The 57,671-nt window shown below is 72.1% G+C and carries 49 protein-coding genes (2 of these 49 cut by a window edge); 33 read left to right on the forward strand and 16 right to left on the reverse strand.

Translation table 11 applies throughout. The annotated features are described in order from the left end of the window. The 4 genes from lpqB to secA all read left to right on the forward strand — a co-directional run. Positions 1 to 1,346, forward strand: the 3' portion of a protein-coding gene (gene lpqB / locus HQ603_RS03965) for an MtrAB system accessory lipoprotein LpqB (RefSeq protein WP_222683004.1). It extends 430 nt beyond the left edge of the window; only the last 1,346 of its 1,776 coding nucleotides appear in the window; its start codon lies off the left edge, out of view; it ends in the stop codon at positions 1,344 to 1,346. Positions 1,347 to 1,398: 52 nt separating this feature from the next. Then, a complete protein-coding gene (locus HQ603_RS03970) occupies positions 1,399 to 2,076 on the forward strand; it encodes a ComF family protein (protein ID WP_222683005.1) in 678 nt (225 codons plus the stop codon). Between the two features lie 286 nt (positions 2,077 to 2,362). Next, positions 2,363 to 3,127 (forward strand): ribosome hibernation-promoting factor, HPF/YfiA family, encoded by a 765-nt coding sequence (gene hpf, locus HQ603_RS03975; RefSeq protein ID WP_308126361.1) that lies wholly within the window; start codon positions 2,363 to 2,365, stop codon positions 3,125 to 3,127. Positions 3,128 to 3,329: 202 nt separating this feature from the next. Then, entirely contained in the window at positions 3,330 to 6,278 is a 2,949-nt protein-coding gene (gene secA, locus HQ603_RS03980) for a preprotein translocase subunit SecA (protein WP_222683009.1), read from the forward strand. A 10-nt stretch (positions 6,279 to 6,288) separates the two neighbouring features. Here the strand turns inward: secA and HQ603_RS03985 are convergent, their stop codons facing one another. Continuing rightward, positions 6,289 to 6,816 carry an Rv3235 family protein gene (locus HQ603_RS03985; protein WP_222683012.1) on the reverse strand — a complete coding sequence of 176 codons (528 nt, stop codon included), beginning with the start codon at positions 6,814 to 6,816 and terminating at the stop codon, positions 6,289 to 6,291. 236 nt (positions 6,817 to 7,052) lie between these two features. Between HQ603_RS03985 and HQ603_RS03990 the strand changes: the two genes are divergently transcribed. The 5 genes from HQ603_RS03990 (at position 7,053) to HQ603_RS04010 (ending at position 13,002) form a co-directional block, all read left to right on the forward strand. Continuing rightward, positions 7,053 to 8,477 (forward strand): WS/DGAT/MGAT family O-acyltransferase, encoded by a 1,425-nt coding sequence (locus tag HQ603_RS03990; protein ID WP_222683014.1) that lies wholly within the window; start codon positions 7,053 to 7,055, stop codon positions 8,475 to 8,477. Between the two features lie 19 nt (positions 8,478 to 8,496). Continuing rightward, positions 8,497 to 9,018 carry a DUF6912 family protein gene (locus HQ603_RS03995; RefSeq protein ID WP_371830957.1) on the forward strand — a complete coding sequence of 174 codons (522 nt, stop codon included), beginning with the start codon at positions 8,497 to 8,499 and terminating at the stop codon, positions 9,016 to 9,018. A gap of 56 nt (positions 9,019 to 9,074) precedes the next feature. Continuing rightward, the gene (locus HQ603_RS04000; RefSeq protein ID WP_222683016.1) at positions 9,075 to 10,190 is read left to right on the forward strand and encodes a ferredoxin reductase; all 1,116 of its coding nucleotides are present in this window, start codon (positions 9,075 to 9,077) and stop codon (positions 10,188 to 10,190) included. A 210-nt stretch (positions 10,191 to 10,400) separates the two neighbouring features. After that, positions 10,401 to 11,666 carry a fatty acid desaturase family protein gene (locus tag HQ603_RS04005; protein WP_222683017.1) on the forward strand — a complete coding sequence of 422 codons (1,266 nt, stop codon included), beginning with the start codon at positions 10,401 to 10,403 and terminating at the stop codon, positions 11,664 to 11,666. Between the two features lie 82 nt (positions 11,667 to 11,748). After that, on the forward strand, positions 11,749 to 13,002 hold the full coding sequence (locus tag HQ603_RS04010; RefSeq protein ID WP_222683018.1) for a fatty acid desaturase family protein: 1,254 nt from the start codon (positions 11,749 to 11,751) through the stop codon (positions 13,000 to 13,002). 4 nt (positions 13,003 to 13,006) lie between these two features. On the opposite strand, the gene rsgA is transcribed toward HQ603_RS04010, so the two are convergent. The 3 genes from rsgA to HQ603_RS04025 form a co-directional block, all read right to left on the reverse strand. Next, complete coding sequence (gene rsgA / locus HQ603_RS04015) at positions 13,007 to 13,996, reverse strand: ribosome small subunit-dependent GTPase A (RefSeq protein WP_222683283.1); 990 nt, start codon at positions 13,994 to 13,996, stop codon at positions 13,007 to 13,009. After that, positions 13,993 to 15,291 (reverse strand): 3-phosphoshikimate 1-carboxyvinyltransferase, encoded by a 1,299-nt coding sequence (gene aroA / locus HQ603_RS04020; protein ID WP_222683284.1) that lies wholly within the window; start codon positions 15,289 to 15,291, stop codon positions 13,993 to 13,995. The genes rsgA and aroA overlap by 4 nt, the downstream gene beginning before the upstream one ends. A 70-nt stretch (positions 15,292 to 15,361) precedes the next feature. Then, on the reverse strand, positions 15,362 to 15,895 hold the full coding sequence (locus HQ603_RS04025; protein ID WP_222683019.1) for a YbaK/EbsC family protein: 534 nt from the start codon (positions 15,893 to 15,895) through the stop codon (positions 15,362 to 15,364). 393 nt (positions 15,896 to 16,288) lie between these two features. Between HQ603_RS04025 and HQ603_RS04030 the strand changes: the two genes are divergently transcribed. Then, a complete protein-coding gene (locus tag HQ603_RS04030) occupies positions 16,289 to 16,945 on the forward strand; it encodes a sigma-70 family RNA polymerase sigma factor (protein WP_222683286.1) in 657 nt (218 codons plus the stop codon). Then, positions 16,942 to 17,280, forward strand: coding sequence for a mycothiol system anti-sigma-R factor (rsrA, locus tag HQ603_RS04035; RefSeq protein WP_222683022.1), 339 nt, complete (start codon positions 16,942 to 16,944; stop codon positions 17,278 to 17,280). The genes HQ603_RS04030 and rsrA overlap by 4 nt, the downstream gene beginning before the upstream one ends. A 105-nt stretch (positions 17,281 to 17,385) precedes the next feature. Here the strand turns inward: rsrA and HQ603_RS19190 are convergent, their stop codons facing one another. Continuing rightward, entirely contained in the window at positions 17,386 to 17,460 is a 75-nt protein-coding gene (locus HQ603_RS19190; RefSeq protein ID WP_110293457.1) for a 50S ribosomal protein bL37, read from the reverse strand. Positions 17,461 to 17,558: 98 nt separating this feature from the next. On the opposite strand from HQ603_RS19190, the gene HQ603_RS04040 reads away from it, so the two are divergent. Beyond that, on the forward strand, positions 17,559 to 17,774 hold the full coding sequence (locus HQ603_RS04040; RefSeq protein ID WP_222683024.1) for a biotin/lipoyl-binding carrier protein: 216 nt from the start codon (positions 17,559 to 17,561) through the stop codon (positions 17,772 to 17,774). A gap of 24 nt (positions 17,775 to 17,798) precedes the next feature. Beyond that, positions 17,799 to 19,289 carry a sensor histidine kinase gene (locus HQ603_RS04045; protein WP_222683027.1) on the forward strand — a complete coding sequence of 497 codons (1,491 nt, stop codon included), beginning with the start codon at positions 17,799 to 17,801 and terminating at the stop codon, positions 19,287 to 19,289. A gap of 116 nt (positions 19,290 to 19,405) precedes the next feature. Here HQ603_RS04045 and HQ603_RS04050 read toward each other — a convergent pair whose 3' ends face one another. Beyond that, positions 19,406 to 19,660 (reverse strand): WhiB family transcriptional regulator, encoded by a 255-nt coding sequence (locus HQ603_RS04050; protein ID WP_027506852.1) that lies wholly within the window; start codon positions 19,658 to 19,660, stop codon positions 19,406 to 19,408. Between the two features lie 321 nt (positions 19,661 to 19,981). Continuing rightward, positions 19,982 to 20,977: a diacylglycerol/lipid kinase family protein gene (locus tag HQ603_RS04055; protein WP_222683029.1), complete on the reverse strand. Its 996-nt coding sequence runs from the start codon at positions 20,975 to 20,977 to the stop codon at positions 19,982 to 19,984. Between the two features lie 71 nt (positions 20,978 to 21,048). Here HQ603_RS04055 and HQ603_RS04060 point away from each other — a divergent pair, with 71 nt between their 5' ends. Beyond that, positions 21,049 to 21,510, forward strand: coding sequence for a hypothetical protein (locus tag HQ603_RS04060; RefSeq protein WP_222683031.1), 462 nt, complete (start codon positions 21,049 to 21,051; stop codon positions 21,508 to 21,510). Here the strand turns inward: HQ603_RS04060 and HQ603_RS04065 are convergent. After that, on the reverse strand, positions 21,507 to 22,154 hold the full coding sequence (locus tag HQ603_RS04065; protein WP_222683032.1) for an acid phosphatase: 648 nt from the start codon (positions 22,152 to 22,154) through the stop codon (positions 21,507 to 21,509). The two genes, HQ603_RS04060 and HQ603_RS04065, sit on opposite strands and share 4 nt — an antisense overlap. A 174-nt stretch (positions 22,155 to 22,328) precedes the next feature. Between HQ603_RS04065 and HQ603_RS04070 the strand changes: the two genes are divergently transcribed. Continuing rightward, on the forward strand, positions 22,329 to 23,891 hold the full coding sequence (locus HQ603_RS04070) for a DHA2 family efflux MFS transporter permease subunit (RefSeq protein ID WP_222683034.1): 1,563 nt from the start codon (positions 22,329 to 22,331) through the stop codon (positions 23,889 to 23,891). 64 nt (positions 23,892 to 23,955) lie between these two features. Continuing rightward, a complete protein-coding gene (locus HQ603_RS04075; RefSeq protein ID WP_222683036.1) occupies positions 23,956 to 24,747 on the forward strand; it encodes a ParA family protein in 792 nt (263 codons plus the stop codon). Positions 24,748 to 24,773: 26 nt separating this feature from the next. Here the strand turns inward: HQ603_RS04075 and HQ603_RS04080 are convergent, their stop codons facing one another. Further along, entirely contained in the window at positions 24,774 to 26,024 is a 1,251-nt protein-coding gene (locus HQ603_RS04080) for an Rv3212 family protein (protein WP_222683038.1), read from the reverse strand. 20 nt (positions 26,025 to 26,044) lie between these two features. Further along, entirely contained in the window at positions 26,045 to 27,754 is a 1,710-nt protein-coding gene (locus tag HQ603_RS04085; protein ID WP_222683039.1) for a DEAD/DEAH box helicase, read from the reverse strand. Between the two features lie 318 nt (positions 27,755 to 28,072). Here HQ603_RS04085 and HQ603_RS04090 point away from each other — a divergent pair, with 318 nt between their 5' ends. Both HQ603_RS04090 and HQ603_RS04095 read left to right on the forward strand, forming a co-directional pair. Beyond that, entirely contained in the window at positions 28,073 to 28,780 is a 708-nt protein-coding gene (locus HQ603_RS04090; protein ID WP_222683040.1) for a ferritin-like fold-containing protein, read from the forward strand. A gap of 130 nt (positions 28,781 to 28,910) precedes the next feature. Further along, complete coding sequence (locus HQ603_RS04095; protein ID WP_222683042.1) at positions 28,911 to 29,144, forward strand: DUF3107 domain-containing protein; 234 nt, start codon at positions 28,911 to 28,913, stop codon at positions 29,142 to 29,144. A gap of 85 nt (positions 29,145 to 29,229) precedes the next feature. Here the strand turns inward: HQ603_RS04095 and HQ603_RS04100 are convergent, their stop codons facing one another. Next, positions 29,230 to 29,880 (reverse strand): TetR/AcrR family transcriptional regulator, encoded by a 651-nt coding sequence (locus HQ603_RS04100; protein ID WP_222683045.1) that lies wholly within the window; start codon positions 29,878 to 29,880, stop codon positions 29,230 to 29,232. 149 nt (positions 29,881 to 30,029) lie between these two features. Between HQ603_RS04100 and HQ603_RS04105 the strand changes: the two genes are divergently transcribed. The 3 genes from HQ603_RS04105 to HQ603_RS04115 are packed head-to-tail and all read left to right on the forward strand — an operon-like array spanning position 30,030 to position 33,091. Then, positions 30,030 to 31,028 carry a DUF3152 domain-containing protein gene (locus HQ603_RS04105; protein ID WP_222683046.1) on the forward strand — a complete coding sequence of 333 codons (999 nt, stop codon included), beginning with the start codon at positions 30,030 to 30,032 and terminating at the stop codon, positions 31,026 to 31,028. Next, the gene (gene moeB, locus HQ603_RS04110) at positions 31,028 to 32,188 is read left to right on the forward strand and encodes a molybdopterin-synthase adenylyltransferase MoeB (protein WP_222683288.1); all 1,161 of its coding nucleotides are present in this window, start codon (positions 31,028 to 31,030) and stop codon (positions 32,186 to 32,188) included. The genes HQ603_RS04105 and moeB overlap by 1 nt, the downstream gene beginning before the upstream one ends. Before the next feature lie 51 nt (positions 32,189 to 32,239). Beyond that, positions 32,240 to 33,091 (forward strand): TIGR02569 family protein, encoded by an 852-nt coding sequence (locus tag HQ603_RS04115; RefSeq protein WP_222683047.1) that lies wholly within the window; start codon positions 32,240 to 32,242, stop codon positions 33,089 to 33,091. Between the two features lie 33 nt (positions 33,092 to 33,124). Here the strand turns inward: HQ603_RS04115 and HQ603_RS04120 are convergent, their stop codons facing one another. After that, positions 33,125 to 33,787, reverse strand: a complete 663-nt coding sequence (locus HQ603_RS04120) for a FadR/GntR family transcriptional regulator (RefSeq protein WP_222683049.1) — start codon at positions 33,785 to 33,787, stop codon at positions 33,125 to 33,127. Positions 33,788 to 33,865: 78 nt separating this feature from the next. On the opposite strand from HQ603_RS04120, the gene HQ603_RS04125 reads away from it, so the two are divergent. From HQ603_RS04125 to HQ603_RS04160, 8 genes are all read left to right on the forward strand, one after another. Continuing rightward, complete coding sequence (locus tag HQ603_RS04125) at positions 33,866 to 35,131, forward strand: CynX/NimT family MFS transporter (RefSeq protein WP_308126350.1); 1,266 nt, start codon at positions 33,866 to 33,868, stop codon at positions 35,129 to 35,131. Between the two features lie 363 nt (positions 35,132 to 35,494). Continuing rightward, complete coding sequence (locus HQ603_RS04130; protein ID WP_261773377.1) at positions 35,495 to 36,922, forward strand: nitrate/nitrite transporter; 1,428 nt, start codon at positions 35,495 to 35,497, stop codon at positions 36,920 to 36,922. Continuing rightward, positions 36,919 to 39,006: a molybdopterin oxidoreductase family protein gene (locus tag HQ603_RS04135; protein WP_308126351.1), complete on the forward strand. Its 2,088-nt coding sequence runs from the start codon at positions 36,919 to 36,921 to the stop codon at positions 39,004 to 39,006. Before HQ603_RS04130 ends, HQ603_RS04135 begins: the two co-directional genes overlap by 4 nt. Beyond that, positions 39,003 to 40,535, forward strand: a complete 1,533-nt coding sequence (locus HQ603_RS04140; RefSeq protein ID WP_222683051.1) for an FAD-dependent oxidoreductase — start codon at positions 39,003 to 39,005, stop codon at positions 40,533 to 40,535. The genes HQ603_RS04135 and HQ603_RS04140 overlap by 4 nt, the downstream gene beginning before the upstream one ends. Further along, positions 40,532 to 43,027 (forward strand): nitrite reductase large subunit NirB, encoded by a 2,496-nt coding sequence (gene nirB, locus HQ603_RS04145; RefSeq protein WP_222683053.1) that lies wholly within the window; start codon positions 40,532 to 40,534, stop codon positions 43,025 to 43,027. The genes HQ603_RS04140 and nirB overlap by 4 nt, the downstream gene beginning before the upstream one ends. A 96-nt stretch (positions 43,028 to 43,123) precedes the next feature. After that, entirely contained in the window at positions 43,124 to 43,546 is a 423-nt protein-coding gene (gene nirD, locus HQ603_RS04150) for a nitrite reductase small subunit NirD (RefSeq protein ID WP_222683055.1), read from the forward strand. Further along, on the forward strand, positions 43,543 to 44,754 hold the full coding sequence (locus HQ603_RS04155) for a uroporphyrinogen-III synthase (RefSeq protein WP_222683057.1): 1,212 nt from the start codon (positions 43,543 to 43,545) through the stop codon (positions 44,752 to 44,754). Before nirD ends, HQ603_RS04155 begins: the two co-directional genes overlap by 4 nt. Then, the gene (locus HQ603_RS04160; protein ID WP_308126352.1) at positions 44,751 to 45,599 is read left to right on the forward strand and encodes a sirohydrochlorin chelatase; all 849 of its coding nucleotides are present in this window, start codon (positions 44,751 to 44,753) and stop codon (positions 45,597 to 45,599) included. Before HQ603_RS04155 ends, HQ603_RS04160 begins: the two co-directional genes overlap by 4 nt. Here the strand turns inward: HQ603_RS04160 and HQ603_RS04165 are convergent. Next, positions 45,541 to 47,322: an NTP transferase domain-containing protein gene (locus HQ603_RS04165; RefSeq protein WP_222683059.1), complete on the reverse strand. Its 1,782-nt coding sequence runs from the start codon at positions 47,320 to 47,322 to the stop codon at positions 45,541 to 45,543. The genes HQ603_RS04160 and HQ603_RS04165 overlap by 59 nt on opposite strands. A gap of 9 nt (positions 47,323 to 47,331) precedes the next feature. Then, on the reverse strand, positions 47,332 to 47,508 hold the full coding sequence (locus HQ603_RS04170; RefSeq protein ID WP_222683060.1) for a hypothetical protein: 177 nt from the start codon (positions 47,506 to 47,508) through the stop codon (positions 47,332 to 47,334). Between the two features lie 62 nt (positions 47,509 to 47,570). Between HQ603_RS04170 and yczR the strand changes: the two genes are divergently transcribed. Beyond that, positions 47,571 to 49,046: a MocR-like transcription factor YczR gene (gene yczR / locus HQ603_RS04175; protein WP_222683061.1), complete on the forward strand. Its 1,476-nt coding sequence runs from the start codon at positions 47,571 to 47,573 to the stop codon at positions 49,044 to 49,046. 18 nt (positions 49,047 to 49,064) lie between these two features. Here the strand turns inward: yczR and HQ603_RS04180 are convergent, their stop codons facing one another. After that, positions 49,065 to 49,865, reverse strand: coding sequence for an alpha/beta fold hydrolase (locus HQ603_RS04180; RefSeq protein ID WP_222683063.1), 801 nt, complete (start codon positions 49,863 to 49,865; stop codon positions 49,065 to 49,067). A gap of 53 nt (positions 49,866 to 49,918) precedes the next feature. On the opposite strand from HQ603_RS04180, the gene HQ603_RS04185 reads away from it, so the two are divergent. Together HQ603_RS04185 and HQ603_RS04190 are read left to right on the forward strand one after the other, a co-directional pair. Continuing rightward, positions 49,919 to 53,317, forward strand: a complete 3,399-nt coding sequence (locus HQ603_RS04185) for an ATP-dependent helicase (RefSeq protein ID WP_222683065.1) — start codon at positions 49,919 to 49,921, stop codon at positions 53,315 to 53,317. Continuing rightward, a complete protein-coding gene (locus HQ603_RS04190) occupies positions 53,314 to 56,763 on the forward strand; it encodes an ATP-dependent helicase (protein ID WP_222683066.1) in 3,450 nt (1,149 codons plus the stop codon). Before HQ603_RS04185 ends, HQ603_RS04190 begins: the two co-directional genes overlap by 4 nt. On the opposite strand, the gene HQ603_RS04195 is transcribed toward HQ603_RS04190, so the two are convergent. After that, positions 56,726 to 57,136 carry a DoxX family protein gene (locus HQ603_RS04195; protein WP_222683067.1) on the reverse strand — a complete coding sequence of 137 codons (411 nt, stop codon included), beginning with the start codon at positions 57,134 to 57,136 and terminating at the stop codon, positions 56,726 to 56,728. The two genes, HQ603_RS04190 and HQ603_RS04195, sit on opposite strands and share 38 nt — an antisense overlap. Positions 57,137 to 57,271: 135 nt before the next feature. Here HQ603_RS04195 and HQ603_RS04200 point away from each other — a divergent pair, with 135 nt between their 5' ends. Further along, positions 57,272 to 57,671, forward strand: partial view of a potassium channel family protein gene (locus tag HQ603_RS04200; RefSeq protein ID WP_222683068.1) — the start only. 671 nt of this gene lie beyond the right edge of the window; 400 of the gene's 1,071 nt are visible here — the first part of the coding sequence; its start codon is at positions 57,272 to 57,274; the stop codon falls past the right edge of the window.

A 57,671-nucleotide genomic window follows, 5' to 3' on the forward strand; every position in this document is an offset into this window, starting at 1 on the left:
CTCTCGTGCTGCGCGACGGCCAATGGCGCATCGACGAGTTGCCGTCGGGTGTCGTGCTGGACCGTACGCAGTTCCTCGGCGCGTACCAGCGCCGGTCGCTGTACTTCGTCGACCCCACCGGCACCACGCTGGTGCCGGACCAGCGGTGGATCGCGACGTCCCAGGACCGCATGGCCGACACCCTGATGTCCCTGCTGCAGGCCGGTCCCCGCTTGTCGCTCGAGCCGGCGGTGCGCAACGTCGTCAACGGGCTGTCGACGGCGCAGGCGATCACCAAGGCGGACGGCCGACCCACCGGCGTCGGCGTCGGGCCTGGCGGTGTCCGCATCGACCTGCGCGGGGCGGGTCCGCTCGACCGCGCGACCCGATCACTCCTGGCCGCGCAGATCGTCTGGACCCTGGCCGGCGCGGAGGTCTCGGGACCCTACGTGCTGCTCGCCGACGGTGCCCCCCTCGATCCCGAGTATCCGGACGGGTGGACCACCGCGGACCTCGCCGAGTTCGATCCCGCCCTCCCGCCGGGGACGGACGTCGGGCTGCACGCGCTGCGCAACGGGAGCCTGGTGCGCGTCGACGAGAACGCCGTCACGCCGGTGCCCGGGTTCTTCGGCACGGTCGACACCATTCGGTCGATCGCGCTCTCGACGGACGGCACCCTGGTGGCCGCGGTGTCCGACACGGGTCGTCCCGCACCGCAACCGCCGGACGCCCTGCTCATCGGCTCCTACGGCGGATCGGCGTTCCCCGTGGCCGAGGGTGGCACCATCACCCGGCCCACCTGGGGTCCCGACCGCGACGCCGTCTGGGCGGTGATCGACGGATCCGTCGTCCGCCGTGCGGTGCGCGATCCGGCCACCGGCCAGGTGTCGTTGACCGACGTCGAGTCGTCCGAAATCGCCGAGCTCGGCGGTCAGATCACCGAACTGCGGCTCTCCCGCGACGGCGTGCGCGCCGCGCTCGTCGTCGACGGGGCGGTCTACGTCTGCGTCGTGGTCCGGCGCGCCGACGGCAGCTACTCGCTGCGTGAGCCGGAGGCCGTGGCCGCCGGCCTGGCCAGCGCCGCGTTGTCGCTGGACTGGAGCACCGGCGACACCGTCGTGGTGGCCCGCGCCGCGACGGACATCCCGATCGTGCAGGTGGCCGTCGACGGTTCGCGATTGGACGGGCTCCCGAGCCGCAATCTGACCGCGCCGGTGGTGTCCGTGGACGCGACCCCGACCACCACCTACGTGGCCGATTCGCGGGCGGTCTTCGAGATCGACGACACCGATCCCGCGTCCGACCGGTACTGGCGCGAGGTGCCCGGACTCACCGGTGCGAAGGCGGTCCCGGTCCTCCCGGGCTGAGTCGTCCGTGCTCCGACGGTGCCTGTCGGGGGCGTCCGGCACACTGCCGCGCATGGGGGAACGGTGGTCCGCGGCGGTACGGGCGGGGACGGATCTGGTGCTGCCGCGGGAATGCGGTGGATGCGGCGCGGCGAGCACGGCCTGGTGCTCGCGGTGCGCGGCGGCACTCGCGCAGCCGCCACGGGCGGTGCGATCGACCGTCGACGTCGGCGCACCGTGCTTCGCGCTGGGGTCCTACGCGGGGCCGCACCGCGCGGCCGTCGTGGCGGCGAAGGAACGCGGCCGACGAGACCTCGCCGGTCCGCTCGGTCGCGCCCTGGCCGGCGCCGTCACCGCCCTGCGCGAGTCCGGCGATCTCGACCCCGCGGAACTTGCGCCCCTGGTGCTGGTCCCGGCGCCGTCCCGTCGTCGCGCGGCGCGCCGGCGCGGGGGAGATCCGGTGGTCCGCCTCTGTGCGGCGGCCGCGGCGGCCCTCGCGCCCGAAGCCGTGACGGTTGCGCGGGTGCTGACCGTCGACGGCCGCGTCCGCGACTCGGTGGGACTGACCGCCGCGCAGCGCGCCGAGAATCTCGCGGGCCGCATCGCGGTGCGTCCGCGGTCGCCCCGTGGCCCCGTGGTCCTGATCGACGACGTCCTGACCACCGGAACCACCGCCGCCGAATCGGTGGCGGCGCTGCGCTCGGCGGGCGTCGGCGTCGATGCGGTCGTGGTCGTCGGGGCGGTGCGGTAGGGGGGCGGACGCCCCCCGCGGGAGTTGCTGAACGGCGAATGTGAATATCCGGCTAACGGTGGCAGACGTCCACGTGAGCGACTACGGTCGGGGCCACGCTCGATCACGTTCGACACCAGGCCGGGAGGTGATGCCTCTACACCTGGCGCCGGGCATTCAGCGCTCCGGTGCCCTCGCTTTCCCTGTGCGACAACACTGTTCGCACAGCATCGATCGGGAGGTACGTATGACGACGTCGCCGACTACGGCAGCACACACGACGGCAGCACAGGCCAACACCCATCGGGTGCACGCCCATCCCCGCGAGACCCACGGCCCGGGGCCCGAGATCACCCGCACCAGCCCGCCCGAGTCGCCCGGCTCGTCCGATGCCACCGGCGCCGCCGGCTCGTCGGTCGACTGGTTCGACGACGCTCCGCCGCCCGCGCCCGGCGCCGCCCCGACCGAGGCCGCCGCCGACGTCGTCGTCAAGGGTCGCAACGTCGAGATCCCCGATCACTTCCGAATTCACGTGTCGCAGAAGCTCGCTCGCGTCGAGCGATTCGATCCGACCATCCACCTGTTCGACGTCGAACTCATGCACGAGCGCAACCGGCGCCAGGCGAAGAGTTGCCAGCGCGTCGAGATCACCGCGCGCGGCAAGGGTCCCGTGGTGCGGGCCGAGGCGTGCGCGGACAGCTTCTACGGCGCGCTCGACGCGGCCGTGGCCAAGCTCGAGAACCGCTTGCGGCGCACCAAGGATCGCCGCAAGGTCCACTACGGCGAGAAGCGTCCGGTCTCGGTCGCGGAGGCCACCGCGGCCCTGCAGGAGACCGTCGACGCCGCTCCGGCCGAGGCGTTCGACTCTATCGACGCCGAGCCGACCGACGGTCCCGGCCGGATCGTGCGCACCAAGGAGCACCCGGCCGTGCCCATGACGGTCGACGACGCGCTCTACGAGATGGAACTCGTCGGGCACGATTTCTTCCTGTTCCACGACAAGGAGTCGGACCGGCCGTCGGTGGTGTACCGCCGGCACGCGTTCGACTACGGATTGCTGCGGCTGTCCTGACCCGCTGTCGACCCCTCGGCTCCGCCGGGTGTCCCCGCCTCGCGCGGGGGCGCCCGGCGGCGTCGTGTCGGCCGCACAGCGACCTGTCGGGCGCGGCGCCTACGATGGATGCGCCGAGGGTGCCGTGCACCCTCGGTGGAGTCGCGCTCACGCGGCGGCTCCGCCGGACCCCTGTACCCGAACCCGAGGACGAGTAAAGACCGTGCCGTCGTTGTCGTTGTCCAAGTTGCTCCGTGTCGGTGAAGGTCGCATGGTCAAGCGGCTGAAGCACATCGCCGATCACGTCTCCTCCCTCTCACCCGAGGTCGAGGGACTGACCGATGCGGAGTTGCGCGCCAAGACGGACGAGTTCCGTACGCGCATCGAGGGCGGTGAGACGCTGGACGATCTGCTGCCCGAGGCCTTCGCGGTGGCTCGGGAGGCCTCGAAGCGCGTGCTCTCGCAGCGGCACTTCGACGTGCAGGTCATGGGTGGTGCGGCGCTGCATTTCGGCAACATCGCGGAGATGAAGACCGGTGAGGGCAAGACCCTCACCTGTGTGCTGCCCGCCTACCTCAACGCGCTGTCGGGCGACGGCGTCCACGTGGTCACGGTCAACGACTACCTGGCCAAGCGCGACTCGGAGTGGATGGGCCGAGTGCATCGCTTCCTGGGCCTGACAGTGGACGTGATCCTCTCCGGCATGACGCCGGCGGAGCGCCGCGCCGCCTACGCCGCAGACATCACCTACGGCACCAACAACGAGTTCGGCTTCGACTACCTGCGCGACAACATGACGCACTCGTTGGACGATCTGGTGCAGCGCGGTCACAATTTCGCCATCGTCGACGAGGTCGACTCCATCCTCATCGACGAGGCCCGGACCCCGCTCATCATCTCGGGCCCGGCCGACGCGTCGAGCAAGTGGTACGCGGAGTTCGCCCGCATCGCCCCGATGATGAAGAAGGACCTGCACTACGAGGTCGACATCAAGAAGCGCACCGTCGGTGTGCACGAGGCCGGCGTGGAGTTCGTCGAGGACCAGCTCGGCATCGACAACCTCTACGAGGCCGCCAACTCGCCCCTGGTCAGCTACCTCAACAACGCCATCAAGGCCAAGGAGCTCTACCAGCGCGACAAGGACTACATCGTCCGCGACGGCGACGTCATCATCGTCGACGAGTTCACCGGCCGCATCCTGGTCGGGCGCCGGTACAACGAGGGCATGCACCAGGCCATCGAGGCCAAGGAGAAGGTCGAGATCAAGGCCGAGAACCAGACTCTCGCCACGATCACCCTGCAGAACTACTTCCGTCTCTACGACAAGCTCTCGGGCATGACCGGTACCGCCGAGACCGAGGCGGCCGAGCTGCACCAGATCTACTCGCTCGGGGTCATCCCGATCCCCACCAACCGGCCGATGGTCCGCGTCGACAACGGCGACCTCATCTACAAGAGCGAGGAAGCCAAGTTCGCCGCCGTGGTGGACGACGTCGTCGAACGCCACGAGAAGGGGCAGCCGGTCCTGATCGGCACCACCAGCGTGGAGCGGTCGGAGTACCTGTCGAAGCAGTTCACCAAGCGCGGGGTGCCGCACAACGTGCTGAACGCGAAGTTCCACGAGCAGGAGGCGACCATCGTCGCCGAGGCCGGCCGCTCCGGCGCGGTCACCGTGGCCACCAACATGGCGGGCCGCGGGACGGACGTCGTGCTCGGCGGCAACCCCGACATCCTCGCCGACCTCGCGCTGCGCAAGCGCGGCCTCGACCCCGTGGAGTCGGCCGAGGCGTACGAGGAGGCCTGGGAGCCCACCCTCGAGGAGGTCAAGAGCCAGGTCAAGGCCGAAGCGGACAAGGTGCGCGAGGCGGGCGGGCTCTACGTGCTGGGCACCGAACGGCACGATTCCCGTCGCATCGACAACCAGTTGCGTGGTCGGTCCGGCCGTCAGGGCGATCCGGGCGAGAGCCGCTTCTACCTGTCCCTCGGCGACGAGCTGATGCGGCGCTTCAACGGTGCGGCGCTCGAGTCGATCATGACCCGGCTCAACCTGCCGGACGACGTGCCCATCGAGGCCAAGATGGTCTCGAAGGCCATCAAGAGCGCCCAGACCCAGGTCGAGCAGCAGAACTTCGAGATCCGCAAGAACGTCCTCAAGTACGACGAGGTGATGAACCAGCAGCGCACCGTCATCTACGAGGAGCGTCGTCGGATCCTGCGCGGCGAGGACATGGAGGGCCAGGTCGAGCAGATGATCACCGACGTGGTCACCGCCTACGTCGACGGTGCCACCGCCGAGGGCTACGTGGAGGACTGGGATCTCGACCAGCTCTGGACGGCGCTGAAGACCCTGTACCCGGTGGGTGTGGAGCAGAAGGAACTCACGCAGGAGAACGAGTTCGGCGAGAAGGGCGACCTGTCGCGGGACGACCTGCGCGACGCTCTGCTCGAGGACGCCCGCGCCGCCTACGCCCGGCGCGAGGCGGAGATCAACGCCATCGCCGGCGAGGGCGGCATGCGCGAGCTCGAGCGCCGCGTCCTGCTGTCCGTGCTCGACCGCAAGTGGCGCGAGCACCTCTACGAGATGGACTACCTCAAGGAGGGCATCGGCCTGCGCGCCATGGCGCAGCGCGACCCCCTGGTGGAGTACCAGCGCGAGGGCTACGACATGTTCACCGGCATGCTCGACGGCCTCAAGGAGGAGTCGGTCGGGTTCCTGTTCAACCTGCAGGTGGAGGCCACCGCGCCGAGTCCGGCCGCCTCGGCGGGGCTGCAGGTGGGAGCGGGGCTGCAGAACCCGGTCGCCGCCCGTGCGGCGGCCCCGGCGGCTCCGGCCGGTGCGACGCCCACCCCGGCTCCGCCCGCCGCCCCGGCCCCCGACGCCGGGCCGGGTGCACCGGACGGCCGGGACGCGTCGCCGACGCGGGAGCCCGCGGCCGTTGCGGCCGAGAAGACGGCGCCTCCCGCGTTGCGCGCGAAGGGTCTCGACGAGCGGGACCCCGCGCGTCTGACGTACTCCGGTCCCGACGAGTCGGGCGGCACCTCGGTGCGCCGCGCGGCAGCCGACGGCGCCGCGGCCGAGAAGTCCACGGCCACCCGCCGGGAGCGTCGCGAGGCGGCCCGCAACAACGTCAAGCCGGTCAAGCGGGGCTCGAAGTCCAAGCGGCGCAAGTAGATCGGCCGTCTCACGACAGCCGCAGGCTCGTCACCGTCCACGACGAGCCTGCGGTTCGGCCGAGCGTGAGTTGCGCCGCGACGGCGAAGCGCCGCTCACCGCGGGAGTAGGACCCGAACACCTCCATTCGCCCTGCCGCCGCGGGGCGGACGTGCACCGTCCGGATCACCGCCACGCCGGCCGCACGTCCGGGCACGTCGGTCGTCGCCAGGGCCGCGACCATGCCGAGCACGGCGGGGGAGACCGCGCGGCGCAGCGACGACGGCGCCCGACGCCGGTCGATCACCTCGAACACGCCGCGGAGCAGGCGGTCCGCCGCCGCGCGGGCGGCGATCGTCGCGGGGTCCGGGCGGACGGCGGTGCGCGGCGGTCCGAGCCGCTCGGGGGATCGGCCCGTGTGCGGGCCGGGTCGTCGTGCGGACAGGCGTCCCACGGAGGCGTGGGGGGCGACGGGCGCGGTCGAGGTCGCGGGTGCGGTGCCCTCGAACGGGGGCTCGGATGCGGGCAGGCGGTCCAGTCGGACCTCGGTGTGCGGCATGTCGCCGAGTGTGGCCCGCGCGACGCGCTCGGGAACAGCGCCGGAGTCGATGTCTCTCCGTCTCACAGGACGGCGGTGCGGAGTCGGGGCAACCCCCGACCGGTCGACGGAACCGCTCCGACCGGCGCGGTGGATCGCGTGCGAGACTAGGGCCGACGACGACGAGTGCCGACACGACTGTGCCGAGACGACCGGCGGCCGGACCCCGGTGGTCCGACTATCGAGGGGGATGTGCGGTGGCCACCAGACTCACCACTCAGGATGCCTCGTTCTACTTTCTCGAGGCGGGGACCACGCCGATGCACGTGGGGTCGCTGGCGGTGTTCCGGACGCCGCGGGGCGGTTTCACCTACGACGAGCTGTTGACGCTGGTCGAGAGTCGACTGGCGCTGGTGCCGCGGTACCGACAGAAGGTGCGCGAGGTGGCCTTCGGGCTCGCGCGCCCGGTGTGGGTGGACGACCGCGACTTCGACATCACCTATCACATCCGCCGATCGGCCCTGCCCAAGCCGGGATCGACCGAGCAGCTCCACGATCTGGTCGCACGGTTGACCTCGCGCCCCCTCGACCGGACCCGCCCGCTGTGGGAGATGTACCTCGTGGAGGGGTTGGCGCGCAACAGGTTCGCCATCTTCACCAAGTCGCACTCGGCTCTGGTCGACGGCGACACCGCGCTCGAGATCAGCCAGGTGATCCTCGACGACGCCAAGTCGCCCCCGCCCCTGGCGGAGGAGCTGTGGATGCCGGCGCGGGAGCCGTCGGACAAGGCCCTGGTGGTCTCCGCGCTGGCGGAGATGGTCGCGCGGCCCGGTGAGGCGGTCGAGGCGGTGCGGGGTGCCGTCGGCGACGTCGCGCAGGCCGCCAACGGCGCCGTCCGGGCGGTGGCCAAGGTGGCGGCCGTGGTGCGCACGGCGGCGCTGACGGCCCCGACCAGCCCGCTCAACACCACCATCTCGCGGAACCGGCGTTTCTCGGTCGCGCGCACCGACCTCGACGACTACCGCGCGGTGCGTGCCCGGTTCGGCGGCACGGTCAACGACGTCGTGCTCACCGTGGTGGCGGGGGCGCTGCGCAACTGGTTGCTCTCGCGGGGCGAGCCGCTCGGCCCGTACACCACGGTGCGCGCACTCGTTCCGCTCTCGGTGCACGCGCCCGCGGCGGTGGGCGAGGACACCGTGGGTCATCCGGCCGGTCAGGTGGAGTCGTTTCTGGTGGACCTGCCGGTGGGGGAGCCGAACGCGGTGGTCCGTCTGTCCCACGTCGCGCACGCCACCGAGGCGCACGGTCGGCAGGGGCGCGGGGTCACGGCGTCGACCCTGATGAAGCTCTCCGGATTCGCGCCCGCCACGTTGCACGCCATGGGCGCCCGCGTGGGATCCAGTCTCTCGCAACGGATGTTCAACATCGTCGTGACCAACGTTCCCGGCCCGCAGTTCCCGCTCTACGCGGGCGGCGCGCGGATGCTCGAGATGTACCCGGTGCCGCCGCTGGTGCGCAATCAGGCGATGACCATCGGACTCACGTCCTACGACGGCCACGTCTACTACGGCGTGAACGCCGACCGCGCCGCGATGCCGGACATCGACGTCGTCACCACCTTGCTGTACGAGGCGCTCGACGAACTCGTCGACGCCACCTCCGACGGCAAGTCCGTCCGATGACCCCGAAAGCGAGGCGTTCGTGAGGGTGTTCGTTCCCGCGACGACGACCATGCTGCGCACGCTGCTCGCGGACGGTGAGTTCTCGCCGATCTCGCGGACGGCGTTCGCGGTCACGCCGACGCTGCGCGAGGCCTACTCGTCCGGAGACGACGACGAACTGGCGGACGTCGCGCTACGGGAGGCCGCCCGGGCGTCGTTGCGTCTGCTCGGCGGCGAGGAGCACGACGAGACCGACGGTGACGCACCCGCCCCGTCGGCGGCGCGTCGCGTCGTCGTCGCGGCGGACGTCGATCCGGTGACCCTGCGCCCCGATCTCGACGACGCGGTGGTGCGGCTGCCGCAGCCGCTGTCGTTGCGGGACGTCGCGTCGGTCCACGTCGATCTCGCCGAGGCGGAGACCGCCGTGCGCGCGGCCGTGGAGGTGGTCGACGCCGCGGATCTCGGCGACGCCGACGCCGAGTTCGTCCTCGGCGACGCCGAGGATCACGAGCTCGCCTGGTACGCACCGCAGGAGATTCCGTTTCTGCTCGACCTGATGTGATCGGCTCGTCGCGGCCCGACGTCGAAACCGATCGACGATTCGGGGACAATGGCCGCATGGGATTGAAGGACTGGCTCGAGGCACCGGTGTCCGGGGCGGCCGTGCCGCGGCGGCCCGCGTTGAACGCGGTGCGCGGCGCACTGACCCGCATCACCACTCCGCTCATCCCCGACGACTATCTCCACCTGGCCAACCCGCTGTGGTCCGCGCGGGAGCTGCGGGGGCGCATCGTGCGCGTGGAGAAGTTGACCGACACGGCGGCCACGCTGGTCATCAAGCCCGGCTGGGGCTTCGACTTCGACTACCGACCGGGTCAGTACATCGGGATCGGGTTGCACGTCGACGGTCGCTGGCACTGGCGGTCCTACTCGCTGACCTCGGCGCCGGACTGGAAGGACAAGCAGATCTCCATTGCCGTGAAGGCGATGCCGGAGGGGTTCCTGTCCTCCCATCTGGTGGACGGCGTGAAGACGGGGACCATCGTGCGGCTCGCCGCCCCGAAGGGTGACTTCGCGCTGCCCGAGCCGCCGCCGGAGAAGATCCTCTTCGTCACCGCGGGCAGCGGCATCACACCGGTCATCGGCATGCTGCGCAGTCTCGACACGCGCGGGCACATGCCCGACGTTGTGCACGTGCACTCGGCGCCGTCGCGCGCGGACGTGATGTTCGGCGCCGAACTCGACGCGTTGCACGCGAAGTACGACTCGGTGGTCTCCCACGTGCAGTTGACGCGATCGGACGGCAAGTTCGACCTGCGATCGCTCGACGAGCGGTTCCCCGACTGGCGCGAGCGGCAGACGTGGGCGTGCGGGCCGGTCGCGATGCTCGACGAGGTCGAGGCGCACTGGACCGAGGCCGGGGTGGCGGACCGGTTGCACACCGAGCGGTTCGAGATCGCCCGCACCGGTGCCGCCGAGGACGGCGGCACGGTGACGTTCGCGCGGTCGGGCAGATCGGTCGAGGCGGACGGGGCCACGACCCTGCTCGAGGCCGGGGAGAGCGCGGGTGTGCGGATGCCGTTCGGCTGCCGCATGGGCATCTGCCAGACCTGCGTGGTGGCAGTGGCGGACGGACATGTGCGCGACCTGCGGTCGGGCAAGGAGCACACGCGCGGGGAGCGCATCCAGACCTGTGTGTCCGCGGCGGCGGGGGACTGCACCCTCGAGCTGTGAGGGCCGGCGGGGCGGGTGTGTCGCACCCCGGCGGCCGCGCCGACTGTGACGTAGCCCGCGCGGAAGGCACACCCGGCTCTCAGGCGGGTCCGCTATTGTCGGTCGTGGCTGCCCGCCCGTTCGGCGCGAGGCACACCCCCCACCGCTCGGTCCACGGACCCGGCGCCGGCGAGGGAAAGCCGCCACGAGACCACTGGGAGTACCACCCACATGGCGATCACTGACATTCTGGAATTCGCCCACCTGACCGACGAGGACATCGAGTCGTTCGGACGGGAGCTCGACGCCATCCGCCGCGACGTCGAGGAGTCCCGCGGACAGCGCGACGCGACCTACATCCGACGCACCATCGCGCTCCAGCGGTCGCTGGAGGTGGGGGGCCGACTCGCCATTCTGTGCTCGCGGTGGCGATCCGCCGCGCTGCTCGGCACCGGCCTGCTGGCCGCGAGCAAGATCATCGAGAACATGGAGCTCGGGCACAACGTGTCCCACGGTCAGTGGGACTGGATGAACGATCCCGAGATCCACTCGACCTCGTGGGAGTGGGACCAGACCGGTCCGTCCGACCACTGGAAGCGCGCGCACAACTACTCCCATCACACCTACACCAACATCGTCGGCATGGACGACGACATCGGCTTCGGCATCCTGCGCATGACGCGGGACGAGCAGTGGCGTCCGATCAACCTCCTGCAGCCGGTCGCGAACCTGATTCTCGCCCTGACCTTCGAGTGGGGGATCGCGCTGCACGATCTCGACGCGTCCAAGAAGGAGCGCGGGGTCGACCCGATGCAGCTCCTGTCCGAGCCCAACAAGGAGTTCGCCCGCAAGGTGGCGACGCAGGTGGGGAAGGACTTCGTGTTCTTCCCGGCCCTCGCCGGGCCGGCCTGGCGTCGGGCGATCGGCGCCAATCTCACCGCCAACGTGATCCGGAATCTCTGGGCCTACGCCGTCATCTTCTGCGGCCACTTCCCGGACGGCGCCGAGAAGTTCACGATGGGCCAGTTCGAGACCGAGACGCACGAGGAGTGGTACCTGCGTCAGATGCTCGGCAGCGCCAACTTCCACGCCGGCCCCACCATGGCGTTCTTCAGCGGCAATCTCTGCTACCAGATCGAGCACCACATGTTCCCGGACCTGCCGAGCAACCGGTACCCGGAGATCGCCGAGCGCGTGCGGCAGCTGTGCGACAAGTACGACCTGCCGTACACCACGGGTCACCTGCCCGCGCAGTACTGGAAGGCGCTGCGGACCATCTTCAAGCTGTCGCTGCCGGACAAGTGGCTGCGGCGGACCTCGGACGATGCGCCGGAGACCAGTTCGGAGCGCCGGTTCCACGGCCCGGCGTCCACCGTCGTCGACCGCCTCCGCTTCGACCCGGTCACCGGACGCAAGCGTGGCCTGCGGTCGGCCATGCAGGAAGCACGGCGTGAGGCCCGCCGCGCTGTGAAGGCGCACACACCTTCGGCACCGTAACCTACGGATGCGTAAGTTCCGGTAGGGTAAGGACGGTACGACCCCGTCACCGGGGTTCCCCCACCTGCCGAGGAGTGCATTCATGGCGATCTCCGATGTCAAGGAATACGCCCACCTCACGGACGCCGACGTCGAGGCCATCGGCCACGAGCTGGACGCGATCCGCCGTGAGATCGAGGCCTCGCGCGGTGAGAAGGATGCGCGCTACGTCCGCAACACCATTCGCTTCCAGCGCACGCTCGAGGCGGTCGGCCGCACCACGATGCTGGCCAGCAACCACCGTGCGGCGTGGTGGGCGGGCAGCGCGATGCTCGGCGTCTCCAAGATCGTCGAGAACATGGAGCTCGGCCACAACGTCATGCACGGCCAGTGGGACTGGATGAACGATCCGGAGATCCACTCCACCTCGTGGGAGTGGGACAACACCGGCCCGTCCGAGCACTGGAAGCAGACCCACAACTACATCCATCACAAGTACACCAACGTGCTCGGGATGGACGACGACATCGGCTACGGCCTGATCCGCGTCACCCGCGATCGCCGGTGGACGCCCTTCAACGCGGGCAACCTCGTCTACAACACGCTGCTCATGCTGCTGTTCGAGTACGGCGTGGCGGTGCAGCACCTCGAGCTCGGCAAGGTCGCCAAGGGTCGTGTCTCCAAGGAGGAGACGCGCCGCAAGCTCGCCGAGGTGGGCGAGAAGGTCGGCAAGCAGATGCTCAAGGACTACGCGCTGACCCCGGCGGTGTCGTCGTTGTCGCCGGCCGCGTCGTTCCGGAAGACGTTGACCGCCAACATCATGGCGAACGTCATCCGCAACGTCTGGACCAACGCCGTGATCTTCTGCGGTCACTTCCCGGACGGTGCGGAGAAGTTCACCCGCCACGACATGAAGGACGAGACGCAGGGCCAGTGGTACCTGCGCCAGATGCTCGGCAGCGCGAACTTCGAGGCCGGCCCCGTGCTCGCCTTCATGAGTGGCAACCTCTGCTACCAGATCGAGCACCACGTCTTCCCGGATCTGCCGAGCAACCGCCTCGCGCAGATCAGCGTGAAGGTGCGCGAGCTGTGCGAGAAGTACGACCTGCCCTACACCACCGGGTCGTTCCCCGCGCAGTACGCCAAGTCCTGGCGCACCATCGCCAAGCTGTCGCTGCCGGACCGGTTCCTCAAGGCCACCGCCGACGACGCCCCGGAGACCGCGTCCGAGCGGCGTTTCGGTGGCCACACCACCGCCGTGGTCGACCCGGCCACCGGTCGGCGCAAGGGCCTGCTGTCGGCCCTCGCCGAGTCGAAGAGCGGCCGCGGCCTGCGTGCGCGGTTCGGTCGCCGCTGACCCGTCACCAGGTGTCGTTGGACATCAGCGCCACCAGCAGGCGACGCACCGCGGCCACGCGGTGCGTCGCCTGACCTGTCAGCGAGTCCAGTGCGCACTCCGGATCCGCCGGAGGGCCCAGGTGCGTGCACCCGCGCGGGCAGTCCGCGGCGGTCTCCGCGAGATCAGAGAACGCCGCCACCACGTCCTCCGGGGAGATGTGGGCGAGCCCGAAACTGCGGATGCCGGGGGTGTCGATCACCCAGCCGCCGCCCTCGAGGGGCAGCGCCACCGACTGCGTGGAGGTGTGCCGGCCCTTGCCGACGCCGGAGACCACCCCGGTCGCGCGGTCGGCCCCGGGCACCAGTCTGTTGACCAGCGTGGACTTTCCCACGCCGGAGTGGCCGATCAGCGCCGACGATTGTCCGGCGATCCGAGCCGTCAGCTCGGCGAGCGGCCGGTCGCGCCCCACCAGGACCACCGGAACGTCGAGTCCGGCGAACATCGCTGCGAAGTCGTCGGCGTCGGCCAGATCGTCCTTCGTCAGACACAGCACGGGCCGCAGGCCGCCGACGAACGCGGCCACCATGGCCCGCTCGACGAAGCCCGAGCGGGGCGGCGGGTCGGCCAGCGCCACCACGATGAGAAGCATGTCCGCGTTCGCCACGACCACGCGCTCGTACGGATCGGTGTCGTCGGCGGTGCGGCGCAACACCGTTCGGCGATCCTCGACGCGCACGATGCGGGCGAGGGCGTCGGTCCTACCGGACGTGTCCCCGACGACACCGACACTGTCGCCGACCACGATCGGTGTGCGTCCGAGTTCCCGTGCGCGCATCGCGACGACGACGCGACCGGGGTCGTCGTCCAGTGCGCACCCCCACCGTCCGCGGTCGACGGACACGACCATCGCGCGTCGGGCGTCGGCGTGGGTGGGCCGCGTCTTGGTCCGCGGGCGCGTGCCCTTGCCGGGCCGGATGCGGACGTCCGACTCGTCGTAGCGGCGGGGGGTCAGGACTTGCCCTCCGCGTGCGAGGTCGAGGTGGACGCGACGGCGTCGTCGCCCAGCATCCGCGCCCACAGGCCCGCGAAGCCCGGCAGGGTCTTCGCGGTGGAGTCGATGTCGTCGACCCGCACGCCGGGCACCACCAGACCGACGACGGCTCCGGCGGTCGCCATGCGGTGGTCGGCGTAGGCGCGCCAGGGCCCCCCGGTCAGCTCGGCCGGCGTGATGGCGAGTCCGTCGTCGGTCTCGACGACGGTGCCCCCCAGCGCGGTCAGTTCGGCGGCGAGGGCCGCGAGTCGGTCGGTCTCGTGCCCGCGCAGGTGCGCGATGCCGCGCAGGCGGGAGGGCGTCGACGCCACCGCGGCCATCGCCGCGACGGTCGGGGTGAGTTCGCCGATGTCGTGCAGGTCGACGTCGATACCCAGCAGGCGATCCGGTCCGTGCGCGGTCACGCCGTGCTCGTCGGCCGTCACCGCGGCGCCCATGGCGCCGAGGACGGCGCGGAACTCGTCGCCGGGCTGCGTGGTCGTCGCGGGCCACCGCGGCACGGTGACGGCGCCGCCGGTGACGGCCGCCGCGGCGAGGAACGGCGTGGCGTTCGACAGGTCCGGCTCGACGGTGCGGTCGACGGCGGCGACGGGCCCGGGATGGACCCGCCAGGTGGTCTCCTCCCCGGTGTCCGCCGGGGTGTCGACCCGGACGCCGCTCTCGCGCAGCATCGCCACCGTCATGTCGATGTGCGGCATCGAGGGCACGGGAGGACCCACGTGCTCGATCACCACCCCCTCGGTGAACCGCGCGGCGGACAGCAGGAGTCCGGAGACGAACTGACTCGAGCCCGACGCGTCGAGTTGCACCCGGCCGCCACGGACCGCTCCGTCGCCGGCCACCTCGAACGGCAACGCGTCGCCGGTGACCCGCGCCCCCAGGGCGCGCAGCGCGTCGAGCACCGTGCGTTGCGGGCGGGTGCGCGCGTGGGGGTCGCCGTCGAAGTACGTCGTGCCGGAGCCGAGCGCGGCCAGCGGGGGGACGAAGCGCATCACCGTGCCCGCGAGCCCGCAGTCGACGGTCCCTCCGGTCAGGGGGCCCGGTGCGACCCGCACGACGTCCCCGTCGACGTCGACGGTCGCGCCGAGGACGCGCAGAGCCGCGATCATCAGATCCGTGTCGCGGCTGCGCAGCGCCCCCGTGATCGTGGACGGTCCGTCGGCCAGCGCCGCGAGGATCAGCGCGCGGTTGGTCAGCGACTTCGAGCCGGGCACGTCGACGGTCGCGCGCACCGGGCGCGTCGCGGTGGGGGCCATCCAGAACGTCACGCCGCCCAGTCTCTCATTCGACTCCCGCGGCGGTGACCGGTCGCCGCACCGCCCGTGCTCAGCGCGTCAGGTCGGCGAGGAGTGCGCCGGTGACGGCGATCAGGTCGGCGGGCGCGATCTCGATCTCCAGTCCCCGCCGGCCCCCGCTGCAGAACACGGTCGACGCGCCGGAGATCGAGCGGTCGACGACCGTGGGCAGAGCGGGGCGCGCGCCCGACGGTCGGCCACCGGACCACGGCCCGATCGGGGAGACGCCGCCCAGGACGTACCCCGTGATCCGCTGCGCCGCGGCGGGGTCGGCGAGGGCGGCGCGGCTCGCGCCCAGCGCCGCGGCGGCGGCCTTGGTGGACAGGGTGCCGGTGACGGGGAGAACCGCGATCGCGGTGACCGGCCGGGACGCGCCGCCCCCGGATGCGGTGATCACGAGCGTCTTGAGGACGCGCTGCGGCTCGATTCCGAGCCGGGCGGTGAGCACGTCCGCGGCCTCCTCACCGTAGGCGGTGGTGCCCTTGGCGTGGTCGTAGGTGTGCAGTCGATACGACGTGCCGGCTCGATCGAGCGCCGTCGTCGCGGGGGTGGCCGTTCCTGCCATGGACCCATCGTGCCGCGCCGCCGGCCGGGTCATCGGGCCGGGTGTACGGGCACGGCGGGAACAGCGGGACGGGGGCGGCTGTTGCACCGACGACGAGAGCGGGTTCGTCCCGTCGCGCCGAGCAGGCGACGACCGGTGAGTCCGACGAGTCCGACGACGAGGAGAGGAGGCGACCGGGTGAGCGCGACCGTTCTCCAGGAGGGCGCCGCACGGGCGGTGACCGCGAAGCGAGTCATCCCGCCGGTATCGTGGTGGTACGAGGTCGACGGCGCGGCTCCCGCCGCCGTGTCGGTGGACACGAGGTCCACCGCCGTCGTGTCGGCCGCGGCAACCGAAGGGATCCCCGTGACGGACGACCAGCCCGGCACCACCACGGGCGCAGTCGATCCGGCGGTGCTCGAGACCGAGGACGGCATCCGTTCCCGGGCCAGCGCCGAAGATCTGACCGCGCGTTTCGAGCGGGATGCGCTCCCGCTCGTCGACCAGCTCTACGGTGCGGCGCTGCGCATGACGCGCAACCCCTCCGATGCGGAGGATCTGGTGCAGGAGACGTACGTCAAGGCGTACACGGCGTTCAAGAGCTTCCGCGAGGGCACCAACCTCAAGGCCTGGCTCTACCGCATCCTCACCAACACCTACATCAACTCGTACCGCAAGAAGCAGCGTCAGCCCGCGCAGTACCCGACCGACGAGATCACCGACTGGCAGCTCGCGGCCACCGCCGAGCACTCGTCGACCGGTCTGCGGTCCGCCGAGGTCGAGGCCCTGGACGCCCTGCCGGACGACGACATCAAGGCCGCCCTGGCCGCGCTGCCGGAGGAGTTCCGGATGGCGGTGTACTACGCCGACGTCGAGGGCTTCCCGTACAAGGAGATCGCCGAGATCATGGGCACGCCCATCGGCACCGTGATGTCCCGTTTGCACCGCGGGCGCAAGCAACTGCGCCACGAGTTGGCGGAAGTCGCCCGCGACCGAGGATTCCTGCGCACCGCAGCCGAACCGACCGGCAGCGCCGCTGCCGCAGCGACCGCCGAGGAGGCCGTGCGATGAGCGATCAGCGTGTCGACCGTGACGACAGTGACGATCGTGCGTCCGACGACCGGCTGGAGGACAGCCAGTTCGAGGACCTCGACTGCTCGGGCGTCCTCGCGGACGTCTGGGTGATGCTCGACAACGAGTGCGACGAGGCCAGCCGCGCCCGCGTGCAGCGGCATCTCGACTCGTGCGGGTCCTGCCTCGCCCAGTACGGGCTCGAGGAGAAGATCAAGTCGCTGGTGGGTCGCAAGTGCGGCGGCGATCGCGCCCCGGACGGCCTGCGCGAGCGCCTGAAGATCGAGATCCGGCGATCGGTCACCGTGATCGAGACCGAGCACACCACGGGCTGACCGGGGTTCGACCGGCCGGGGTTCGACCGGCCGGCGGAACGACGACGGGGCCGGCACACGCCATCGCGTGTGCCGGCCCCGTCGTCGTCACCGAGTGGTGAGAGGTCAGCTGTTGGGTCGCTTGCCGTGGTTGGCGGCGTTTCCCTTGCGGCTGCGCTTCTTGCGTCCTCGCTTGCCCATCGCGATCTCCTTCCTTCTCGTTCGCTCCAGTTTCTCACGTGTGGTTGGCTGTACGGCGACCGGCTGCGCAGGGAACGCGACGAGGGGTGGACAGCGAGATGGCCGAGGACGTCCGGGCCGAGATGGTGTCGACGGTGTTCCAGATCGTGGTCGCCCCCGGTGACCGGGTCGCCGAGGGCGATCCCGTCGTCATCCTCGAATCGATGAAGATGGAGATTCCCGTGCTGGCCGAGTCCGCCGGGACCGTCGAGTCGGTCGCGGTCGCGGTGGGGGACGTCGTGCAGTCCGGCGATCTCATCGCCGTCATCGCCTGACGCGGTTCGGCGCACCCCGGCTCGATGTCGACGCTGTCCGAACTGCTCGCCGCGCACACCGACCTGCCCGGTGATGCGGTCGACCACCTCCAGCGCCTGGTCGGGGAGTGGCAGTTGCTCGCGGACATCTCGTTCGCCGACGTGTTGCTCTGGGTCCCCACCGCCGCACCCGCCGCCGTTCTCTGCGTCGCCCAGTGCCGCCCCACGACCGCGCCCACGGTCATTCCGGTCGACAAGGTCGGCGCCGTGGTGGGGGAGTTCGAGCATCCCGAGGTGGCGCGGTGTCTGGCCTCCGGCACGGTCGAGCGGTCCGAGCTGCGCACCACCGTCGAGGCGGGGGAGTACGTGCCCGTCGCCGATGCCGTACCGGTCCGGGCGGGCGGGCGCGTCGTCGGCGTCCTCACCCGGGAGTCGGCTCCGGTGTCCCGGCGTCCGCCCAGCCTGCTCGAGGCGGCCTACCGCGAGTCCGCCGCGCAGTTCGGCGACATGATCGCCGAGGGCACGTTCCCGACCACCGCCGAGCCCGGCGACGTCAACTCGAGCCCGCGGGTGGGCGACGGCTTCATCCGCCTCGACACCGCGGGCATCGTCACCTACGCCAGCCCCAACGCCGTGTCCGCGTACCACCGCATGGGGCTCACCACCGATCTCGCGGGGCACGACCTGGCCGCGTCGACCCGCGCCCTGGTCACCGACTCGTTCGACGCCGACGAGATCGCCGCCCACATCGGGGCGTCCGTCCGCGACGCCGGTGGGCGGCGGATGGAGATCGACGCGCGCGGCGCGACCGTGCTCATCCGGACCCTGGCCCTGCGCCGCGCCGACCGCCCGCTCGGCGCGGTGGTGCTGGTGCGGGACGTGACGGAGGTCAAGCGGCGGGACCGCGCGCTGCTGAGCAAGGACGCGACCATTCGGGAGATCCATCACCGGGTGAAGAACAACCTGCAGACCGTGGCCGCGCTCCTGCGTCTGCAGGCGCGTCGCACCGAGAACGACGAGGCCCGCACCGCGTTGCAGGAATCCGAGCGACGGGTGGCGTCGATCGCCCTCGTGCACGACGTGCTGTCCAACTCCGCCGACGAGGTCGTCGATCTCGACGAGGTGGTCGACCGCCTGCTGCCGGTGATGGCCGACGTGGGGTCGGTCTCGGCGGACGTCGCGGTCCGACGTGACGGCGCGCTCGGCCGGTTTCCCGCGGAGCGGGCGACGCCGCTGGTGATGGTGCTGACCGAGCTGGTGCAGAACTCCCTCGAGCACGGTTTCGAGCGCGGGGCCTCGGGGCGTGTGGAGATCCGGGCCGAGCGGTCCGCCCACACCCTCACCGTCACCGTGCGCGACAACGGCCGGGGCGTCCCGGCGGGCTTCGATCCCCGTACGGCCGGCCACCTGGGCCTGCAGATCGTGACCACGCTGGTCGGCGTCGAACTGGGGGGCACCATCGCCGTCGTCGGAGCCCCCGACGGGGGCACCGACGCCACCGTCCGGGTGCCGGTGGGCCTCACCCGTCGCGTCTGACCTGCCGTCGAATCGGGCCCGACGGGGGACGGGAACGGGACGAGCCGGATGCACGAAAAGGCCCGGCACCGTCGTGGTGCCGGGCCTCGTGCCTCTGGCGAAACGTGTGTCGTGCGTCAGACGGCGGAGCGGGCGCGGGTCCGCGCGTTGCGACGCTTGAGTGCGCGACGCTCGTCCTCGCTCATGCCGCCCCACACACCGGCGTCCTGACCGGACTCGAGTGCCCAGGACAGGCAGTCGGCGGTCACGGGGCAACGGTTGCACACGACTTTGGCATCAGCGATCTGAGCGAGAGCCGGGCCGCTGTTTCCCACCGGGAAGAACAGTTCCGGGTCCTCGTCGCGACAGATAGCCTTGTGGCGCCAATCCATCCTCTTACTCCTCACCGAGCGCGCGCAGGCGCTTGTCGTCTCGTGGTCGCGTCGCAGGACGCGTAGGGGGGTCGATCCGGGGTGTGTCCCCGGGTTCGTCGTCGAACAGGTCGCGAGCGAGCCGAAGCATGTTTCCGCGCTGTTACTTGTGAATGCTTTCACGAACCAACGGAAAGTCAAGAGAAGATGACAACTCCGTGGCCAAGCTCACTGGCATTCGCGTGGTATTCGCTCACCGGATGCCCCTACCCGTTTCGATGACATTCGACACATTCTCGGTCGTGCGCGGCGAGTCTGCACGACGACGGGTCGAGTCCGCGGTCACCGGGCGGCCGGCGCCGTCGGCGGGGCCACCACGTCGAGGGCGTCCGGGGCCGACACGAAGCGGACCTCGGTGCGTTCCCCCAGGTAGTCGCCGTCCACCTGCAGGCCGATGGGCTCGCTCGCGCGCACCACGACGCAGTCGGCGTCGTCCGTCCGGATCAGGGCGGACGACGCGGGGGCACGGGACGGCGACAGCAGTTGCGCCACGACACGGAGCGAGGGGAACACCGCGGTCGTCCGCATCGCGAACACCCCGAGGCCCGATTCGAAACGCGTGTCCGGATTCGTGCGAACCGGCCGGTCGTTCAAATAGGTCCACGGATCGGTGTTGGTGACGAATGCGTAATGCACGCCGTCGTGCTCCGGGCCTCCGTCGACGGTGACGGACAGTCGAGGATCCGCGCGCTTGCGCCGGAAGAACGTCGCGATGGCCGTCCGCACGTAGCGCGACGGCGACACGGGGTCGCCGCTGTGGCGTCCCTTGTCGATCGCCGCGCACACGTCGGCGTCCAGGCCCATGCCCGCGTTGAAGAGGAACCACCGACGGTCCTCCGACCGCCCCTCGGCGACCCGCACGCAGTACCCGAGGCCGATCCGGCGACGGTGCTCGGCGCCGATCAGGTCGATGAGTTGGTTGGTGGCCGCCACGGGGTCCCGTTCGATGCCCAGCGACCGCGCGAACACGTTGGCCGAACCACCCGGGACCACGGCGAGCAGCGGCACCGGACCCACGGTGACCGACTGCATCGACGTCGGCGCGGGGGTGCCGAGCAGGCCGTTGACCACCTCGTTCACCGTGCCGTCGCCGCCGTGCACGATCACCAGGTCCAGACCGGCCTGCCGAGCCTCGCGGCCCAGCTCGGTGGCGTGACCGCGATGCGTGGTCTGCGCGACCTGCAGCGTCACCCGACTCGCCAACGCGTGCGCCACCAGGTCCCGACCGGCCGCGGTGGTCGAGGTGGCGTTGGGGTTCACGATGAGGATGGCTCGCACGAGGCACCAGACTAGACGCGGCCGGCGTCGGCACCGGTGGATCGCGTCGGCCGGTGTTCTAGGGTGGCCGTGTGCCCGCCTCGCCACGATCGACCGACGTTCCGGTTCCCGTGCGCGTCGCCGGCGCGCTCGTCTCGACCGAGGGGGCCGTCGCCGTCGTGGTGGCCGTCGTCCTCGTGATCCGCGGCCTCGCCGGCGCGGACGAGTCCATCGTCAACGGCTTCGGCAGCGCCATCTGGTTCGCGGTCCTCGGTGGGGCCGTCCTCACGGGCGGCATCGCCCTCGTCCTGGGCCATCGCTGGGGCCGCGCCCTCGCGGTGGTGGCCCAGCTGCTCCTGCTGCCGGTGGTGTGGTCGCTGCTCACCGGCTCCGATCAGGTGCTGCTCGGCAGCGTGCTGGGGGTCGTGGTGGTCGCCGTCCTGGCGTGCCTGTTCTGCCCGCCCGCGGCGCGCTGGATGGTGTCCGAGTACGCGGACCCGGCCTACGCGGACCCGGCCTCGACGGAGCGCGAGGACCGGCCGGACGCTCACTAGCGCCCACCGGGGTCCGCGGGGGGCACGTTGTGCGCGATCACCTGTCGGTAGCCGTGCTCGAACCCCAGCACGCTCGATCCGGCGGGTCCGAGGGCGAAGCGGCGCCCCTCGGTCACGGGTTCGCCGATCCACCGCGCCACGAGCACGCGGGAGAAGTGGCCGTGCCCGACCACGACGACGTCGCGGTCCACGAGGGTCGCGAGGACCACCGACAGCACCAGATCGGCCCGGGCCGACACGGCGTCCGTCGTCTCCCCGCCCGGGCACGGATGCGTCCACACCGTCCAGTGCGGGACGGTGCGGCGGATCTCGGCGGTGGTGAGTCCCTCGTAGTCGCCGTAGTCCCACTCGCGCACCGCGTCCCATCGGCGCTCGACGGTCAGGCCCGCGAGCTCGGCGGTGCGGAGAGCGCGCGTCCGCGGGCTGGCCACCACCAGGGGGTGCCGGAGGTCGAGCGACGCGAGGCGAGCGCCCGCCGCCCGAGCTCGGTCCTCGCCGAGCGGGGTCAGGGGGACGTCGGTGACGGAGGTGTGCCGACCGGTCCGCGCCCAGTCGGTCTCCCCGTGACGCAGCAGCACCACGCGGGCGTCCGGACGCACCGGATCGGTCGGGGGGCGGTGGTCGCGGCCGTGATCGTCGAGCACAGCGGCGATCCTTCCTCATCGGTGACGGACTCGGCGACGAACTCGGTGACGGACTCGGTGACGGACGTCTCTCGAAACTCGCTGGAACAACCGGGCTCGGTGCGTGTTTACTTCTCGGGTTCCTCGCGCCGCCGACGTGACGGGGGACGGATGAGCACGAGGAGACGAGCGACCATGACCGACCGCACCACCGACGTCACGGACCCCACCGCCGGGGAGCCGACCGTCGCGACCGACGCCGCCGAACGCGGCCTCGACGCGACCGTCCTGAAGATCGCCGGTGTCATCGTCATCGGTGCCATCATGTCGATCCTCGACGTGACGGTGGTCAGCGTCGCGCTGCCGACCTTCGCGGCCGAGTTCCGGACCACCTACGCGAGTGTCGCGTGGACGATGACCGGGTACACGTTGGCGCTCGCGTCGGTCATCCCGCTCACCGGGTGGGCGGCCGACCGGTTCGGCACCAAGCGGCTGTACCTGACCGCGCTGGTGTTGTTCGTCGCCGGCTCGATGCTCTGCAGCGTCGCGTGGGACATCACGTCGCTGATCGCGTTCCGAGTCCTGCAGGGATTCGGCGGCGGCATGCTCATGCCCCTCGGCATGACGATCCTGACGCGGGCGGCCGGGCCGGATCGCATCGGCCGCGTGATGGCCGTGCTCGGTGTCCCCATGCTGCTCGGCCCCATCGCCGGCCCCATCCTGGGTGGCTGGCTGATCGACGCCGCGAGCTGGCACTGGATCTTCCTCATCAACGTGCCCATCGGCGTCGTCGCCCTGATCGCGGCGTGGACCGTTCTGCCCAAGGACGCCCCGCAGCCGTCGCAGTCGTTCGACGTGGTCGGCATGCTGCTGCTCTCGCCGGGCCTGGCCCTGTTCCTCTTCGGCGTGTCGTCGATCCCGGAGACCGGGACCGTCCTGTCCGCCCGCGTCCTCGTGTCGGCCGCGGTGGGTCTGGCCCTGGTGGTCGCGTTCGTGGTCCACGCGTTGCGGACCGAGCACCCGCTGATCGATCTGCGCCTGTTCCGCAACCGCTCGCTGTCCGTCGCCGTCGTGGCGATGAGCTTGTTCGCGATCGCGTTCTTCGGTGCCGGGCTGATCTTCCCCAGCTACTTCCTGCAGGTGCGGGGCGAGACCACCCTGGCCGCCGGCCTGCTGCTGGCACCGCAGGGCCTCGGCGCGATGGTGTCGATGCCCATCGCCGGTCAGCTGGCGGACCGCATCGGACCCGGGCGGATCGTGCTGACCGGCATGGCGCTGGTCACCGCGGGCATGGCGGTGTTCACGCAGGTGGGCGCGTCGACGTCGTACGTGATCCTGCTCGGCGGCCTGTTCGTCATGGGCCTCGGGCTCGGCGCGACCATGATGCCGATCATGACGGCCGCCCTGCAGACGCTCGACGACGCCTCGGTCGCCCGCGGGTCGACGCTGATGAACATCATCCAGCAGTCCGCCGGCTCCGTCGGTACGGCCGTGATCTCGGTCGTCCTGACCAACCAGCTCCTCGATCGGGCCGCCGCGGGTCCGGCGATGGCCGCGCAGAGCGACCCGTCGATCGCCGCGAACCTGCCCCCGGGCGCAGTCGAGGCGGGTCTCGCCCAGGCCGCCGACGCGTTCGGATCGACGTTCCTGGTGGCGACGATCATCATCGCGCTCACCTTCGTTCCGGCATTCCTGCTGCCGCGTCGCAAGGTGGTCACCGGCACCGGAACGGCTGCCGCGCCGACGATGATGCACTGACCTCGCCGCGCCACACCGGGGCGAGGTGCGTCGGTCGGTCGACGGTGATGACAAGATCGTGCCCGTGACGACGATTCTGGCCGTGGCCAACCAGAAGGGTGGCGTCGCCAAGACGACCACCGTGGCTTCCCTCGGTGCGGCCTTGGCGGCGTCGGGGCGTCGGGTGTTGGTGGTCGACCTCGACCCGCAGGGATCGCTCACCTTCTCGCTGGGCCACAACCCGGACAAGCTCACCGCGTCGGTGCACGAGGTGCTCACCGCGGCGCTGCCCGTCGGTGAGGCGATCCTGTCGACGGACGACGGTGTGGATCTCCTGCCCGCGACCATCGACCTCGCGGGCGCGGAGGCGCTCCTGCTCATGCGGCCCGGCCGGGAGTACACGCTGAAGCGGGCACTGGCGCCGGTGTTGAACGACTACGACGTGGTGCTGTTGGACTGCCCGCCGTCGCTGGGGGTGTTGACCCTCAACGGTCTCACCGCGGCGACGGCGGTGCTGATCCCGCTGCAGTGCGAGACGCTGGCCCACCGCGGCGTGGGGCAGTTGCTCACCACGGTCGAGGAGGTACGGCAGATCACCAATCCGGACCTACAGCTGCTCGGCGCGCTCGCCACGCTCTTCGACGCCCGCACCACACACAGTCGCGACGTGCTCGCGGACGTCTCCGGGCAGTACGACATCCCCGTCGTGGCCCCGCCGATTCCGCGCACCGTGCGCTTCGCCGAGGCCTCGGCGTCGGGAACGTCCGTGATCGCGGGGCGCAAGAACAAGGGCGCCGAGGCGTACCGGGAGCTCGCGCGCAACCTCGACGCGCACTGGACGGACGGCGCGGCGCTGCGCACGTACGACGGCGAGTAGCGACCTCCCGGCCGAGCAGCGCCGGCTCAGCCGAGGACGACGGTGCTGCCGCCGGCGCCGTCGAGACCCGCGCGGCCCTCGACGACGCGCGTACCCAGGACCGCGACGGTGACCGGTGCGGCTTCGTCCGCACGGGCGACCGGCAGGGTGCGGGACACGGTGCCGGACTCGGTGTCCGCCACGGCGAGGCCCTCCGGAACGGGCACGAGCAGTTGGCCGGCCATGATCGCTCCGGCGCCGAGCGCGCCCGGCAGCACCCACCGACGCTCCAGCGTCGACTGGTCGAAGCCGACCGCCGCCGACCCGGTCCACCACACCAGGATCGATCCGGTGCGCACCAGGTCGGTGGACCGGGCGTCGGGCCACGTCGTGGTCACCGGCTCGGTGAAGGGGGTGGCGGAGAGGAAGGTGGCGGACCCGTCGAACAGGGCCACCCGGCCGACGACGGTGTCCGACGGCGGGAGGTACAGCGCGATCCGATCGCCCACGACGCCGAGGACGCGGGCGGTGTCGACGTCGGGGGAGACGTCGGCGAGGACCGTCGACCCGTAGACCTCGGGCACCGTGGCGTCCTTCGGAGCCGGGTTCATCGTGGTGAGCCGCAGCCCGGTCTCCCCGGGGCAGCGTTCGAGCACGGCGACGCGGCTGCTGGCCGACGCACTCGAGATCAGGGTGCATCCGCTGCGCGGCTGCGAGCCGGGGTTGAGCGGTGCGTCGACACGGCCGTATTCCAGCGTGCGCACCAGATCGGAGCGCCACACCTCGAGGCGCGAGGCTCCCATCTGCGTGACGTAGGTGCCGTCGAAGCCGAGCCGTGCCGGATCGTCCGCGTCGTTGGTGCGTTGATCCTCGCGCGCGCCGGAGGCACCGTCGAGTTCCGTGACCTGACCGCAGCCACGGTCGTCCCGGTAGGTGGCCACCGCCGCGTCCCAGGCGCCGACCACGCCGCAGAGGACGCGGTCGCGGGTGTAGCTCCACCGGGTGTCGCCGGTGGCCGGATCGAGACCGCGTACGGCGTGCTCGTCGGACGTGACCACCGTGCCGCCGACCACGATCGGGGTGCCGCGGCCGGCGTCGTCGGTCCGCCAGAGTTCACGCACGGACTCGGGCACGGACAGCGCCGAGGGCGGCGGGCCCACGGGGCTGTCCGCGACCACCGAGGTGGTGCCGCGCGCGTCGCTGGTCCACCAGATCGTGACGGCGGCGACCAGCGCCACCACGACGATCGCGGCAGCAGCGATCACGTCGGCGCGGGTGCGCCGTTCGGGAGCGAGCACGGGCCGACGTGTCGGATCGGTCAGTCGCGAGCCGCGGCGGACACCGTGGCGCCGGAGTCGGCCGAGCCGTTCGTGTCGGTCGCTCCGTTCGCGCCGGCCGAGGCGCCGCGACCCGATCCGCGACGACGACGGCGCCGCGGGCGCGTCGAGCCGGATCCCTCACCGTCGTCGGAGGTCGACGCCGGGGCTGCGACGGCGGTGTCGGACGGTCCCTGCTCGGTGGCGGTGGCGGTGGCCGTGGCCGTGGCGGTGGTCCCGCCGCGGGTACGACGACGATTCCGCGACCGGCGAGGCGCACGCGGCGCGTCGTCGGACGAGGTGGCCCCCTCCGTGTCGGAGGAGGCGGAGCGGGACGTCGTGTCCGCGGACTTCTCGGCGGCCGACGGCCGGGAGGGCTTGGCAATGCTGCCGGTGGCGTCGCGCGGGATGTTCAGCTCGGTGTAGAGGTGGTCGGAGCTGGAGTAGGTCTCCGCGGGCTCGGGGATGTCGAGGCCTAGGGCCTTGTCGATCAACTGCCAGCGGGGGATGTCGTCCCAGTCGACCAGCGTGACCGCGATACCGGTGCGGCCCGCGCGTCCGGTGCGACCGATGCGGTGGACGTAGGTCTTCTCGTCCTCCGGGCACTGGTAGTTGACGACGTGCGTGACGTCGTCGATGTCGATGCCGCGGGCGGCGACGTCGGTGGCGACGAGGACGTCGATCTTGCCGGCGCGGAACTTCTCGAGCGCCTTCTCACGTGCGACCTGTCCGAGGTCGCCGTGGACGGCGCCGACGGCGAATCCGCGCTCGGCGAGGTCGTCCGCCACCTTCTGAGCGGTGCGCTTGGTGCGGGTGAAGATCATGGTGGCGCCGCGTCCCTCGGCCTGCAGCACGCGGGCGACCATCTCGGCCTTGTCCAGTGCGTGGGCGCGGTAGACGTGCTGGGCGGTGCGCTCGTGGACGGCGGAGGACTCGGCCTCCTCGGCGCGGATGTGCGTCGGCTGCGTCAGGAAGGTGCGGGCCAGGGTGATGATCGGACCCGGCATGGTGGCCGAGAACAGCATGGTCTGACGGCTGTCCGGGACCATGCCCATGAGGCGTTCGATGTCGGGGAGAAAGCCGAGGTCGAGCATCTCGTCGGCCTCGTCGAGAACCAGCACACCGACCTTGCCGAGCACCAGGTGCCCCTGCTTCGCCAGGTCGAGCAGTCGGCCCGGAGTGCCGACGACCACGTCGACGCCGGACTGCAGGGTGGCGATCTGCGCCTCGTAGGGGCGACCGCCGTAGATCGACATGACGCGCACGGGGCCGTCGGCGGACTGCAGGTGCTTGGCGGCGTTCTCGAGGTCGCTGGTGACCTGGACGCAGAGCTCGCGTGTGGGGACGATGACCAGCGCACGCGGGGTGCCGTCGAGCACCGACGTGCCGGAGCCGCCGGCGGGGCCGGTGGCCAGGCGGTGCAGCAGCGGCACGCCGAAGCCGAAGGTCTTGCCCATGCCGGTGCGAGCCTGGCCGATGAGGTCGTCGCCGGCGAGGGCCAGCGGCAGCGTGAGCTCCTGGATGGCGAAGGTGCGATCGATACCGATCTCGGCGAGACCACGCACGATCTGCGGGTGCACGCCGAGCTCGGCGAAAGTGGGGGGAGTGTGTGTGGTGTCCAGCGCGGCGGACACGGTGGTCTCCGCGGGGGCGTCGTTCTCGTGGTCGACGGTGATCTTGCTCAGGGGTCCGGCCTCTCTCGGGTCTCGCACGCACCACGAGGGCCAGGCCGAGTGACGGCCGATGTCGATGCCCCCGAGTCCGTTTGCAGCCCGCAGCGCCGTCGGCCGGTGGTGGCGACGGACTCGGTCCGTTGCGGCAACCCCGGCGACACGATCGGCGGCAGGCACGAACCGAGTGCGCGCACAGTGTCGGGTGTCGGCGCCGCGGTGGCCGAAGCGGTGACTCGAACGAGTCCGAGACACGGCCGTCGTCGCACGGACGCAGCGCCGTCACCCTCAGTCTAGCCCGGCGACGCCCGGGCCGCGGTATCGGCCGTTCCGACGTGTCCGACGGTAGGGTCGGTGGCCATGGAGAGCACTGGGGTCACCGGGCACGCGCAGCAGGTCGACGGTGGCTCGGCGCCGGGTGTCGTGGCCGCCGATCACCCGGGGATCGTGAGCCTGTTCGGGGTGCTCGCGTACGGCGAGATCTCCGCCTTCTACCGACTCGTCGAGGACGCCGCCATGGCGCCGACGCTGCGCGATCGCATCGCGATGGCCAGCATGGCCGCCGCCGAGATGAACCACTTCGAGGTGCTCGAAGCCGCGCTGCGCGACCGCGGGCGCGACGTCCTGTCGGTCACCGAACCGTTTGCCGCGGCCCTGGACGCCTACCACGCGTCGACCCTGCCGTCGACGTGGATGGAGGTCCTGGTCAAGACGTACGTCGCGGACGGGTTGGCCGCCGACTTCTACCGCGAGATCGCGCACAGCCTGCCCGCCGAGGTCGCCGCGACCGTCCGTGAGGTGCTTGCCGAGACCGGGCACTCGGAGTTCGTCGTCTCCGAGGTGGCGGCACGGGTCGCCGAGGACGCCGCCGCCAAGGACCGCCTCATGCTGTGGGGTCGCCGCCTGCTCGGCGAAGCCATCACGCAGGCGCAGTTCGTGCTCGCCCAGCGCGAGGAACTGACCGAACTGGTGATGACGGCGTCGGGCGATTTCACCGGCATCGTCGCGCTGTTCGACCGCATGCAGGTGCGGCACTCCGAGCGCATGGCCACCCTCGGCTTGGTCTGACCGACCCTGCCGACACCCCGCCCGGGTGTTCGCTCAGGGCGTTGCCTCGGCGGCGCCGCCGGGCCCGGCCGCTGGACTAGCCTGGACGGCGAACAGACAGGCACCATCGAACAGGACGTGGAGGTCGGCCGTGGAGGTCAAGATCGGAATTTCGGACAGCCCACGGGAACTGGTGATCAACAGCGCCCAGACGCCCGAGGAGGTGGAGGCTTTGGTCTCCGGGTCCTTCGGCGGCGAGGGCGTCCTGACCCTGACCGACGAGAAGGGACGCAAGTTCCTGGTCCCGGCGGCCAAGCTGGCCTACGTGGAGATCGGGCCCTCGGACAGCCGGCGCGTCGGATTCTCGACCGTCACGGCGTCCTGACCCGGCGCACTCGACGAACCGCGAACGGCCCCGCACCACTCGGTGCGGGGCCGTTCGTCGTTCGGGAGCGAGCGGCAGTTCCTCGTCAGGAACCGGCCTGCAGCGGGACGTGCGACAGCCCGCCCCAGGCGAGGGTGACCGTGGTGTCCACGGCCTCCTCCTTGGTGATGGGGCGGTCGGCCTCGAGCCAGTAGCGGGCGGTGAACTGGCTGGCGCCGACCAACCCGACGGCGAGGATGCGCGCGCGGTGCGGGTCGAGGCCGGAATCGTGGCTGACCAGATCGAACACGGCGTCGACGCAGGCCTCGGTGGCCTGGTCCACACGCGCCTGCACCTGCGGATCGCCCATCAGATCGGACTCGAACACCAGCCGGAATCCCTGGGTGTCGTTGTCGACGAAGTCGTAGAAGGCCAGCACGGCGGCGCGGACGCGCTTGCGGTTGTCGGTGGTGGAGCGCAGCGCCTGACGCAACCCGGAGATGAGGGTGTCGACGTAGTTGCCGAGGACGGCGACGTACAGGTCGAGCTTTCCGGGGAAGTGTTGATAGAGAACGGGTTTGCTGACGCCCGCGCACTCGGCGATCTCGTCCATTCCGGCCGCGTGGTAGCCACGGGCGACGAAGATCTCGCCGGCCGCGGTGAGCAGTTGCGCGCGGCGAGCGTCGCGGGGGAGGCGAGCGCTGCGGCGCCCGGGACCCGCCCCGATGGACGAGCTTCGATCGGCGACGTCGGTCATCTGGTACTACCGTCCCATCCGCCGCGTCGGCCGACGGACGAGGATCTCTCGGCTCAGCGGTGGGGCGCGGCATGTCGTTCTGCAGATCGAGTCGACGATACCCCGGCGCGCCGGGTCGAGCGTTCGGGCACGTGTGAGAACCTGGATCGGTGAGCGATCGAGGGCATCCGCAGGGCGCGGACCGGGCGCGGCGATCCCACCAGCCGCTCCGGGCGCAGTGGGATCCCACGGCCGTCGACGCCACCCGTCCGCGAGCGGCGCGACCGGAACGCACCGCCAAGAAGCGCAGCCGCGTCGGCCGCTTCGTCGCCACCTACGGCTGGCGGGCGTACGCGTTGCCGATCCTGCTGATCGTCACCGTGCTCGTGATCGTCGACGCCGTGCGCGACCCCGGCACCGCCGCCTCCGGCGAGTCCGCACCCGGCTTCCCGGCGCTGTCCAACACCTCGGAGGGCACCGACGTCATCGGCGTGCCGCCGGCGGGGGACGGCAACTTCGCCGACACCATTCCGTCCGGTGAGATGCCCGACGGCGGTCCGTTCGCCGTGCAGGGCGCGGGGACGTGGCGGGTGGTGCCGGGGTCGACGGGCCAGGTGGGGCAGGGCACCGAGCGTGTCTTCACCTACACCGTGGAGATCGAGGACGGGATCGACACCACGGGCTTCGGCGGCGACGAGTCGTTCGGCCGGCTGGTGGACGCCACGCTGTCGAACCCGAAGAGCTGGACCAACGACGCCCGGTTCGCGTTCCGGCGGGTCGACACCGGCGATCCCGATTTCCGGGTCTCGTTGACCTCGCAGATGACGGTGCGGGACGTGTGCGGCTACGACATTCAGCTCGAGGTGTCCTGCTACAACCCCGGCATCGACCGTGTGGTGCTCAACGAACCTCGATGGGTGCGTGGAGCGACGGCGTTCCAGGGCGACATCGGCTCCTACCGCCAGTACGTCGTCAACCACGAGGTGGGCCACGCCATCGGCTACCAGGCCCATCAGCCGTGCGAGACCGACGGCGGCCTGGCGCCGATCATGATGCAGCAGACCTTCGGCACGGCCAACGACGACATCGCGACCCTCGACCCCGAGGGCGTCGTGCCCATGGACGGCAAGGTCTGTCGGTTCAACCCGTGGCCCTACCCGCGCACGTGATGGACCCGCTCGTCGCTCCGGGCCCCCTGTTGACGCCCGATCAGGTGGGCCGCTACAGCCGCCATCTCCTGCTGCCCGACGTCGGCACCGTCGGCCAGCGACGGCTGCGCGCCGCGCGGGTGCTCGTCGTCGGCGCCGGGGGCCTCGGCTCGCCGGTGCTGCTCTACCTCGCGTCCGCCGGGGTGGGGACGATCGGTGTCGTCGAATTCGACGAGGTCGACACCTCCAACCTCCAGCGGCAGATCGTGCACGGCGAGGCGGACGTGGGGCGCAGCAAGGGCGAGAGCGCGCGCGACGCCGTCCGACGCATCGACTCCACGATCGAGGTGCGGGTGCACGCCGTGCGCCTCGCTCCGCGCAACGCGACCAACATCTTTCGGCAGTACGACCTGGTGGTGGACGGCACCGACAACTTCGCCACCCGCTACCTGGTCAACGACGCCGCCGCCGTCGCCGGCGTGCCCTACGTGTTCGGCTCGATCCACCGGTTCGACGGCCAGGTGTCGGTGTTCTGGGACGCCGCGCCGGACGGCCGAGCGATCGACTACCGCGACCTGTATCCCGACCCGCCGCCGCCCGGCACCGTGCCGTCGTGCGCGGAGGCCGGGGTGCTCGGTGTGCTCTGCGGGGTGGTCGGGTCGGTCATGGCCACCGAGGCCATCAAGCTCGTGACCGGCGTGGGCGATTCGCTGCTCGGTCGCCTGCTGATCTACGACGCGCGGGCGATGGAGTTCCGGACGGTGACGGTGCGTCGCGATCCGGGCCGGGTGCCGGTCACCGAGGTCGCGGAGGACTACGAGGTGCTCTGCGGTCTGCCGACTCCGCGGCTGACGGTCGACGGCGACCTCGAACCGGACGAGGTCCGCGCACTCCTCGCGGGCGACGGGCCCGTCGCGCTGGTCGACGTCCGCGAACCGGTCGAGTGGGACATCGCCCACCTCGACGGAGCGACGCTGCTGCCCGTCGGACGCGTGCTGGACGGCAGCGCGACCGGCGAACTCCCGCGGGACCGGCCGGTGGTTCTCTACTGCAAGACCGGGGAGCGGTCCGCCGACGCCCTCGCGGTGCTCCGGGCGGCCGGCATGACGGACGTGCACCACCTCCGGGGCGGGATCGACGCCTGGATCCGCGAGATCGACCCGTCGCTGCCGTCCTACTGACCCGCCTGTCGCGGTCCGGTGGGCCACGACGAGGGCGGTACGGTCGAGACCATGACGCCGGAACCTCCTCAGCACGTCATCGGCACCTTCGGTCTGCGCGGCGTGGATCCGGTTCCGCTGGGGGACGACTGGGACGGCGGTTGGCGACTCGGTGACGTCGTGCTCTCCCCGGTAGCCGATCACGCCCGCGGTGCGTGGTCGGCCAAGGTGCGGGAGACGCTCGAGGTCGAGGGGGTGCGTCTCGCGCGGCCGGTGCGGTCCACCGACGGCCGGTACGTCGTGTCCGGCTGGCGAGCCGACACCTACATCGAGGGCGCTCCCGAACCCCGGCACGACGAGGTCGTCTCGCTGGCCACGCGACTCCACGTGGCCACCTCCGCCCTCGAGAAGCCGCGCTTCCTCACTCAACCCCCGGTGGCGCCGTGGTCCGACGTCGACGTGTTCGTCGCCGCGGATCGTGCTGCGTGGGAACCGGTTCCGTTCCGATCCGCGCGCGCGGGCGGTGCGGTGGAGCCGACGTCACCCGACGGGGTGCGGAGCGTGGAACTGATCGGCCGCCTGGCCACGCTGCGGCGACCGGTCCACGAGCCGGACCAGTTGGTGCACGGTGACCTCTTCGGCACCGTGCTCTTCGACGGGGCCCGTGCCCCCGGACTGACCGACATCACGCCGTACTGGCGTCCCGCCGCCTGGGCCGCCGCGGTGGTCGTGGTCGACGCGGTGTCGTGGGGCGGCGCGGACGACGGACTGGTCGGCCGGTGGGAGGATCAGCCCGAGTGGCCGCAGATGTTGTTGCGCGCCATCATGTTCCGGCTCGCCGTCCACGCGTTGCACCCTCGCTCGACGGCGGAGGCGTTCCCCGGCCTCGCACGGACCGCCGATCTGGTGCGGCTCCTCCTCTAGGACCCCTGCGCGCCCGACGACCGGACCCCCGTCTCAGCCGGGGGAGTGGGCGGAGAGTTCGACGAACAACCGTCGAGCGGCCGCGGCCGCGTTCTCGGGGTCGCCCTCGATCACCGCCTCGACCAGGGCGGCGTGTTCGTCGTGGAAGCCGCGCCGCGTCTCGGCGACGTGCCGAGTCACCGACTCCTCGATGGTGGGCAGCGCGAGATCGTAGAACTCGAGGTAGACGGCGTTGTGGCTCGCAGCGACGATCGCGCGGTGCAGAGCGGTGTCGAGCGCGAGGGCGGTCTCGCGGTCGCTGTCCCAGCACCGCGCGCGTCGGTCGCGGATGTCCCGCAGCGTCCGGACGTCGTCCTCGGTCCGGCGGCGAGCGGCGAGGGTCGCGGCGGTGACGTCGAGTGCCTGGCGGAGTTCGAGGACGTCGCGCGCCCGCGAGCCGGCGAGGAAACGGCCGACGGTCGCCCGCACGTCGGAGGCGGCCACGACGTACGTGCCCGATCCCTGACGGCGGGCGAGCATGCCCGCGTGCACGAGGGCGCCGACGGCTTCGCGCACGGTGTTGCGGCCGACGCCGGTGAACGCGGCCAGATCCGGCTCGGGAGGAATGCGCGCGCCGACGGGCCACGTTCCGGCCTCGATCTCCCGACGCAATCGGTCGGCGACCTGGTCGACGGTGCTGCGGCGGGCGGGCGGCACGCGGTCTCCTCCTGGCGGTGACGGGCGGCTCTCGGCGGGTCTTTGCCCCGACGAACGAAGTCATCCTATGATTTTTCGGTGTCCTCGCCCACCTCGGCCGCGTCCCGGCCCGCGCCGCTGCCTCTGATCCGCGGCCGCGTTCTCGTCTTCGCCGCCATCGTGCTGTCGGCGTTCACGTTGCGGTCCGCCGTCACGTCCATCTCGCCGCTGTTCCCGCGGATCGGCGACGAACTCGGCTTCGGCGCCGGGGTGATCGGTGTGCTGGGCATGGTGCCGACCTTGATGTTCGCCGTCTTCGGGGTCGCCGCCCCCGCGATCGCCGTCCGGCTGGGGCTCGAACGCACCGCGCTGGTGGCGGCACTCGTGACGGCGGTGGGCATCGTCACGCGCTCGTACGCGCCGGAGACCGCGAGCCTGGTACTGCTCTCCGCGGTCGCCCTGGCCGGGATGGGTGTCGGCAACGTCGTCATCCCGCCGCTGGTCAAACGGTACTTCTCCGATCGGGTGGCGGTCATGAGCACCGTCTACATCTGCTTCCTGCAGTTCGGCACCATCGTGCCGTCGCTGACCGCCGTTCCGGTCGCCGACGCCGTCGGGTGGCGGGCGTCGTTGGCCGTCTGGGGTCTCGCGGCCGTGGCGGCGGCCGTGCCGTGGTTCGCCGTCGGTGTCATCGATCGCCGCACCCCGGCCCCCGTGGTTCCCGCAGACGGCCCGGAGCCCGAGTCGGCCCCGCCGTCCGGACCGCGGGTCGCGCCGTGGCGGACGTCCCTCGGGTGGGGGATGGCCCTCATGTTCGGCATGACGTCGCTGGTCACGTACTCGCTGTTCGCGTGGTTGCCGTCGTTGCTGGTGGAGGCGGGGGTGTCCGAGAGCGCGGGCGGCGTCGCGGTCGGGGTGTTCAGCGCCCTCGGTCTGGCGGCGTCCCTGGTGGCGCCGTGGCTGGCCACGCGGATGGTGAATCCCTTCCCCGTCGCCGTCGCCTGCGCGGCGTTCTTCCTGTCCGGCTTCGCGGGGTTGTACTTCTCGCCCGGCCACCTGACCCTGCTGTGGGTGGTCCTGGTGGGGGCGGGGCCGACCACGTTCCCCCTGGCCCTGACGCTGATCAACCTCCGCACCCGCAGCGAGAAGGGCTCGTCGGCGCTGTCCGGGTTCACCCAGGGCGTGGGATATCTGGTCGCGTGCAGCGGCCCGCTGCTGTTCGGTGCCTTGCACGAGGCCACGAGATCCTGGGCGTGGTCGTTCTCGTTCCTCACCGGCGCGGTGGTCGTTCTGCTGATCGCCGCCCGTGCCGCGTGTCGCCCGCGGGTGCTCGAGGACGTCCTGGCCGCCCGCCACACCCCCTGACCGCCGCGTAGGCGGATCGCTGGAGGTCGCGCGGATCGAGGGCGGCCCGGTGAAGAGCCCGATCCGCGCTGGTTCCAGTAATCCACTGCAGCTGCAACAGACGCGAATCACTAGAATTCGAGCGGATCGACAACGGCCCGGCCTGAACTCGATCCGCGCCGAAGCCCACGCACCGGCCGCTCCGCAACCCCGTAACACGGACCTCACCACGCGCCCGCAACCCCCGTGAGGTCGAATTCATCGACCGGTCACAACCAGAAGCGTTACCGCAACACGACTTTCCTATCTTTGGGCTTCCCCGAGATCAGGAGGCCGTCCGTGACCAGTGTGTCGGACCACGACGTGGCAACGTCCACAGCGCAGCTGCCCACAGCACAGCCGTCCACGGCACCGGTGGTGCGCAACCACCGCATCTCCCACTGGGACCCGGAAGACGTCGCAGCCTGGGAGGCCGGCGGCAAGCAGATCGCGCGGCGCAATCTCATCTGGTCGGTGGTGGCCGAGCACGTCGGCTTCTCCATCTGGTCGATCTGGTCGGTGATGGTGCTGTTCATGCCCATGGACGTGTACGGCATCGACCCGGCCGGCAAGTTCTTCCTCGTCGCCGTCCCGACTCTGGTGGGCGCCGTCCTGCGCATCCCCTACACCTTCGCCACCGCCACCTTCGGCGGGCGCAACTGGACCGTCTTCAGCGCCCTGGTGCTGCTGGTCCCCACGGTGCTGACGCTGTGGTTCATGATCGAACCCGCTTCGTACACCACCTATCTCGTCGTGGCGGCCTTCGCGGGACTGGGCGGCGGCAACTTCGCGTCGTCGATGACCAACATCAACGCCTTCTACCCGCAGCGGGAGAAGGGGTGGGCCCTCGGGCTGAACGCCGGCGGCGGCAACATCGGCGTGCCGGTCGTCCAGTTGCTCGGACTGCTGGTCATCGCGACCGTCGGCAACACCGCCCCCGAGATCGTCTGCGCCGTCTACCTCGTGCTCATCGCGGTCGCCGCGGTCGGCGCCGCGCTCTTCATGGACAACCTCGAGAACCAGAAGACCAACGGGCGCTCCATGATCGACGTGCTCCGGCACGCCGACTCGTGGTGGATCGCCTTCCTCTACATCGGCACCTTCGGCTCGTTCATCGGCTACAGCTTCGCGTTCGGCCAGGTGCTGCAGATCAACTTCCTCGCCGGGCTCACCGACGGTGGCCCCGTCACGCCGGCGCTGCAGGCCCGCGCGTCGCTGCTCGCAGCGCAGATCGCGTTCCTCGGACCGCTGCTCGGCTCGCTGTCGCGCCCCATCGGTGGCAAGCTCGCCGACCGACTGGGCGGCGGCCGCATCACCCTCTACACCTTCGTGGCGATGATCTTCTCCGCGGGCATCCTCGTGGTCACCGGCACGATCGACGACGCGTCACCGGGCGCGGCGACCGGCAGCATGATGACCGCCTACGTCGTCGGGTTCATCGCGCTGTTCGTCCTGTCGGGTCTGGGCAACGGCTCGGTGTACAAGATGATCCCCGCCATCTTCGCCGCCAAGGCCGCCGCGATGACGAGTGCCACCGCGGAGGAGCGAGCGGCCTGGTCGCGCACCATGTCCGGCGCGCTCATCGGCATCGCCGGGGCGATCGGAGCCCTGGGCGGGGTCGGCATCAACCTGGTGCTGCGCGCGGCGTACTCCGGGGCCGACAAGTCCGCCACCACCGCGTTCTGGGTGTTCCTGGCCTTCTACGTGGCGTGTGCCGTGGTGACCTACGGCGTGTACCTGCGTCGCACCGATCGCACCGCGGTGTCGGTGTGAGCGTCGCGACGCACTGCCCCTACTGCGGTCTGCAGTGCGCCATGACCGTGACCGGCGACGCTCCCGCCACCGCGCGGATCGAACCGCGGCAGTTTCCCACCAACCGAGGGGGACTGTGCCGCAAGGGATGGACGGCCGCCGACGTGCTGCGTGTACCGGACCGACTGACCGCCCCGCTGGTTCGGGTGGACGGTGAGCTCGTCCCGACGTCGTGGGAGCACGCTCTCGATCTGATCGCGGCCACGCTGACGCGGCTGCGCGCCGACCACGGGCCCGATGCGGTCGGCGTGTTCGGCGCAGGTGGACTGACCAACGAGAAGTCCTACGTGCTCGGCAAATTCGCGCGGGTCGCGCTCGGCACCTCCAACATCGACTACAACGGCCGGTTCTGCATGTCCTCGGCCGCGGCGGCGGGCAACCGCGCCTTCGGGGTGGATCGCGGCCTGCCGTTCCCCGTGACGGACATCGGATCGGCGCGCGCGGTGCTGATCCTGGGCGGCAACGTCGCGGAGACCATGCCGCCCTTCACCGCTCACCTCGCGACCGCCGCCGCCGCGGGCGGCCTCGTCGTCGCCGACCCCCGCCGGACACCGACGGTGGACCGCGCGCTCGAGGCCGGCGGTGTGCACCTCCAGCTCTCGCCGGGCACGGATCTCGCTCTGGCCCTGGGCATGACGCATCTCGCCGTCACCGAGGGGTACGCCGACCGCGACTACCTCAAGCAGCGCACCGACGGGTTCGCGGCGTTCTGGGCGACGGCCGCGCAGTGGTGGCCCGAACGCGCCGAGCGCGTCACCGGCGTGCCCGTCTCCCGGATGCGGGCGACCGTGCGCGCCCTGGCCGCGTCCCGCGACGCGGGCACCGGCGCCTACGTGTTGACCGCGCGGGGCGCGGAGCAGCACGCGTCGGGAACCGACACGGTCTCCGCCGTCATCGGACTGGCCCTGGTCCTGGGCCTGCCAGGTCGCCGCGGCACCGGGTACGGCGCCATCACCGGCCAGGGCAACGGCCAGGGCGGGCGCGAGCACGGGCAGAAGGCGGACCAGCTCCCCGGCTACCGCTCCATCACCGATCCCGCCGCGCGCGAGCACGTCGCGCGCGTGTGGGGCATCGATCCCGCGGACCTCCCCGGGCCCGGACGCAGCGCCTACGAACTGCTCGACTCCCTCGGTCGTCCGGACGGTCCGCGGGCCCTGCTGGTCCACGGATCCAACGTGGCGGTCTCCGCCCCGCGCGCGGCGCACGTCGTCGACCGGCTGGACGCTCTCGAGCTGCTGGTGGTCACGGACTTCGTCCTCTCCGAGACCGCCGCCCGCGCCGACGTGGTGCTGCCGACCCTGCAGTGGGCCGAGGAGGACGGCACCATGACGAACCTCGAGGGACGAATCCTGCGTCGCCGCAGAGCAACTCGCGCACCCGAGGGCGCCCGCGGCGAGCTCGACATCCTCGCGGACCTGGCCGAGCGGCTCGGTCAACCCGCCGGACGCTTCCCCCGCGACGCGGCCGCCGCGTTCGACGAACTCCGGCGCGCCTCGGCCGGTGGCCCGGCCGACTACTCCGGCGTCACCTACGCACGTCTCGACGCCGGCGAGGCGCTGCACTGGCCGGTGCCCGCCGTCGACCACCCGGGCACCCCCCGCCTGTTCCTCGACCGGTTCCACACCCCCAGCGGGCGTGCACGATTCACCGTCGTCGACCACGTCGGACCCGCGGAGACCGTCGACGAGCACCATCCCTTCCTCGCCACGACGGGCCGCGTGCTCACCCACTACCAGTCCGGCGCGCAGACCCGCCGCGTCGGCGAGTTGGTCGACGCGACCGGCCCGATGTTCGTCGAGGTCCACCCCGACACCGCGGAGCGGGCGGGTCTGGCCCACGGTGACGACGCGATGGTCGTCTCGCGACGCGGCGCCACCCGGGCCCGGGTGCGCACCGAGGCGACGATGCGGCTCGACACCGTGTTCCTCCCGTTCCACTTCGCCGGGGCCGAGCGGGCGAACCTGATGACCAACGACGCCCTCGATCCCACCAGCCGCATGCCCGAATTCAAGGTCGCGGCCGTCCGACTGGAGCCCGCGTCATGACCGAGCGCACCGCACCGCACCGCGTGATCGTCGTCGGCAACGGTCTCGCCGGCGCCCGCGTGCAGGACGAGATCCTGCGCCGCGATCCCACCGGGACGCGTGTGCACGTGGCCGTCTACGGCGACGAGCCGCACCCGGCGTACAACCGCATCCTCCTCTCCACCGTGGTCGCGGGCCGCCTGACGGCGAACGACATCGGACTGCGCCCGCCGTCCTGGGCCGACGACCCCGCGCACGAGGTGCACCTCGGCGTGGCCGTGACGGCCGTCGACCGCGCCCGGCGCACCGTCACCCGGTCCGACGGCGGCACCGACACCTACGACACGCTGGTCCTCGCCACCGGATCCTCCGCCGTCCTGCCCCCCGTCCCCGGCATGGCGCACGACGACGGTCGTCCCGTTCCGGGCGTCGTCACCTTCCGCACCCTCGAGGACTGCGCCGTCATCGCCGAGTCGGCCGGGCCGGGTTCGCGCGTCGTCGTCATCGGTGCCGGACTCCTCGGCGTCGAGGCCGCGCGGGGCGCCGCGCTTCGCGGGGCGCAGGTGACCGTCGTCCACCCCAAGTCGCATCCGATGGAGAAGCAGCTCGACGCCGCCGGCGGCGCCGTCCTCGCGCGGGTCCTCGGCGAGCTCGGCATGGACCTGGCGCTCGGGGCCCGGGCGAGCGCGGTGCGCACCGCCGACGGCGCGCTCCAGGTCGACCTGACCGACGGGACGTCCGTCGCCGCCGACCTCGTGGTGGTCACCGCCGGCGCTCGCCCCGACACCGACCTCGCCGCCGCCTGCGGACTGACTATCGGACGCGGCGTCGTCGTCGACGACCGACTGCGCACCTCCGACCCCCACATTCGTGCCCTCGGGGACTGCGCCGAACACCGCGGCGAGGTCCACGGGCTCGTGCAGCCCGCGTGGGAGATGGCCGCCGTGCTCGCCGACGACCTCTGCGGAGGAGACGGGCCCGGATACGGCGGCAGCGCTGTCGTCACCCGGCTCAAGGCGCACGGCATCGACCTCGCGTCGATGGGGTGCGTCGAGACGCCCGACGACGACGAGGCGGAGGTGCTGACCCTCAGCGACCCGACCCGCGGCCGCTACGCCAAGGTGATCGTCCGCAAGGACCGCCTGGTCGGCGCGGTCATGCTCGGCAACCCCGAGGTCGTCGGCACGCTCGGCCAGTACTTCGACGCCGGTACCCCCGTTCCGAGCGACCGCATGACCCTGCTGCTCGGTCACCTCGCCGGCGGACCCGCCGAGACCGCGTCGCCGTCGACGATGCCCGACGCCGCCGTCGTCTGCCGGTGCAACACCGTCACCAAGAAGCACCTGGTGTCCGCGTGGCGACGCGGGTGCCACACGACCGCGGCGATGGCGCAGGCGACTCGCGCCACCACCGGCTGCGGTAGCTGCGTCTCGGCCGTCGACGGCCTCTGCGACTGGCTGCACCGTGCCGACCCACCCACCGCCGACTCGTCCACTCCCGCTTCGTCTTCCGATCCCCGCCCCGCCACTCTCGTGAGGAGCTCGACATGACCCGCACCGCAGTCGTCGTAGGACACGGCATGGTCGGACACCGATTCGTCGAGGCGCTGCGTGCCCGCGACATCGACGGCGACTGGACCGTCACCGTGCTGTGCGAGGAGCCGATCCCGGCGTACGACCGGGTGGGCCTGTCCTCCTACGTCGGCACGTGGGACCACCGGGAGCTCGCGCTCGCGGGCAACGACTACGCCGGCGACGACGTCGTCACGCTGCGCACCGGCGTGCGAGCCGTGTCGGTCGACCGGGAACGACGTGTCGTCGTCACCTCGGACGGGGACTCCGTCGCGTACGACGCGCTGATCCTGGCCACCGGCTCCTACCCGTTCGTCCCGCCGGTGCCCGGCCACGACCTCGATCGCTGCTTCGTCTACCGCACCGTCGACGATCTCGACCGCATTCGCGCCTGCGCCGACGCGGCGGGCGAGGGGGCGGTCGGTGTGGTGGTCGGCGGCGGTCTGCTCGGCCTGGAGGCGGCGAATGCGTTGCGGCAGATGGGCATGACGCCGCACGTCGTCGAGTTCGCGCCGCGACTGATGCCGCTGCAGGTCGACGAGGGCGGCGGCGCCCTGCTGAAGCGGCTGGTCTCCGAACTGGGCGTCGTCGTCCACACCGGCGTCGGCACGTCCGCCGTGGCGGACAACGGCCACGGCATCGACGTCACCCTGGCGGACGGAACGGTGATCGACGCGTCGCTGCTCGTCTTCTCGGCGGGCGTGCGCCCCGCGGACGCCCTCGCCCGCGACGCGGGGCTCGCACTCGGCGAGCGCGGCGGCGTGCTCACGGACACGAGCTGCCGCACCGAGGACCCGCACGTGTGGGCCATCGGCGAGTGCGCCGCCGTCGAGGGTCGCTGCTACGGACTGGTGGCGCCGGGATACTCGACCGCCGAGGTCGTCGCGGACCGATTGGTCGGCGGCGCAGCGGAATTCCCCGGTGCGGACCTGTCCACCAAGCTCAAGCTGATGGGTGTCGACGTCGCCAGCTTCGGCGATGCGCTCGGCGCCACCGAGGGTGCGCTCGAGGTGGTGCTGAACGACGCCGCCAAGCGGACCTACGCCAAGCTCGTCCTGTCCGACGACGCCACGACGCTGCTCGGCGGCATCCTCGTCGGCGACGCGTCCGCCTACGCGACCCTCCGGCCGATGGTCGGCCGACCGCTGCCCGGGGATCCGGCGTCGTTGATCTCGCCGACCGGCGAGAAGCTGGGCGTCGCCGCGCTGCCCGACGACGCCGAGGTGTGCTCGTGCAACGCCGTCACCAAGGGGGCGATCTGTTCGGCGATTGCCGACGGCGCGTGCGACCTGGCCGCCATCAAGGGCTGCACCACCGCCGGCACCACCTGTGGCGGTTGCCTGCCCACCGTCAAGCAGTTGCTGGCCGCGGCGGGCGTCGAGATGTCGACGGCATTGTGCGAGCACTTCTCCCAGTCCCGCCGCGAGCTGTTCGAGATCGTCTCCGCGACCGGGATCCGGACGTTCTCGGGTCTGGTCCGCGCGCACGGTCGCGGCGCCGGATGCGACATCTGCAAGCCGGTGGTGGCGTCGATCCTGGCGTCGACGTCGTCGAATCACATCCTCGACGGTGAGCAGGCCGCACTGCAGGACACCAACGATCACTTCCTCGCCAACATCCAGAAGAACGGCACCTACTCGGTGGTGCCGCGCATGCCGGGCGGCGAGTGCACGCCGGAGCAGCTCATCGTCATCGGCGAGGTGGCGCGTGACTTCGGGCTGTACACCAAGGTCACCGGTGGTCAGCGCATCGACCTGTTCGGCGCGCGGGTGGAGCAGCTGCCCGCGATCTGGAAGCGCCTGGTCGACGCGGGGATGGAGAGCGGTCAGGCCTACGGCAAGTCGCTGCGCACCGTCAAGAGCTGTGTCGGCTCGACCTGGTGCCGCTACGGCGTGCAGGACTCGGTGGGCATGGCCGTCGATCTCGAACACCGCTACCGCGGGCTGCGCGCCCCGCACAAGATCAAGTTCGGCGTCTCGGGCTGCGCGCGCGAGTGCGCCGAGGCCCGCGGCAAGGACGTCGGCATCATCGCCACCGAGAGCGGCTGGAACCTCTACGTCGGCGGCAACGGCGGCCAGTCCCCGAAGCACGCGCAGCTGCTCGCGTCGGGACTCGACGACGCGACCCTGATCCGGTACATCGACCGCTACCTCATGTTCTACGTGCGTACCGCGGATCGTCTGCAGCGCACGGCGCCGTGGATCGAGAGCCTCGAGGGCGGACTCGAGCACCTGCGCAGCGTGGTGTGCGACGACTCCCTCGGCATCGCGGCCGATCTCGAAGCGGCGATGGCCGCGCACGTCGAGGGGTACCGCGACGAGTGGAAGGGCGTCCTCGAGGACGAGGAGAAGCTGGCGCGCTTCGTCTCGTTCGTCAACGCGCCCGCCGAGTCGGACCCCACCGTCGCCTTCGACGAGTCCGGCGCCCGCAAGGTCCCGGTCCTGCTGGGGATGCCGGGCACGGCCCGGTGATCGCCCGGGGAGCACACACACGGGCAACGGCGACGTAACCGACGAGAAACACCTGCCCCGTAGAACTGTCTGCGGGACCGATTCCAGGAGGTATCCATGACCGTCATCGACACCCGACCCCTCGCTGCACCCCTCGATCCGCGACTCGACGAGGACTGGGTTCCCGCCGCCCGGCTGACCTTCCTGGTCCCCGGGCGCGGCGCGGCGGTGCTGCTGCCGGACCGTCGCCAGGTGGCGATCTTCCGCCTCGACGACGACAGCGTGTACGCCGTCGACAATCTGGACCCCTTCGGTCGCGCCGCGGTGATGTCCCGCGGCCTGGTGGGCGATCGCGCCGGCGAGCCGACCGTCGCGTCGCCTCTGCTCAAGCAGGTATTCTCGCTGGTGGACGGCCGTTGTCTGGACGAGCCCGAGGTCCGGCTGGACACCTACGACGTGCAGGTGCGGGACGGACTCGTCGTCGTCGCGCCCCGCCCCCGCCTCGACCGCTCGACCGGAACGGAGCACCTCACCCCGTGACTCGACCGTCCGACTCGACCTCCTCCCCGGGTGTCGTCGACGCGGAACGCCCCCTCACGGGGTTTCGTATCGGCATCACGGCGGCGCGCCGAGCCGACGAGCTGGCGACGCTGCTGACCCGTCGCGGCGCGGAGGTGCTGCACGCTCCCGCGATCCGGCTGGTGCCGCTGGCCGACGACGTGGAGCTCGAGGCGCGCACCCGCGAGATCGTCGCGGAGCCGCCGGATCTGACCGTCGCGACCACGGGCATCGGGTTCCGCGGGTGGGTCGAGGCGGCGGAGGGCTGGGGGATCGCGGACGAGCTGCTGGCCGCGCTGGGCTCGGGTCGCGTCATCGCACGCGGCCCCAAGGCGACGGGCGCCCTGCGTGCCGCCGGCCTGCGCGAGGAGTGGTCGCCGGACTCCGAATCGTCCGCGGAGGTGCTCTCGCATCTGCTCGCGGACGGCGTCGCCGGGCTGCGCATCGCGGTGCAGCTGCACGGCGCGACCACCGAATGGGAACCGCTGCCGGATTTCTGCGACGGACTGCGCGCCGCCGGGGCCACCGTCGTCCCCGTGCCGGTGTATCGCTGGGTCCCCCCCGACGATCCTGCGCCGATGGACCGGCTGATCGAGGCCGCCGTCTGCGGCGAACTCGACGCCGTCACGTTCACCAGCGCCCCCGCCGTCGCGTCGATGATGATGCGGGCGGCGGACACCGACCTCGTCGCGCCGCTGCAGCACGCTTTCCGCACCCGCGTCGTGCCGGTCTGCGTGGGTCCCGTCACCGCCGGACCCTTCGACGCCATGGGCATCGCCACCACGGCCCCCGCGCGAGCGCGCGTCGGAGCCCTGGTGCGGCACGTCGCCGACGAGTTGCCGGCCCGGGTACCCACGGCGATCTGCGCAGGTCACGCCGTGCGGCTCCTGGCCACCACCGTGCTCGTGGACGGAGCGCCCCGGACGGTCCCGCGGGCCGCGCTGGCGGTGCTCGACGCGCTGGCGCGACGGCCCGGAGCGGTCGTCTCCCGCGAGGATCTGCTGGCCGCGCTGCCCGGCGGCGGAGACGACACCCACGCGGTGGAGACCGCCGTCGCCCGGCTGCGGTCGGCGCTCGGCGTTTCGGGAATCGTCGCCACCGTGGTCAAGCGCGGCTACCGACTGAACGTCGATCACCCGGTCGGCGTCGGCCTCGACCGGGCCGCCGATCACGAGGAGCGCGTGCCGTGACCGACCCCGTTCTGCTGCTCGTGGCCCACGGCACCCGCAATCCCGCGGGCGTCGAGGTGATCGCCCGGCTGGCCGATTCCGTCTCGGCGGCATTGGCGGAGTCCGCCTCGGGGCCGTTGGCGGAGTCCGCCTCGGGGGCATTGGCGGAGTCCGCCTCGGGGGCACTGGCCGACTCCGTCGGCGAGGGTCGGTCCGAATCCGCGCACGGGGTGTCGGTGCGGGTGGCGTTCGTCGACGTCCTCGGCCCGTCGCCGGCCGACGTCCTGCGCGAGTTGCCGGACGACGCGCCGGTGGTCGCCGTCCCCGCGTTCCTCGCGTCGGGCTATCACGTCCACGCCGATCTCCCGCGCGAGATCACCGAGAGCGGCCACCGGCACGTGCACGTCACGCCCGCCCTCGGCCCGGACCCGGCTCTGGCGCGGGTGATGGGGGAGCGGCTGCGGGCGGCCGGTGCGGCGTCGTCGGATCACGTGGTGCTGGCTGCCGCCGGATCGTCCGACGTGCGGGCGCTGGCCGACGTGCGCACAGCCGCGGACCAGCTGTCGGACGAGATGCACTGCCCGGTGGAGGTCGCCTACGTCGCCACCGGCGAACCGCGGGTCGCCGACGTGGTGGACGCGGCCACGGCGTCGGGCGCCCGTGTCGTCGTCGCGTCGTACCTGCTGGCGCCGGGCCTGTTCCACACGCGGCTCGGGTCGACGGGAGCGGCCGTCGTGACCGACCCCCTCGGGGTGCACCCGGGGGTCACCGCGCTGATCGTCGATCGCTATCGCACTGCGGTCGACCTCATCTCGGCGGCAGCAGCACGATCTCGACCGGATCGGTCGGCTCCCGACCGGGATTGAGCACCGCCAGCGCCTCGTGGTCCACCAGGGCCGCGAGATGCGCCGTCCGGACGGACTCCGCGACGCGCCATCGGCCGTCCGCGGTCATCGCCGCGGGCAGCACCCGCGTGACGTCGGACGACGGGATCGGCGCCGCCGGAACACCCGTCGGACGGTGGGGCGCAGGGCCTCCCGTGAGTGCGCGGGCCACGTCGGGGAGCAGCACGCACGCGGTGGCGACCGCCGCGTAGGGGTTGCCGGGCAGCCCCACCACCACCCGCCCGGTCGGCATCACCGAGATCGAGGTCGATCCGCCCGGCCGACAGGCCATTCCGCGAACGACGGGACGCGCCGCGGCCCGCGCGACCGCGCCGGCGAGGGGGTCGGCCGCGCCGGCGCCGGTGGCACCCACGATCACCACCACGTCGCCGTCGCCGTCCCGGAGTGCGTCGTCGAAATCGGCGTCCGTGTCGCCGCACCGGCGCACGTCCACCGGGTCCAGGCCGCACCATCGAAGGTACTGCGGCAGAACGGGTCCCACGGTGTCGCGAATGGATCCGGGCGGTGGTTCGGCGGCATCGGTCAACTCGTCGCCGGAGACCACCACGTGCACCCGCGGGGCCGTCCGGAGCAGCGCCGACTCCACCCCCGCCGACAACGCGGCCGACACGACGGCGGGGGAGATCGGCGACCCGGCGGGCGCGATCACGGCGCCGGCGGTCCAGTCCTCGCCGATCCGGCGGGCGTCGTCGCGGACCGGGGCGTCGGAACGACGGTGCAGATGCCGACCCGTTCGGGTGACGTACTCGTCGCGAATCACGCTGGCCTGCAGGGGTACCGGGGCGCCGGTGGCGATGCGCACGGCTCGGCCGTCGCCGACGGTCACCGGTGCGCGGACCCCGGCGGTGACGACGACGGCGTCGTCGACCACCCACGGCGGCGCGCCCACCACCGCCCAGCCGTCCATCGCGGACGTGTCGAACGTCGGGAACGGGCGGGCGGCGACCACCGGGTCGGCGAGCGTTCCGCCGGGATGGTCCGCGAGTCGGCCGGCCACGGGTGGCCGCGGACCGAGGTGGGCGCGCACGAGGTGCCGTGCCCGTCGCACGTCGGGAACCCGTTCGGCCACAGCCCGAGCCGCGGCCAACTCCTCCGGGGTGTCGACGTCGTCGACGTCGTCGAGCGCGATGGTGGCCGTCGCCTGCGGCAGCGCCGCTCGCACCGAGGGTCCGCGTTCTCGATCGTCGTCCACACCGGTGAGGGCCCCCTCGATCCCGCGCCGCAGTGCGCCGCGGCGCCACGCGCCGACCAGGTACTGCACGCGCCCCGTCCGATCGGTCGCGAACACGGCCTCCACCGGACGCGAGCGCAGCGCGTCGACCAGGGTGCGCAGCGCGTTCTCGTGGACGAACGGCAGGTCGGCGGAGACGGTGAGTACGACGTCGTCGTCGGACGGATCTGAATTCTCCTCCGTCGCAGCGAGTCCCGCGCGCAGAGCCCGTACGGGGCCACCGAAGTGCGGCGACTCGCGGGTGTGGACGAGGTCGAGTCCGGTGGGGACGTCGAGGTGATCCGGGCGAGGGCCGACGATGACGACGCGGTCGCAGAACGCGGCGGCCGTCACGACGCGGGCGAGCAGCGTGCGTCCGTCGACCGTCGCGAGGACCTTGTCGGTACCCGGCATCCGGGACCCGCGGCCTCCGGCGAGGACGATCGCGTCGACGCCAGAGGAACGTTCCGGCATTCCCCGACCCTAGTGCAGCCCGGTGTCGTCGCTCCGGGTGCCGCCGTTCCGGGTGCCGTCGACCGCGTGGCTGCGTGGGGGACCGGTCGGGGCGCACCGGCCACCGGAGCGCACCGCGGACGCGGTGGCGACGACCGCGACGAGGACAAGGGTGAGGGAGGCGACAAGAAGGCCACTCGACATCATGATCCCGAGTGTGGACCGGTCCACCATGCCCTGAATGGGTCCACCGTGGGAGAGTGGACTGCATGACCGAACCGGCCCGCTTACGCGACACCGTCACCGCCCGCGCCCTGTCCGAGCGCCTGGACATGGCGGCCGTGCTCGGACGCGGCGGGCCCATGTACGCGGGATTGGCGCGTGACCTGCAGCGACTCGTCGAGGACGGCGCCGTCGCCGCCGACGCCCGCATGCCGTCCGAGCGGGTCCTCGCCCGCGTGCTCGGTGTGTCGCGGGTGACGGTGGCCTCGGCCTATCGCTCGCTCCGGGAGCAGGGCGTGCTCACGTCGGTGCACGGCGCGGGGACGTTCGTGGTCCCGCGGTCGGACGCTCGGCCGTGGGGGCGTCTGAACGCGGGCGAGGGTCCGGACGTCCTGGAGTTCGTCAACGCCGCCCCACCGCCGTCGGCGTTTCTCGGCGCCGCGTACGAGGCCGCCGCGCGGCGGCTCGCGTCGACGGCCGCGCACTCCGGCTACGTCCCCGGCGGAGTGGAGCACCTGCGCGAGGCGATCGCGCGGCGGTACACGATGCGGGGCCTGCCCACCACGGCCGATCAGATTCTCGTCACGGCCGGCGCCACCGACGCGATCCACGCGGTCGTGGAGGCGCTGGTCGGGCCGGGCAACCGCGTTCTCGTCGAACACCCCACCTACCCGGGGGCGCTCGAGACGATGCGGGCCGTGGGGGCGACGTGCGTCCCCGTTCCGCTCGACCCGGGCGATCCGGGCGCGTTCGTCGACACGGCCGATCGGGCTGCGCGCCAGCACGATCCGGTCCTCGCGTACCTGATGCCGGACCACGCCAACCCGTCCGGTTCGGTGCTGCCGACGGACACGCGTCGTCGACTGGCCGCCACTCTCCACCGCCACGGCGTGGTGACGCTCGTCGACGAGGTCGCCGTCGACCTCGATCTCGACGGCGCGGGTGCGCTGGAGCCGTTCGGCGCGCCGGTTCCGGATCGCGCCGTGGTCACCGTCGGTTCGCTGAGCAAGTCGGTCTGGGGCGGGTTGCGCCTCGGGTGGGTCCGAGCCGACGCGGCGCACCTGGCCCGCATCGCCACCGGCTACAGCCACCGGCAACTGTCGGTGTCGCTGATCGACCAGTACGCCGCGCTCGAGTTGCTGGCCGACTACGAGGACGTCGTCGCCCACCGGTGCGCGCAGCTGCGGGCCGGTCGGGACGCGCTGACCGCGGCGCTCGCGCGATCCGTCCCGAGCTGGCGATTCCGATCACCCGCCGGCGGGCTGTCGGTGTGGTGCACACTGCCCTCCGGACAGCGCTCGACCGACCTCGTCGACCGCGCGCGCGAGCGCGGGCTCGCCCTCGCCCCCGGCACGCGGTTCGGCACCGGCTACGCCTTCGACGACTGCCAACGCATCCCCTTCACCCGCACGCCCGAGGAGATCGAGGACGCGGTGGCGGTGCTGGCCGAGCTCATGGGCGGCGCGAGCGCGGGTCCGCGCGAGCGCGTGCCGTCCCGAGCCGTGCCGGACGCGGTCGTCTGACCCGGTCGAGCGCGTCGGTCAGTCGCGGCGGGGGACGCCCGAGACCGTGGTCAGCAGATCGGCGACGACGGCGGCCGATTCCGGCCCCTTCGCCTGCGGAACCATGTGGTCGCAGTCGAGGTCGACGAACGTGACGTGGTCGAGGTCGGCGGCCAGCCGCTCCCGGCACTCGTCCGACAGGTACGGCGGCTGAACCCGACTCGCTCGCACCACGACGGTCGGAATCGTGGGCGGCGGCACGGCCATCGGGCGGGCCAGCTCACCCCAGGACGACACCACCGCCGCGGTACTCGTCCGCCACCGCACCCGGCCGCCCTCGGCGTCGATCAGGTGATCCGCGAGTTCCTCGTCGAGCAGGTCGGTCGGCACGTCGTTCCACGCGCCGTGGACCTTGTCCGAGCGGGCTTCCTCGGCGTCGGTGTAGTCGTCGTGCCGCACGGTCGACTCCGCGACCTCGAGCAGTCGTTCCGGGGGCAGTTCGGCCGCCGGGTCGAGCAGCACGAGGCCCGCCACGGCCGCGGGTTCGGTGCGGGCGAGGTGCAGCGCCAAGGCGCACCCGTAGGAATGGCCGACCACCACGGCGGGACCCTCGGCGTGCGTCCGCAGGACGTCGGCGAGTCGCGCCACCTGGGCCTCGATGGACCACGGCGGCGTGTACGGGGCCCGTCCGTGCCCGATCAGGTCGGGGGCGATCACCCGTGCGGCGGGCAGATGCTCGCTCCACGAGCGCCAGCGCCGACCGTGACCGGTCATGCCGTGCACGGCGAGCACCGTCGGTCCGTCGGCCGGGCCGAACAGGTGAACGGACGGGTCGGTCATCGGCGCTCCTCGCGAACGGTGGTCGTGTCGGACCCCCATGATGCAATCGGTGCATGAGGGACAGGACGTCGGGTGGCCCGGCCGAGGGGCGGCTCGCCGGGGCACGGTTGGTACGCCCCCGGCCGGTGGAGCGGGTCACGCGTCGGTGGCCCGCGGACTGCGCCGCGCTGCTCGCCCCGGGAGGTGCCGGAACGCGGCGGGTGCTCGGCGGACCGGGCACCGGAAAGACGTCGCTGGTGGCGGACGTCGCGCTCGCCCGTATTCGGGACGACGGGGTCGATCCGGAATCGGTGCTCGTGCTCACTCAGTCGCGTCGGGCCGCGATGGACATGCGGGAGCGCATCACGCAGGGGCTGTTGGAGAGCGGGGGCGCGTCGGTCCGTCGAGCCACGCGTGAGCCGCTGGTGCGCACCGTGCACTCGTACGCGTTCGCCGTGCTGCGCTTGCAGGCGTCCGCGCACGGCAATCCGCCGCCGCGCCTGCTCACGGGCGCGGAGCAGGACTCGATCGTGCGCGAGATGCTGCAGGGCGAGGCGGCGGACGGGGGCGGTCGGTGGCCGGAGCACCTGCGTCCGGCGTTGGGACTGTCGGGGTTCGCCTCCGAGGTACGGGATCTGGTGCTGCGGGCGGCGGAGCGTGGGCTCGGTCCGGAGGACGTGGTCAAGCTCGGCCGGCGCCACTCGCGGCCCGCGTGGGTCGCCGTCGGATCGTTCGCGGCGCAGTACGAGCAGGCGATGGTGCTGCGGGGATCGGTGGGGGTCGAGACACCGGAGGCGACGTCGCCCGGCCTGGACGCGGCGGAACTGATCGGCTCGGCGTTGACCGCGTTCGCCACCGACCCCGATCTCCTGGCCCGCGAGCGGGCGCGGGTGCGGCACGTGCTGGTCGACGATGCCCAGCACCTCGATCCCCAGGCCGCCACCATGGTCCGAGCCGTCGCGGACGGGGCGCACACGGTGCTGATCGTCGGCGATCCGGACCAGGCGGTGTACTCCTTCCGCGGTGCGGACCCGGGCTTCCTGCTCGAGGACGAGGACACGCGAATCGTGTTGACGCACAACCACCGCAGCACCGCCGGGGTCGGCGCGGCCGCGTCGGTGGTCGCCGGCACGTTGCCCGGCCGCTACCACCACCGGGGGGCGTCCGGGTTCCGCGAGGAAGTGCCCGACACGGCACGTGCGGTGGCGCCCGCGCGCGTCGTCGTGTCCACCTCCGCGGCCAAGGAAGCCGCGGTGGTGGCGGACACCCTGCGCCGCGCGCACCTCGGTGACGGCGTCGCCTGGTCCGACATGGCCGTCGTCGTGCGGTCGGTGCCCCGGTCGGCCGCGCCGCTGCGGCGGGCTCTGCTCGCGGCGGGTGTCCCGGTGGTCACCGCGGCGACGGCCGTCCCGCTGTCCCGGCAGCGCGGCGCCGCCGCGATGCTGTCCGTCCTGCGCGCCGTGGCGGCGGGGCGGGCGGCGGACCCGGCTCGGGCGGCGGAGTTCACCACCGACGACGCCATCGCCCTGCTGGAAGGCCCGATCGGTGGCGCGGACCCTTTGTCGCTGCGCCGCGTGCGCCGCGGTCTGCGCCGCGCCGAGGTCGCGCGCGGCGGGGACCGGGACTCCGCGGTTCTGGTGCGGGCGGCCGTGCTCGGTGACGACGTCGACGCCCTGGTCGAGTCGCTGACCGATGTCGAGGTCGCGCCCCTGCGCCGGGTGCGGACGGTGGTCCGTGCCGCCGTCGCTGCGGTCGGACCGGACGGACGCCGGGTGGAGGACGCCCTGTGGGCCGGCTGGACCGCCACGAAGCTCGAGCGGCGCTGGGTCGCCGCCTCGGCGCGGGGCGGCCCGCTCGGGGCCCAGGCCGACCGTGATCTTGACAGCGTGGTCGCCCTGTTCGACACCGCCGCGTCCTACGTCGATTCGCTGCCGCGCGGCACCCTGAGCGGGTTCGTCGATCACGTGCTCGACCAGGAGATCCCGGCCACCGAGGGGCGGCGGGCCACCGTCGCGCCCGACGCCGTGCAGATCGTCAGCGCGCACGCCGCCACCGGTCGCGAGTGGGCCGTCGTCGCCGTGGCGGGCGTGCAGGACGGGTTGTGGCCGGCGCTGCGACCCCGCGGGTCGTTGCTCGGCGTCGAGGATCTGATCGACCTCACCGCGGGCGTGTCCACGGCGTCGGGCGAGGTCGACCGCCACCTGTCGCGGACCGCGCCGCTGCTGGCCGAGGAACGTCGCCTGTTCCTCTCCGCCTGCTCGCGGGCGCGGGACGCGCTCCTCGTCACGGCGGTGGACTCCGTCACCGGCGGCGAGGAGACCCTCCGCTCCCGGTTCGTGGACGAGCTGATCGCGTCCGGCCGGGTGCGCATCGACGACTGCGGAGCGAGCGACGCGTCGACGGACGACGATCGGTCGTCGGACACCCGCGTGCTCGCGTTGCCCGACCTGGTCGCCGAGCTGCGCTCCGTCGTCTGCGACCAGGCGGGGGCGGAAGCGGACCCGGCGCGGTACGCCCGCGCCGTGGACGCACTCGCCCGACTCGCCGCCGCCGGTGTCCGCGGAGCCCATCCCGACACCTGGTACGGCACCGCCGACCCGAGCACCACCGCACCGCTGTGGGGTTCGGGCGGGGGTTCGGGCGGGGCTTCGGACAGTGCTTCGGACGGGGGTCCGGACGGGGAATCGGCCGTGTCGCTGTCCCCGTCGACGGTCGAGGTGCTCTCCACCTGCCCACTGCGCTGGGCGCTCGAACGGCACGGCGGCCGGGACGGTGACACCGTCCACGCCGTCACCGGAAACCTGGTGCACACCATCGTGCAGGCCGTTGCCGGGCAGGTGCCGCCGGAGGACGTGCGCCGTGAACTCGACCGCGCGTGGGAGGCGGTCGACCTCGGATCCGCGTGGTACTCACGGCGGGAACTCGGCCGAACCGCCGCGATGATCGACACCTTCCGGGCCTGGATGCAGCGGTCGCGCGGCGACCTGACGGAAGCGGGCGTGGAGGTGCCCGTCGACGGGGTGCTCGAGCCGCGGTCGCCGGACGAGCCCGCGGTGCGGCTGCGGGGTCGGATCGACCGCCTCGAACGCGACCCCGACGGTCGCCCGGTGGTGGTCGACGTCAAGACGGGCAAGAACGCGGTGACCAAGGACGCGGCCGCGCAGCATCCGCAGCTCGCGACGTACCAGGTCGCGCTGGCCGCCGGGGCGGTCGAGGGCGAGCCGCCGGCCGAACCCGGCGGCGGTCGGCTCGTCTACGTCGCGCAGACCCACCGCTCCACCGGTGCGGTGGAGCGGACACAGGCGGCGCCCACCGCGGAGCAACTCGGCGAGTGGCGCGACGCCGTCGTCGCCGCGGCGGCCGCGACGCGTGGCCCGACGTTCGAGGCACGGGTCAACGACGGGTGCCGTCACTGCCCGGTGGTGGCGTCCTGCCCCGCACAGGATCGAGGACGACAGGTGACCGAAGGATGACGGGCAGCACCGAGACGGCGGAGCGGAACACCGCCACCGTCGGTCCCGCGGACCTGGCTCGCGCGCTGGGCCTTCCGCCACCGACCGAGGAGCAGGCCGCGGTGATCGCGGCTCCGCGCGGACCGCTCCTCGTCGTCGCCGGCGCCGGAGCCGGCAAGACCGAGACCATGGCGGCGCGGGTCGTGTGGATGGTGGCCAACCGGCTCGTGCGGCCGGACGAGGTCCTGGGACTGACCTTCACCCGTAAGGCCGCGCAACAGCTGGCACAGCGGATCCGGCAGCGCCTGTCGCGGCTCGCGGGCTCCGACCTGGTCCACCGACTCGATCCCAGCGGTGATCTCCGGCAGGACATTCTGTCCGGCGAACCCGAGGTGTCGACCTACCACTCCTACGCCGGCCGCCTGCTGGACCGGTACGGCATGGTGCTGCCGCTGGAACCGGCCACCGCACTGGTCTCCGACACCGAGCTGTGGCAGATCGCGTTCCGAGTGGTGTCGGACTGGGACGGGCACATCGACACCGACAAGGTTCCGTCGACGGTCACCCAGCAGGTGCTGGCCCTGTCGGGTCAGCTCGCGGAGCATCTGGTCGACCCCGCCCATCTGTCGACGGCCAGGGACGAGTTGGCCGACCTCGTCGTGACCCTGCCGCCGGGCCCGTCGCAACGCGACGGCGATCCCGGGAAGCCGCTGATGAAGGTGGTCGAGACGCAGGACGACCGCATCGCCCTGTTGCCGCTCGTCGAGCGGCTCCACGAGGTGCTCCGGCGGGAGGGCCGCCTGGACTTCGGACGGCAGATGTCGCTGTCGGCACGGCTCGCCGCGGACAACCCGGACGTGGGACGCGCCGAACGCGAGCGATGCCGGTTGGTTCTGCTCGACGAGTACCAGGACACCGGGCACGCCCAGCGGGTGCTGCTGTCGTCGCTGTTCGGCGGGGCGCAGGACCCGTCGTTGTCGGTGACGGCGGTCGGTGACCCGATGCAGTCGATCTACGGATGGCGCGGGGCGTCCGCGGCCAACCTCCCGCGGTTCGTCACCGACTTTCCCTCCGCGCGGCGTCGCGGTGCGGCCGTGCTCGCGGACCGAAAGTTCCTGTCCACGAGTTGGCGCAATCCCCCCGAGGCGTTGGTGCTGGCCAACGCGGTCGCGGAGCCGCTGCGGGCGCGGGGGGTCGCGGTCGAGGAGCTGACCGCGCGGCCGGGGGCCGTCGCCGGGGACGTCCGGCTCGCGCTCACCACGACCGCCGACGAGGAACGGGAGTGGGTCGCCGGGACCATCGCGCACGAGTACGAGGCCGCGCGGCGCCGGGACGAGCCGCCGCCGACCGCCGCGGTGCTGATCCGCCGCAACGCCGACGCCGAACCGATGGCGGAGGTGCTGCGCCGATTCGGTCTTCCCGTCGAGGTGGTCGGCCTCGGCGGGCTGCTCCGGACGCCCGAGGTCGCCGACCTGGTCGCGATGCTGCGGATGCTGTCCGATCCGCTCGCCGGTTCCGCCGCCGTGCGGATCCTCACCGGCGCGCGCTGGCAGTTGGGGATCGCCGACCTGCGGGCGCTCGCCCGCCGGTCTCGGGCGGTCGCGGCCGGTGCCGGGTATGGGCGGACCGGCGCGGTCACCGACGTCGACGAGCTCGCGCAGGCGCTGGGCGACGTCCTGCCGGGCGAGCGTGCGGAGCAGTCCGGCCTCGTCGACGCCATCGCCGACCCGGGTGATCCGGCGCAGTACTCCGAGGCCGGGTACGACCGTATCACCGCGCTGGGCGCCGAATTGCACTCTCTGCGCGCACGTCTGGGCCAACCGCTGCCGGATCTGGTGGCCGACGTCGAACGCGTCCTCGGGCTGGGCGTCGAGGCCGGAGCGCGTACTCGGGTCACCGGGTCGTCGACCGGCGCGTCCCGCATCGCCGCCGGCCGCGAGCACCTCGACGCGTTCGCGGACGTCGTGGCCGATTTCGCCGACCAACGCACCGCGACGCTCGGCGGGCTGCTGACCTACCTCGCCGCGGCCGACGACGTCGAGGACGGGCTCGAGCCCGGTGAGGTGGACGTCGATCCGAACCGCGTGCAGATCCTCACGGTGCATGCGGCGAAGGGTCTGGAATGGGAGGTGGTCGCCGTCCCCGGTGTGTGCACCGGGGTGTTCCCCTCGACCCGCGGGCAGCCGACCTGGATGACGACGGTCGTCGAGCTGCCACCCTCGTTGCGCGGTGACCGGGTGCAGCCCGGTGACCCGGCCGACGGCGTTCCCGTGCTCGACGTGTCCGACGCCGCGCACCGCGCGGACCTCGAGGCGGCGATGGAACGGCACAAGAAGGCGATGGCGAACCGTCGCCTCGACGAGGATCGGCGGCTGTTCTACGTCGCGGTGACGCGCACCGAGCGCATGCTGCTGGTGTCCGGCCACCACTGGTCCGCCGGCTCGAGTCGGGCCAAGGGGCCGTCACCGTTCCTGACGGAGCTGAAGACCCGCGTCGAGGCCGCCGCCGAGGCGGGCACCGTCGAGCGGTGGGATCCTCCGCCCGCGGACGGCGCCGTCAATCCGTACGAGGACCACGTGGTGACCGCCCGGTGGCCGGTCGACCCGCTCGGGCCGCGTCGCCCGGCGGTGGAGGCCGGCGCCGCGGCGGTGCGCGCGGCGCTGAACGCACGGGAACTCGCCGGGCCCACCGAAGGCACCGACCCCACCGACCCCGCCGAGGGCACCGAGGGCACCGAAGGCACCGAGGGCACCGAAGGCACCGACCCCGAGGGGTGGCACCGAGACGTCGACCTGCTGCTGGCCGAGCGGGCGGGGCAGCAGTCCGCCACCACCGACGTACCGGTGCCGAACACGCTGTCGGTCAGTCAGCTGGTCGATCTGGTGGCCGATCCCGACCGGTTGGCCGGCACGCTGCGTCGGCCGGTGCCGTTCCCGCCGAATCCGCTGGCGCGTCGGGGCACGGCGTTCCACGCTTGGGTGGAACGGCGGTTCGGGGCGACCCGGTTGCTCGACCTCGATGAGCTGCCCGGTGCCGCGGACGGAGTCACGGGGTCGGACGCCGATCTCGAGGGTCTGCAACGCGCCTTCGACGCCTCGCCGTGGGCGTTGCGCAGTCCGGTCGAGGTGGAGGTGCCGTTCGAGACCTCCGTCGGCGGCGTCGTACTGCGTGGCCGGATGGACGCGGTGTTCGCGGACCGCGACGGGGGGTTCACGGTGGTCGACTGGAAGACCGGCGCCCAGCCCACGGCGGCCGAGGAGCGTGCGGTCGCCCTGCAGCTCGCGGCCTATCGGGTCGCGTGGTCCGAGCTGGCCGGGGTTCCCCTCGATCGGGTCCGCGCGGCGTTCCACTACGTGCGGTCGGGGACGACGGTCTCGCCGCCCGATCTGCCGGACGCCGAGGCCCTGGCCCGGCTCGTCGGGGCGGCGGCTAGCGACGCGCCGAGTACACCGACCACGCCTGCGTGACGAGGGGGATCTGCAGCGGAAGGCGCAGCAGCACACCGACTTTCTGCACGGTGGAGGTGCGGCTGCTGCGCCACCAGAGCACCGCCATGTTCACGTTCGCGGGGAACACGGCGACGAAGAACGCCGCGGCGGCCGCGCCGGAGAGTCGCCGCGTCCGCGGGGCGGCCAGTCCGGCGGCCAACGCCACCTCCGCGACGCCCGAGACGTAGGTGTAGGTCCGGGCCGACCCCGGCAGGGCGCGCGGCACCTGCGCGTCGAAGGGCGCCGGGGCCACGAAGTGCAGCACCCCGGCGCCGCCGAGCAGCACGGTGAGGCGCGCGGCGGCGGCGTCGGAACGGCGGGAGCGGGGTCGGCGGCGGGCGAGGCGGGTCATGGGGACGAGCCTGCCACGTCGGGCGCGGTCGAACCCCGGCTCGGGTTCCGGTCACCGGGCGGCCGGCTCGGTTACAGTCGCACCGGTCGAGGCGAGCACGCTCGACGGTGATCGAGAGGCGAGGACGACCACACGATGGCGGGACGGTTGCGTAGGCGGCTGCAGAACACCAACGCCGCGCTGACCGATCGGCCGGATTTCGCGCTGGTCGGCGTGTTGCGCATCCCGGAGTTCGAGTCGAGTCCGTGGCGGGCGATTTACCGCCGCATCGTCATCGCGTTGATCGTGCTCTTCGTGGCGGCCCTGGTCGTGTACGTCGACCGCGACGGATACGCCGACAACCAGGGCGACGACCTGTCGTTCCTCGACGCTTTCTATTACACGACGGTGTCGCTGTCGACGACGGGGTACGGCGACATCGCCCCCATCAGCCCGTCGGCGCGACTGGTCAACATCCTCGTCATCACGCCGCTGCGCGTGTTCTTCCTCATTCTGCTGGTCGGTACCACCCTGGCAGTTCTCACCGAGCGTTCGC

The organism is Rhodococcoides corynebacterioides (assembly GCF_019834675.1).
GTDB classification, from domain to species: domain Bacteria; phylum Actinomycetota; class Actinomycetes; order Mycobacteriales; family Mycobacteriaceae; genus Rhodococcoides; species Rhodococcoides corynebacterioides_A.

Excerpts from the sequence above, each read along its gene's own strand:
- HQ603_RS03985 (WP_222683012.1), bottom strand. The coding sequence starts at position 6,816 with ATGCCGCACACCGAGGTCCGACTGGACCGCCTGCCCGCATCCGAGCCC.
- HQ603_RS04190 (WP_222683066.1), top strand. The coding sequence starts at position 53,314 with ATGACGGGCAGCACCGAGACGGCGGAGCGGAACACCGCCACCGTCGGT.
- HQ603_RS04025 (WP_222683019.1), bottom strand. The coding sequence starts at position 15,895 with ATGGCAGGAACGGCCACCCCCGCGACGACGGCGCTCGATCGAGCCGGC.
- HQ603_RS04070 (WP_222683034.1), top strand. The coding sequence starts at position 22,329 with ATGACCGACCGCACCACCGACGTCACGGACCCCACCGCCGGGGAGCCG.
- HQ603_RS04140 (WP_222683051.1), top strand. The coding sequence starts at position 39,003 with ATGACCGAGCGCACCGCACCGCACCGCGTGATCGTCGTCGGCAACGGT.
- rsrA (WP_222683022.1), top strand. The coding sequence starts at position 16,942 with ATGAGCGATCAGCGTGTCGACCGTGACGACAGTGACGATCGTGCGTCC.
- HQ603_RS04115 (WP_222683047.1), top strand. The coding sequence starts at position 32,240 with ATGACGCCGGAACCTCCTCAGCACGTCATCGGCACCTTCGGTCTGCGC.
- HQ603_RS04050 (WP_027506852.1), bottom strand. The coding sequence starts at position 19,660 with ATGGATTGGCGCCACAAGGCTATCTGTCGCGACGAGGACCCGGAACTG.
- HQ603_RS04005 (WP_222683017.1), top strand. The coding sequence starts at position 10,401 with ATGGCGATCACTGACATTCTGGAATTCGCCCACCTGACCGACGAGGAC.
- HQ603_RS04100 (WP_222683045.1), bottom strand. The coding sequence starts at position 29,880 with ATGACCGACGTCGCCGATCGAAGCTCGTCCATCGGGGCGGGTCCCGGG.
- HQ603_RS04000 (WP_222683016.1), top strand. The coding sequence starts at position 9,075 with ATGGGATTGAAGGACTGGCTCGAGGCACCGGTGTCCGGGGCGGCCGTG.
- moeB (WP_222683288.1), top strand. The coding sequence starts at position 31,028 with ATGGACCCGCTCGTCGCTCCGGGCCCCCTGTTGACGCCCGATCAGGTG.
- HQ603_RS04195 (WP_222683067.1), bottom strand. The coding sequence starts at position 57,136 with ATGACCCGCCTCGCCCGCCGCCGACCCCGCTCCCGCCGTTCCGACGCC.
- yczR (WP_222683061.1), top strand. The coding sequence starts at position 47,571 with ATGACCGAACCGGCCCGCTTACGCGACACCGTCACCGCCCGCGCCCTG.
- HQ603_RS04180 (WP_222683063.1), bottom strand. The coding sequence starts at position 49,865 with ATGACCGACCCGTCCGTTCACCTGTTCGGCCCGGCCGACGGACCGACG.
- HQ603_RS03970 (WP_222683005.1), top strand. The coding sequence starts at position 1,399 with ATGGGGGAACGGTGGTCCGCGGCGGTACGGGCGGGGACGGATCTGGTG.
- HQ603_RS04045 (WP_222683027.1), top strand. The coding sequence starts at position 17,799 with ATGTCGACGCTGTCCGAACTGCTCGCCGCGCACACCGACCTGCCCGGT.
- HQ603_RS04185 (WP_222683065.1), top strand. The coding sequence starts at position 49,919 with ATGAGGGACAGGACGTCGGGTGGCCCGGCCGAGGGGCGGCTCGCCGGG.
- HQ603_RS04040 (WP_222683024.1), top strand. The coding sequence starts at position 17,559 with ATGGCCGAGGACGTCCGGGCCGAGATGGTGTCGACGGTGTTCCAGATC.
- nirD (WP_222683055.1), top strand. The coding sequence starts at position 43,124 with ATGACCGTCATCGACACCCGACCCCTCGCTGCACCCCTCGATCCGCGA.
- HQ603_RS04165 (WP_222683059.1), bottom strand. The coding sequence starts at position 47,322 with ATGCCGGAACGTTCCTCTGGCGTCGACGCGATCGTCCTCGCCGGAGGC.
- aroA (WP_222683284.1), bottom strand. The coding sequence starts at position 15,291 with ATGGCCCCCACCGCGACGCGCCCGGTGCGCGCGACCGTCGACGTGCCC.
- HQ603_RS04090 (WP_222683040.1), top strand. The coding sequence starts at position 28,073 with ATGGAGAGCACTGGGGTCACCGGGCACGCGCAGCAGGTCGACGGTGGC.
- HQ603_RS04010 (WP_222683018.1), top strand. The coding sequence starts at position 11,749 with ATGGCGATCTCCGATGTCAAGGAATACGCCCACCTCACGGACGCCGAC.
- nirB (WP_222683053.1), top strand. The coding sequence starts at position 40,532 with ATGACCCGCACCGCAGTCGTCGTAGGACACGGCATGGTCGGACACCGA.
- HQ603_RS04170 (WP_222683060.1), bottom strand. The coding sequence starts at position 47,508 with ATGATGTCGAGTGGCCTTCTTGTCGCCTCCCTCACCCTTGTCCTCGTC.